The organism is Cellulomonas sp. APG4, assembly GCF_009996735.1.
In the GTDB taxonomy this organism is placed as follows: Bacteria; Actinomycetota; Actinomycetes; order Actinomycetales; family Cellulomonadaceae; genus Actinotalea.
Genome location: NZ_JAACYI010000026.1, coordinates 1 through 49976, shown reverse-complemented (window position 1 = coordinate 49976; position 49976 = coordinate 1). Strand labels below are relative to the sequence as shown.

Annotated in this window: 46 protein-coding genes, 1 tRNA gene, 5 pseudogenes and 1 riboswitch; of the genes and pseudogenes, 26 read left to right on the top strand and 26 right to left on the bottom strand. The window is 73.9% G+C overall.

Annotated features, from left to right (window positions below):
- Window positions 1–2607 (top strand): annotated as a pseudogene (locus tag GXB85_RS15730) (hypothetical protein); the annotation flags it as partial.
- On the opposite strand, the gene GXB85_RS15725 reads toward GXB85_RS15730, so the two are convergent.
- Together GXB85_RS15725 and GXB85_RS15720 are read right to left on the bottom strand one after the other, a co-directional pair.
- Window positions 2604–3299 (bottom strand): SDR family oxidoreductase, encoded by a 696-nt coding sequence (locus GXB85_RS15725; RefSeq protein ID WP_161918608.1) that lies wholly within the window; start codon window positions 3297–3299, stop codon window positions 2604–2606. The pseudogene GXB85_RS15730 and the gene GXB85_RS15725 sit on opposite strands and share 4 nt — an antisense overlap.
- A 4-nt stretch (window positions 3300–3303) precedes the next feature.
- Window positions 3304–4068 carry a glycosyltransferase family A protein gene (locus GXB85_RS15720; protein WP_161918607.1) on the bottom strand — a complete coding sequence of 255 codons (765 nt, stop codon included), beginning with the start codon at window positions 4066–4068 and terminating at the stop codon, window positions 3304–3306.
- Window positions 4069–4312: 244 nt separating this feature from the next.
- Between GXB85_RS15720 and idi the strand changes: the two genes are divergently transcribed.
- The 7 genes from idi to GXB85_RS15685 are packed head-to-tail and all read left to right on the top strand — an operon-like array spanning window position 4313 to window position 10138.
- On the top strand, window positions 4313–4846 hold the full coding sequence (gene idi, locus GXB85_RS15715) for an isopentenyl-diphosphate Delta-isomerase (RefSeq protein WP_161918606.1): 534 nt from the start codon (window positions 4313–4315) through the stop codon (window positions 4844–4846).
- Entirely contained in the window at window positions 4843–6054 is a 1212-nt protein-coding gene (locus GXB85_RS15710) for a polyprenyl synthetase family protein (protein WP_161918605.1), read from the top strand. Before idi ends, GXB85_RS15710 begins: the two co-directional genes overlap by 4 nt.
- Window positions 6039–6956 (top strand): squalene/phytoene synthase family protein, encoded by a 918-nt coding sequence (locus tag GXB85_RS15705; RefSeq protein ID WP_161918604.1) that lies wholly within the window; start codon window positions 6039–6041, stop codon window positions 6954–6956. Before GXB85_RS15710 ends, GXB85_RS15705 begins: the two co-directional genes overlap by 16 nt.
- Window positions 6953–8590, top strand: coding sequence for a phytoene desaturase family protein (gene crtI / locus GXB85_RS15700; RefSeq protein ID WP_161918603.1), 1638 nt, complete (start codon window positions 6953–6955; stop codon window positions 8588–8590). Before GXB85_RS15705 ends, crtI begins: the two co-directional genes overlap by 4 nt.
- Entirely contained in the window at window positions 8590–8940 is a 351-nt protein-coding gene (locus GXB85_RS15695) for a lycopene cyclase domain-containing protein (RefSeq protein ID WP_161918602.1), read from the top strand. The genes crtI and GXB85_RS15695 overlap by 1 nt, the downstream gene beginning before the upstream one ends.
- Window positions 8937–9251 carry a lycopene cyclase domain-containing protein gene (locus tag GXB85_RS15690; RefSeq protein WP_161918601.1) on the top strand — a complete coding sequence of 105 codons (315 nt, stop codon included), beginning with the start codon at window positions 8937–8939 and terminating at the stop codon, window positions 9249–9251. Before GXB85_RS15695 ends, GXB85_RS15690 begins: the two co-directional genes overlap by 4 nt.
- The gene (locus GXB85_RS15685; protein ID WP_370524286.1) at window positions 9248–10138 is read left to right on the top strand and encodes a prenyltransferase; all 891 of its coding nucleotides are present in this window, start codon (window positions 9248–9250) and stop codon (window positions 10136–10138) included. The genes GXB85_RS15690 and GXB85_RS15685 overlap by 4 nt, the downstream gene beginning before the upstream one ends.
- Window positions 10139–10178: 40 nt before the next feature.
- Here the strand turns inward: GXB85_RS15685 and GXB85_RS18410 are convergent, their stop codons facing one another.
- The 5 genes from GXB85_RS18410 to upp form a co-directional block, all read right to left on the bottom strand.
- Entirely contained in the window at window positions 10179–10583 is a 405-nt protein-coding gene (locus GXB85_RS18410; protein ID WP_161918600.1) for a HEAT repeat domain-containing protein, read from the bottom strand.
- Window positions 10584–10705: 122 nt separating this feature from the next.
- Window positions 10706–11692 (bottom strand): ribonucleotide-diphosphate reductase subunit beta, encoded by a 987-nt coding sequence (locus tag GXB85_RS15675; RefSeq protein WP_161918599.1) that lies wholly within the window; start codon window positions 11690–11692, stop codon window positions 10706–10708.
- 50 nt (window positions 11693–11742) lie between these two features.
- Window positions 11743–14637, bottom strand: coding sequence for a ribonucleoside-diphosphate reductase subunit alpha (locus GXB85_RS15670; protein WP_161918598.1), 2895 nt, complete (start codon window positions 14635–14637; stop codon window positions 11743–11745).
- Between the two features lie 110 nt (window positions 14638–14747).
- A riboswitch (cobalamin riboswitch) is annotated at window positions 14748–14951 on the bottom strand.
- 294 nt (window positions 14952–15245) lie between these two features.
- Window positions 15246–15890, bottom strand: coding sequence for a winged helix-turn-helix domain-containing protein (locus tag GXB85_RS15665; protein WP_161918597.1), 645 nt, complete (start codon window positions 15888–15890; stop codon window positions 15246–15248).
- A 196-nt stretch (window positions 15891–16086) separates the two neighbouring features.
- Complete coding sequence (upp, locus tag GXB85_RS15660) at window positions 16087–16722, bottom strand: uracil phosphoribosyltransferase (protein WP_161918596.1); 636 nt, start codon at window positions 16720–16722, stop codon at window positions 16087–16089.
- 133 nt (window positions 16723–16855) lie between these two features.
- On the opposite strand from upp, the gene tadA reads away from it, so the two are divergent.
- Window positions 16856–17344: a tRNA adenosine(34) deaminase TadA gene (gene tadA / locus GXB85_RS15655; RefSeq protein ID WP_161918595.1), complete on the top strand. Its 489-nt coding sequence runs from the start codon at window positions 16856–16858 to the stop codon at window positions 17342–17344.
- A 21-nt stretch (window positions 17345–17365) separates the two neighbouring features.
- Here tadA and GXB85_RS15650 read toward each other — a convergent pair whose 3' ends face one another.
- The 3 genes from GXB85_RS15650 to GXB85_RS18990 form a co-directional block, all read right to left on the bottom strand.
- Window positions 17366–17851 carry a VOC family protein gene (locus tag GXB85_RS15650; protein ID WP_161918594.1) on the bottom strand — a complete coding sequence of 162 codons (486 nt, stop codon included), beginning with the start codon at window positions 17849–17851 and terminating at the stop codon, window positions 17366–17368.
- Between the two features lie 85 nt (window positions 17852–17936).
- Window positions 17937–18803 (bottom strand): NAD-dependent protein deacetylase, encoded by an 867-nt coding sequence (locus GXB85_RS15645; RefSeq protein ID WP_370524287.1) that lies wholly within the window; start codon window positions 18801–18803, stop codon window positions 17937–17939.
- A 144-nt stretch (window positions 18804–18947) separates the two neighbouring features.
- Window positions 18948–20012: an AraC family transcriptional regulator gene (locus GXB85_RS18990; RefSeq protein WP_161918593.1), complete on the bottom strand. Its 1065-nt coding sequence runs from the start codon at window positions 20010–20012 to the stop codon at window positions 18948–18950.
- Between the two features lie 138 nt (window positions 20013–20150).
- Between GXB85_RS18990 and GXB85_RS15635 the strand changes: the two genes are divergently transcribed.
- Window positions 20151–21041 (top strand): NmrA family NAD(P)-binding protein, encoded by an 891-nt coding sequence (locus tag GXB85_RS15635; RefSeq protein ID WP_161918592.1) that lies wholly within the window; start codon window positions 20151–20153, stop codon window positions 21039–21041.
- Here GXB85_RS15635 and GXB85_RS18605 read toward each other — a convergent pair.
- On the bottom strand, window positions 21008–21142 hold the full coding sequence (locus tag GXB85_RS18605) for a hypothetical protein (protein WP_255465842.1): 135 nt from the start codon (window positions 21140–21142) through the stop codon (window positions 21008–21010). The two genes, GXB85_RS15635 and GXB85_RS18605, sit on opposite strands and share 34 nt — an antisense overlap.
- A 17-nt stretch (window positions 21143–21159) precedes the next feature.
- On the opposite strand from GXB85_RS18605, the gene GXB85_RS15630 reads away from it, so the two are divergent.
- Both GXB85_RS15630 and GXB85_RS15625 read left to right on the top strand, forming a co-directional pair.
- Window positions 21160–21474, top strand: coding sequence for a DUF4345 domain-containing protein (locus tag GXB85_RS15630; protein WP_161918591.1), 315 nt, complete (start codon window positions 21160–21162; stop codon window positions 21472–21474).
- Window positions 21470–21556 (top strand) — tRNA-Ser (locus tag GXB85_RS15625). The genes GXB85_RS15630 and GXB85_RS15625 overlap by 5 nt, the downstream gene beginning before the upstream one ends.
- 190 nt (window positions 21557–21746) lie before the next feature.
- On the opposite strand, the pseudogene GXB85_RS15620 reads toward GXB85_RS15625, so the two are convergent.
- A pseudogene (locus GXB85_RS15620) lies at window positions 21747–22265 on the bottom strand (lysoplasmalogenase family protein); the annotation flags it as partial.
- 131 nt (window positions 22266–22396) lie between these two features.
- Here GXB85_RS15620 and GXB85_RS18985 point away from each other — a divergent pair.
- The 3 genes and pseudogenes from GXB85_RS18985 to GXB85_RS15610 all read left to right on the top strand — a co-directional run.
- Window positions 22397–22612 (top strand): annotated as a pseudogene (locus tag GXB85_RS18985) (DUF2510 domain-containing protein); the annotation flags it as partial.
- 81 nt (window positions 22613–22693) lie between these two features.
- Window positions 22694–23044, top strand: coding sequence for a hypothetical protein (locus GXB85_RS15615; protein WP_237728324.1), 351 nt, complete (start codon window positions 22694–22696; stop codon window positions 23042–23044).
- A gap of 50 nt (window positions 23045–23094) precedes the next feature.
- Complete coding sequence (locus GXB85_RS15610) at window positions 23095–23505, top strand: PPOX class F420-dependent oxidoreductase (RefSeq protein ID WP_161918589.1); 411 nt, start codon at window positions 23095–23097, stop codon at window positions 23503–23505.
- 46 nt (window positions 23506–23551) lie between these two features.
- Here the strand turns inward: GXB85_RS15610 and GXB85_RS15605 are convergent, their stop codons facing one another.
- Both GXB85_RS15605 and GXB85_RS15600 read right to left on the bottom strand, forming a co-directional pair.
- On the bottom strand, window positions 23552–23956 hold the full coding sequence (locus GXB85_RS15605) for a hypothetical protein (protein WP_161918588.1): 405 nt from the start codon (window positions 23954–23956) through the stop codon (window positions 23552–23554).
- 179 nt (window positions 23957–24135) lie between these two features.
- Window positions 24136–24711, bottom strand: a complete 576-nt coding sequence (locus GXB85_RS15600) for a TetR/AcrR family transcriptional regulator (RefSeq protein ID WP_161918587.1) — start codon at window positions 24709–24711, stop codon at window positions 24136–24138.
- Between the two features lie 118 nt (window positions 24712–24829).
- Between GXB85_RS15600 and GXB85_RS15595 the strand changes: the two genes are divergently transcribed.
- Entirely contained in the window at window positions 24830–26479 is a 1650-nt protein-coding gene (locus GXB85_RS15595; protein ID WP_161918586.1) for an FAD-dependent oxidoreductase, read from the top strand.
- Between the two features lie 279 nt (window positions 26480–26758).
- Window positions 26759–29713, top strand: a complete 2955-nt coding sequence (locus tag GXB85_RS15590; RefSeq protein ID WP_161918585.1) for a glycosyl hydrolase — start codon at window positions 26759–26761, stop codon at window positions 29711–29713.
- 73 nt (window positions 29714–29786) lie between these two features.
- On the opposite strand, the gene GXB85_RS18600 is transcribed toward GXB85_RS15590, so the two are convergent.
- A complete protein-coding gene (locus tag GXB85_RS18600) occupies window positions 29787–30305 on the bottom strand; it encodes a hypothetical protein (protein WP_255465844.1) in 519 nt (172 codons plus the stop codon).
- A gap of 121 nt (window positions 30306–30426) precedes the next feature.
- Window positions 30427–30768 (bottom strand): annotated as a pseudogene (locus GXB85_RS18980) (HoxN/HupN/NixA family nickel/cobalt transporter); the annotation flags it as partial.
- Window positions 30769–31352: 584 nt separating this feature from the next.
- Between GXB85_RS18980 and GXB85_RS15580 the strand changes: the two are divergent.
- The gene (locus GXB85_RS15580) at window positions 31353–32837 is read left to right on the top strand and encodes an FAD-dependent oxidoreductase (protein WP_161918584.1); all 1485 of its coding nucleotides are present in this window, start codon (window positions 31353–31355) and stop codon (window positions 32835–32837) included.
- A 239-nt stretch (window positions 32838–33076) separates the two neighbouring features.
- On the top strand, window positions 33077–33412 hold the full coding sequence (locus GXB85_RS18975) for a DivIVA domain-containing protein (protein ID WP_161918583.1): 336 nt from the start codon (window positions 33077–33079) through the stop codon (window positions 33410–33412).
- 74 nt (window positions 33413–33486) lie between these two features.
- On the opposite strand, the gene GXB85_RS15570 is transcribed toward GXB85_RS18975, so the two are convergent.
- Window positions 33487–34359: a Gmad2 immunoglobulin-like domain-containing protein gene (locus GXB85_RS15570; protein WP_161918582.1), complete on the bottom strand. Its 873-nt coding sequence runs from the start codon at window positions 34357–34359 to the stop codon at window positions 33487–33489.
- A gap of 145 nt (window positions 34360–34504) precedes the next feature.
- Here GXB85_RS15570 and GXB85_RS15565 point away from each other — a divergent pair, with 145 nt between their 5' ends.
- From GXB85_RS15565 to GXB85_RS15545, 5 genes are all read left to right on the top strand, one after another.
- The gene (locus GXB85_RS15565) at window positions 34505–35581 is read left to right on the top strand and encodes a zinc finger domain-containing protein (RefSeq protein WP_161918581.1); all 1077 of its coding nucleotides are present in this window, start codon (window positions 34505–34507) and stop codon (window positions 35579–35581) included.
- 313 nt (window positions 35582–35894) lie between these two features.
- Window positions 35895–36983, top strand: a complete 1089-nt coding sequence (gene arsB, locus GXB85_RS15560; RefSeq protein ID WP_370524285.1) for an ACR3 family arsenite efflux transporter — start codon at window positions 35895–35897, stop codon at window positions 36981–36983.
- Window positions 36980–38023 (top strand): metalloregulator ArsR/SmtB family transcription factor, encoded by a 1044-nt coding sequence (locus GXB85_RS15555; RefSeq protein ID WP_161918580.1) that lies wholly within the window; start codon window positions 36980–36982, stop codon window positions 38021–38023. The genes arsB and GXB85_RS15555 overlap by 4 nt, the downstream gene beginning before the upstream one ends.
- A 148-nt stretch (window positions 38024–38171) precedes the next feature.
- Window positions 38172–38603 (top strand): arsenate reductase ArsC, encoded by a 432-nt coding sequence (locus GXB85_RS15550; protein WP_161918579.1) that lies wholly within the window; start codon window positions 38172–38174, stop codon window positions 38601–38603.
- 24 nt (window positions 38604–38627) lie between these two features.
- Window positions 38628–39590, top strand: coding sequence for an LLM class F420-dependent oxidoreductase (locus tag GXB85_RS15545; RefSeq protein ID WP_161918578.1), 963 nt, complete (start codon window positions 38628–38630; stop codon window positions 39588–39590).
- Between the two features lie 3 nt (window positions 39591–39593).
- Here the strand turns inward: GXB85_RS15545 and GXB85_RS15540 are convergent, their stop codons facing one another.
- Together GXB85_RS15540 and GXB85_RS15535 are read right to left on the bottom strand one after the other, a co-directional pair.
- A complete protein-coding gene (locus tag GXB85_RS15540) occupies window positions 39594–40997 on the bottom strand; it encodes a hypothetical protein (protein WP_370524284.1) in 1404 nt (467 codons plus the stop codon).
- A complete protein-coding gene (locus tag GXB85_RS15535) occupies window positions 40994–41494 on the bottom strand; it encodes a DUF4190 domain-containing protein (protein WP_161918576.1) in 501 nt (166 codons plus the stop codon). The genes GXB85_RS15540 and GXB85_RS15535 overlap by 4 nt, the downstream gene beginning before the upstream one ends.
- 191 nt (window positions 41495–41685) lie before the next feature.
- Between GXB85_RS15535 and GXB85_RS15530 the strand changes: the two genes are divergently transcribed.
- Window positions 41686–43074 carry a uracil-xanthine permease family protein gene (locus GXB85_RS15530; RefSeq protein ID WP_161918575.1) on the top strand — a complete coding sequence of 463 codons (1389 nt, stop codon included), beginning with the start codon at window positions 41686–41688 and terminating at the stop codon, window positions 43072–43074.
- Window positions 43075–43086: 12 nt separating this feature from the next.
- Here GXB85_RS15530 and GXB85_RS15525 read toward each other — a convergent pair whose 3' ends face one another.
- On the bottom strand, window positions 43087–43776 hold the full coding sequence (locus tag GXB85_RS15525) for a LytR C-terminal domain-containing protein (protein ID WP_161918574.1): 690 nt from the start codon (window positions 43774–43776) through the stop codon (window positions 43087–43089).
- Entirely contained in the window at window positions 43776–44075 is a 300-nt protein-coding gene (locus tag GXB85_RS15520) for a type II toxin-antitoxin system VapB family antitoxin (protein ID WP_161918573.1), read from the bottom strand. The genes GXB85_RS15525 and GXB85_RS15520 overlap by 1 nt, the downstream gene beginning before the upstream one ends.
- Before the next feature lie 253 nt (window positions 44076–44328).
- Between GXB85_RS15520 and GXB85_RS15515 the strand changes: the two genes are divergently transcribed.
- Window positions 44329–45714, top strand: coding sequence for a GntP family permease (locus GXB85_RS15515; RefSeq protein WP_161918572.1), 1386 nt, complete (start codon window positions 44329–44331; stop codon window positions 45712–45714).
- Window positions 45715–45786: 72 nt separating this feature from the next.
- On the opposite strand, the gene GXB85_RS15510 is transcribed toward GXB85_RS15515, so the two are convergent.
- The 5 genes and pseudogenes from GXB85_RS15510 to GXB85_RS17935 form a co-directional block, all read right to left on the bottom strand.
- Entirely contained in the window at window positions 45787–46182 is a 396-nt protein-coding gene (locus tag GXB85_RS15510; RefSeq protein ID WP_161918571.1) for a DUF302 domain-containing protein, read from the bottom strand.
- A 9-nt stretch (window positions 46183–46191) separates the two neighbouring features.
- Window positions 46192–46554: a thioredoxin gene (gene trxA, locus GXB85_RS15505; RefSeq protein WP_161918570.1), complete on the bottom strand. Its 363-nt coding sequence runs from the start codon at window positions 46552–46554 to the stop codon at window positions 46192–46194.
- Window positions 46555–46687: 133 nt separating this feature from the next.
- Window positions 46688–47932, bottom strand: coding sequence for an EAL domain-containing protein (locus GXB85_RS15500; protein WP_161918569.1), 1245 nt, complete (start codon window positions 47930–47932; stop codon window positions 46688–46690).
- Between the two features lie 54 nt (window positions 47933–47986).
- Entirely contained in the window at window positions 47987–49123 is a 1137-nt protein-coding gene (locus GXB85_RS15495) for a hypothetical protein (RefSeq protein WP_161918568.1), read from the bottom strand.
- A gap of 106 nt (window positions 49124–49229) precedes the next feature.
- A pseudogene (locus tag GXB85_RS17935) lies at window positions 49230–49976 on the bottom strand (hypothetical protein); the annotation flags it as partial.

Here is a 49976-nt window from a genome sequence, read left to right as displayed (position 1 = left end):
GCCGGCGCGGGCGGTGGCGCACTCGTGGGTTCGGGTGCGGCGGCTGGAGCGGCGGCAGCCGTGGGCGGCGCCTCGGGCGTCGCGGCGATGCTCAACCCCGCGCCGGCGGCTGCGACCAGTGGCGGTGCTGCCGCCGCGGGGGCAGGCGCCGGGGCAGCGGGAGGCGCGGCGGCAGCCGGTTCGGCGGGCGGCCTCGCGGGGCTCCTGGCGAGCGTGCCCGTAGGTGTGCTCGGCCTCGCGGCCGCTGGAGTCGTGGTCGCGGGTGGCCTCGGCGTCGCCGGTGCGCTCGGCGCGTTCGACGGCGGGCCGGGGGACGAGCCCGTCGTGGCGGCACCTGTCGACGACGAGACGTCGACCGAGGGGCCCGGCACGGACGGTGACGCGGGCGGGAACGAGATCGCGCCGCCCGCGGACCCTGCACCGACCACGCCCGCCGACCCGACGGATCCCACCACCATCCCGCCCGCCGACGACGAGACGTCCACCACCACGACGTCGGACCGCGAGCCGCGCTCGACCCCGTCGGACCCCGACCCGGCGTCGCCTGCGCAGCCGGACCCCGAGGGGCCCGGCACCGGCGAGCCTGAGGAGCCGACGGAGCCCGAGGAGCCGACGGACCCGGGCGAGCCGACCGACCCGGAGGAGCCCACGGAGCAGGAGCCGTTCGTGCTGGCGCTCCAAGGGGGCTTCGCGACGCCCGCCGTCGAGTTGGATACGCCGACGCCGATCTCACTCACAGTGACTAACGAGTCGGACCGTGTGGCGACGCAGGCATGGGTCGCGTTCTCGTTCACCGGGGACACCACAGGGGAGTTCGCGGGGCTTTCGACACGCCAGGCGTTTGGCACCGCGGCCGTCTCCGACGGGGACGGATGGGACTGCGAGCCGAAGCGCGCGGGGAAGAGTCTTCTCTGTTCCACCGGGCCGATCCAGGTTGGTGACGCGCGGACGCTCTCTCGGCAACTCGTACTTCGCAACTCGCGGCTCGACGGTTCCGACGACGCGGGCGTCGCCGTCGTCGCGTGGTCCGGGAAGGAGACGGACCAGCCGGATTCCGCGTCCAGCGACGTTCGTGCACCGGTACAGAGCCGTCCCGGCAGTGTCGCTGCGGCTGATGCCGGCAAGCTCGTCCTGACTGGAGCGAGCGCTCAATCGGGTTCGCTCTCCTTCGGAGTGTCGAACGCCGGTCACACCACGGCGGCGGTCACCGCACGTCTGACGTTCCCCGAGGTCAGCAGTGCAGCCGGTGACATCGCATTCTTGGATGCCATCAGCGTGAGCTCAGCGGACGCCGGGCGTTGGGGCTGCGAGCGTGAAGGCGACCAGCTGGTCTGTACGACGACGACCGGTGTGCCGCGCGGCGGTGCGCCGTGGGCGCTCGTGCTCGACGTGGATGCCTCGGCTCTCGACCCAGGCGCCGTCCAGCCACTGCGCGACGCGTCGATCATGGACGGTCAGGTCACGCTAGAGCTCGAGGCGTCGCGCCATGTCGTGGCGTCTCAGCGTATCGCCACGGCAGCGCTCGAACTGCGATCAGCGCCAGCCACGCTCGTGCCACTCGCCGTCGAGGTTGCCCACGTCCGCGGCGCTCAGTCAGAGATCACGCTCGCTCTGAAGAACACCGGCGGTACTACGGCGCGGGACGTGGCCGTCGCAGTTGAGCTTCCCGAGGGCGTCACCGCTCCCACGAACCAAGAACGCTGGTCGGGTACCGCTGACGTCCCGCGGACGACGGCCGCGAGCGTTGGTTTCGACGGCCCTTCGATCTTGCCGACCCTACGTATCAACGCAGGCCGTGGCGGCTCGGTCGAGCTCGTCGTCGTGGTCGACGGCGTACGCCGATCGGTCCCGATCGAGCTGCCCAAGCCCGGGGCCCTCGCCCTCCATGCCCCTAGCGACATCCAGGTCGAGCGCGGCGAGGTCGCGACGCTCGTCGCCGTTGTCACCAACGATGGCGGCCGCGCGATCGAGGACGTCAGCGTGACCTTCCGCCTCCCCGGGGGAGTGCGATACATCTCCGTTCACCCGGGCCGATGGGATTGCTCTGCAAGAGGACAGATGGTCGACTGTGAGCTCGGTGACTCTCTCGAACCGGGTTCGGGAGACGAAGCTGTCCTTGGCCTCAACATCCGCCTCCAGGGTGCTCTCGGCGAGGGACAGGTCGCGGACATCACGATCGATGTGGAGGCGGGCGACGAGCACGTCGCCCCCGCGGCCGCCGAGACTCGCGTGCTGGAAGTCGCTGCACGTGTGGCGATCGAAGGCGTGGCTACCACGTCGGTGGTGGGCGAGGAGGCGCACTTCGCCTTCTCCGTCGTCAACGAGGGCACTGCGACGGCGCGTGATGTTGAAGTGCGTCTCTTTCAGCTCGCAGCGTCGTGGACGGGGGCGGACCCCGTCGGCTGGGAATGCCGGCGCCAAGGCGAACTCGGCTTCATCCTGTCCTGCGTTCGGGGTCAGCTCCCGGCCGCGACTACCGAGGAGCTTCGAATTCCGATCGCTCCTGCCTCGTCCGTCGGAACGCGTGTCGGGATCGCTAGTGTGACGTCGGCCAATGGAGGCTTCGGTGGCCCCGCACTCGCATACTTGACCGTCCAGAGGTCCTAACGCTCGTCGATCGCGTCGCTCGACGCATCGCCCGGCTCGCCGCGCCCTGCGGCCTGGACGGCGGCGTCCACGAGGTCACCACCGGCCACCAGCTCGAGAGTGAGCCCGATCGTTGACGGCTCGTCGAGCAGCCCGGCGATCACCGCGGCGACGTCGTCCCGCGGCACCGAGCCCATCGGGACGCGCGGCTCGAGCAGCACGCGGCCCGTGCCGCGGTCATCGGTGAGCCCGCCCGGGCGCAGCACGGTCCAGTCGAGGTCGCGTGAGCGCAGGTCCTCCTCGCTCGCGGCCTTGGCGCGCAGGTAGGTGACGAACACGTCGTCCTCGGCGGCCTCGGGCTCGAGCACGCCCATCGCGGAGACCAGCACGTAGCGGCGCACGCCCGCGCGCTCGGCCGCGTCCGCGAGCAGGGCCGCGCCGCCGCGGTCCATCGAGTCCTTGCGCGCGGCGCCCGAGCCCGGCCCGGCGCCGGCCGCGAACACCACCGCGTCGGCGCCGTCGACCACCTCGGCCACCTCGTCGACGGCCGAGCTCTCGAGGTCCACGACCGCGGGCGTCGCACCGAGGCTGCGGAGGTCCTCGATGTGCGCGGGGTTGCGCACCAGGCCCACCACGGTGTCGCCGCGTGCGACGAGCAGCCGGGTCAGGCGCTGGGCGATCTTGCCGTGTCCACCTGCGATGACGATGCGCATGTCTTCACGCTACGGCCCCACGCGCGCGCCGCACCTCGAGACGACGGCGCCATCGCGCGGTCGGGGTGCGGCCCTCCGCCCACGCGAGCCGCAGCGTGCGCATGCCGCGCCGGAACCGCCGCCGGGTCTGCGCCCACCCGACGAGCGAGCGCCCGGACACCTGCACCCGCAGCGCGCGGTCGTGGCGCACGCGGGCCTCCGGCGGGAGAGCGAGCGCGAGGTCGACGTCGTCGTGCACCTCGGGGTCCCAGCGGTGCACGTCGGCGCGCGCGGCCTCCCAGCGGTCGCGGGGCAGTGCCGCCGTCGAACCCCACAGCGGCGGGTGCGCCAGCGCTCCGTGCATGGACGTGTAGTAGGCCCACAGGTAGAGGCGGCCGTGCACGACGGCGCGCCAGCGGGGCACGTCGTAGAAGTCGCCGTGGCCGGTGAGGGCGTCGAGCGAGGGATCGGCCTCGAACGCCTCGCGGATGCGGCGGGTCCAGCCGGGCGGGGCGAGGGTGTCGGCGTCGCAGCGCGCGATCAGGTCACCGGTCGCGGCGTCGTAGCCCGCGGCGGCCGCCGCGCCGATGCCCGGCGCGGGCTCGCTGACCACCCGGGCCCCGAGCGCGCGCGCGACGTCGGCGCTGTCGTCGCTCGACGCGTTGTCGACGACGACGACCTCGTGCGGCGGCTCGTCCTGCGCCGCGAGGGCCGCCAGGCAGCGCCGCAGCGCGACGCCGTCGTCCTTGCACGGGATGACGACGCTCACGCGGAGCGGGGCTGAGGTCACGCCCTGATCCTGCCCGACCACCCGAGCCCCCGCCCCCGGCCGCCAACGGCCGATCCCGGCGGACCGGGCGGAGCAGGTCGGGGCTCGTTGGGCAGGACACGGCGCGGTGCGCGCGGGAGGATGGACATCTCGGTCACGGCCCGGGAGGCGGACATGACGTCCGTGTCATATCCTCAGCATGCTGAGCATTTGCTGAGCGCGGTCGGGTGGACGCCCGGCGCGCCCCCACGGCGGAAGGCCGCACATGACCTTCACGGAGACGGTCGTCCTCCTCGATCCCGACGGCGTGCCGACGGGCACCGCCGACAAGGCCAGCGTGCACACCCACGAGACCCCGCTGCACCTGGCGTTCTCGTGCCACGTGCTCGACGCCGAGGGGCGCGTGCTCGTCACCCGCCGGGCGCTCAGCAAGGTCACCTGGCCCGGGGTGTGGACGAACAGCGTGTGCGGCCACCCCGGCCCGGATGAGGCCTTCGAGGACGCCGTCCGTCGTCGGGCACGTCACGAGCTGGGGATCGAGCTGCACGACATCGAGCTCACCGACCCCGACTTCCGGTACCGCGCCGTCGACGCCTCGGGGATCGTCGAGCACGAGGTGTGCCCCGTCTTCACCGCCCGGACAGCCGACGAGGTGCGGCCCAACCCCGACGAGGTGATGGAGTTCGCGTGGGTCGAGGTGGACGACCTGCGCGCGGCGGTGCGCGCCGCCCCGTGGGCGCTCAGCCCGTGGCTCGTCTCGTCGGCCGCGACCGTCCCGCTGCTCGGGGGCTCACGATGAGCCCCGGACGGGCGCGCACGACGACCGCCCCGGCGCGGACGAGCGCCGCCACGACCACCACGACCACCGCGACCGACCGCCTGGTGCTCCCGGCGGCGACCGTGCTCGCCGACGCCGACGCCGACGCCGACGCCGTCGACGGTGACGCCGTCGACGCCCTGCTGCGCTCGAGCCTCGCGGACTGCCGTCGTCGGGCCGCCCGGCTGGGCCGCGAGAACGACGCGCTGTGGCGCGAGATCGCGCGCAGCCTCGACGGCGGCAAGCGGTTCCGCTCGGCGCTCGTGCTCGGGACGCACGACGCGCTCGGGGGCGGTCAGGCCCGGGCCGCCGTCGTGGTCGCGGCCGGCTTCGAGCTGCTGCACACCGCGTTCCTGGTGCACGACGACCTCATCGACAACGACACCGTGCGCCGCGGCCGCCCCAACCTCGCGGCCGTCATGCGCGACGAGGGGCGCGAGACGGGGCTGGACCCGGTGAGCGCGCACCGCTGGTCGCAGGCCGCCGCGCTGCTCGCGGGCGACCTCACCCTGAGCCTCGCCCACCGCATGTTCGCCGGGGCCGCACTGCCCGAGCCGCTGCAGCAGGGCCTCACCGAGCTGGTCGACGAGACCCTGCTGATCTCCGCGGGCGGTGAGCTCGTGGACACCGCGTTCGGCCTGGGCGTGCGCAGCCCGGGGTTGAGCGAGGCGTTCACGGTCGCCGAGTCGAAGACCGCGATGTACTCGTTCCGCGCGCCGCTGCGAGCCGGTGCGCTGCTCGCGGGCGCCGACGCGCGGCTGCTCGAGCGGCTCGACCGGATCGGTGTGGTGCTGGGCCGCTCGTTCCAGCTGGTCGACGACCTGCTGGGTGTGTTCGCGCCCGAGGAGCGCATCGGCAAGAGCAACCTGAGCGACCTGCGCGAGGGCAAGCAGACGCCGCTCATGCTGCGGGCGCGCGAGCTTCCCGTGTGGGACGAGATCTCCGCGCACGTGGGGCAGGCCGATCTCGACCAGGCCGGCGCGGCCCGGGTGCGTGGCTCGCTCGCGCGCTCGCAGGCGCCCGACGACGTCGCGACGTGGGTGCGGGAGGACCTCGAGCGCGTGCACGACGACGCGCGGGACCTCCCCGGCGAGCTGGGCGGGGTGGTGTGCGCGGTCGCGTCGGAGGTGGGCCGTACGCTCGACACCGTCGCGCAGGACATCGAGGAGGCCCGGTGCTCGACCGACTGAGCCTGTACGACGACGTCGCCCAGGCTGCCGCCGACCTCGTGGTGCGGCGCTACTCGACGAGCTTCGGCCTGGCCTCGCGGCTGCTGCCGCCGGCGCGTCGCACGGACATCCGCAACGTGTACGCGCTCGTGCGCCTGGCCGACGAGGTGGTCGACGGCGTCGCGGACGAGGCCGGGACGGACGCTGCCGAGGCGCGCAGGCTGCTCGGCCGGCTCGAGGCCGAGACGCTCGAGGCGATGGCCACCGGGTACAGCACGAACGTGCTGGTGCACGCGTTCGCGCGGACGGCGCGGGCCGCCGGGATCGACGCGGACCTCGTCACCCCGTTCTTCGCCTCGATGCGCACCGACCTCGAGCGCACGGTGCACGACGAGGCGAGCCTCGCGGAGTACGTGTACGGCTCGGCCGAGGTGGTCGGGCTCATGTGCCTGCGGTGCTTCCTGCTGGACGAGCCCCCGGGCCGCCGGCCCGAGCGCTACGCCGAGCTCGCGCCGGGCGCACGCGCGCTGGGGTCGGCGTTCCAGATGGTCAACTTCCTGCGGGACCTCGCAGACGACTCGGACCGCCTCGGCCGCCGCTACCTGCCGGGAATCGAACCGTCGAGCTTCACCGAGGCGCAGAAGCACGCCGTCCTCGACGGCATCGAGGCGGACCTTCGGACGGCCGCGGCCTCCGCGCTCGAGCTGCCCCCGGGTGCCCGGCGCGCCGTCCAGGTCGCGACGGCCCTGTTCGCCGAGCTCGCGGCACGGCTGCGCAGCACCCCGGCGGCCGAGGTCGCCCGCACGCGGGTGCGTGTGCCGGCGCCGGTCAAGGCGCGACTCACGGCCCGCGTGCTCGCGGGCCGGCCGGAACCCGTCGCGACGCCGTCGGCGCCGCGCGACGTCGTGGAGGTGGAACGGTGAGCGGACGCGCCGTCGTCGTGGGCGGGGGGATCGCCGGGCTCGCGACCTCGGCCCTGCTGGCCCGTGAGGGGTACGAGGTCACGGTGCTCGAGGCGCGTGACCAGGTGGGCGGGCGCGCGTCGACGTGGTCAGCCGAGGGGTTCACGTTCGACATCGGGCCGTCGTGGTACCTGATGCCCGAGGTCTTCGACCATTTCTTCCGGCTGCTGGGCTCGAGCGCGGACGAGCACCTGGAGCTCGTGCGGCTCGACCCCGCCTACCGGGTGATGTACGAGAACCATGACCCTCTGGACGTGCGCTCGGACCTCGAGGACTCGGTCGCGCTGTTCGAGCGCGTCGAGCCGGGGGCGGGGGAGCGGCTGCGGGCGTACCTCGCCTCGGCGTCGGACACCTACGCGATGGCGCTGCGGCACTTCCTCTACACGACCTTCGCGTCGCTCGTGCCGCTCGCGCGGGCCGGCGTCGCGGCGCGTGCCCCGCGGCTCGGTCGCCTGCTGACGGAGTCGCTCGACGCTCGCATCCGGCGCACGGTGGGAGACACGCGGCTGCGCCAGATCCTCGGCTACCCCGCGGTGTTCCTGGGCTCGGCGCCGCGGCTCACGCCGAGCATGTACCACCTCATGAGCCACCTGGACCTGGTGGACGGCGTGCTCTACCCGCGCGGCGGGTTCGGCAGGCTCATCGAGGCGATCCGCGACGTCGCCCTCGCCGAGGGCGTGGACCTGCGCACGGGCGCCGAGGTCACGGCGATCACCACGCGGCCCGTGCCCGAGCGCTCGTGGCGGCGGCCCTCGGTGCGCGCGGCCGCGACCGGTGTCGAGTACACGGACGCCGACGGCGTGCGGCACCACCTGCTCGCCGACGTCGTCGTCTCGACGGCCGACCTCCAACACACCGAGCGGGACCTGCTGCCGGCGGAGCTGCGCTCGTACTCGCCCACGTGGTGGCGCAAGCAGGTGCCCGGGCCCAGCACGGTCATGGTCTACCTGGGCGTCGAGGGGGAGCTGCCCCAGCTCGCGCACCACAGCCTGCTGCTCGCGGAGGACTGGGACCAGGGCTTCGAGCGGATCTTCGCGCCGCTGTCGGCCGAGGGCGGCGAGCCCATGCCGGATCCGACGTCCGTCTACGTGAGCCGGGTGACCGCGACGGACCCGGGCGCCGCACCTGACGGCATGGAGAACGTCGTCATCCTCGTGCCGGTGCCGCCCGACGAGCGCCTGGGGCGCGGCGGCCGCGACGGCGACGGCGACCCGTGGGTCGAGAAGGTGGCGGATGCCGCGATCGCGCAGATCGCGTCGTGGGCGGGCGTGCCGGACCTGGCCGAGCGCGTCGTCGTGCGTCGCACGGTGGGGCCCGCGGACTGGGCCGAGGACCTGCGCGCGTGGCGCGGCACCGCCCTGGGCCCGGCGCACACGCTGCGGCAGAGCGCGATGTTCCGTGCGGGCAACCAGGCCCGGCGCGTCGACGGGCTGCTGTACGCGGGTGGCTCGGTGATCCCGGGGATCGGCCTGCCGATGTGTCTCATCAGCGCCGAGCTCGTGGTCAAGCGCCTTCGCGGGGACACCTCGACGGGGCCGCTGCCCGAGCCGCTGGTGGGACGGGGAGGCGCCCCGGCCGCGCGCGGGGCCGCGTGATGGGGCTCGTGTACCTCGCGGCGCTGCTCGTGTCGATCACCGGCATGGTGGTGCTCGACCACAGGTTCCGGCTGTTCTTCTTCGCCGACGCGCGCCGGGCCGCCGTCGTGCTCGCCGTCGGCGTCGCGGTGTTCCTGGTGTGGGACGTCGCCGGCATCGCGCTCGGGGTGTTCTTCCGCGGGGAGACCGAGTTCATGACGGGGCTGCTGCTCGCACCGGAGCTGCCGGTCGAGGAGGTCTTCTTCCTCGTGCTGCTGAGCTACCTGACCATGAACGTGTGGGCGGCGGCGTCCCGGGCGCTCGACGGGCGGGGCGCGTCGGCGCCCGCGGACGCGGCGGCGCGGTCATGACGTACGCGCTGCTCAACCTGCCGTTCCTGGTCGCGGCGCTCGTGGTGCTGCTCGTCGCCCGGCGACGTACCGGGGCGCCGGGCTGGCGCGGGCTCGGCGTCGCGGCTGTGGTGCTGCTCGCGATGACGGCGGTGTTCGACAACGTGATGATCCGCATCGGCCTGGTCGCGTACGACGACGTGCAGCGCCTCGGTCCGCAGGTGGGCGTCGCCCCGATCGAGGACTTCGCCTACACGGTGCTCGCGGTGCTGCTGCTGCCCGCGCTGTGGTCGCTGCTCGGGGCCCGACGGCGTGCGGAGGTGGACGCGTGAGCGCCCCCGCACCGGCTGCGCGCCGCAGCGTGCTGCGCGAGCTCGCGCTCAGCTCGCGGCCCCTGAGCTGGGTCAACACCGCCTACCCGTTCGCGGCGGCGTACGTGATGAGCACGCGCGAGGTCGACTGGCCGCTCGTGATCGGCACCCTCTTCTTCCTGATCCCGTACAACCTGCTGATGTACGGGATCAACGACGTCTTCGACTACGAGTCGGACCTCGCGAACCCGCGCAAGGGTGGTGTCGAGGGTGCGCTGCTCGACAAGGGGCTGCACCGGACCACGCTGCTCGCCTCGACGCTGCTGCCCGTGCCGTTCGTCGTCTACCTCGTGGCCGTCGGCACGCCGTCGTCGTGGGCCGTGCTCGCGTTCTCGCTGTTCGCGGTGGTCGCCTACTCCGCCCCCCGGCTGCGGTTCAAGGAGCGGCCGGTGCTCGACTCGATGACGTCGAGCACGCACTTCGTCTCGCCGGCGCTGTACGGGTTCGTGCTGGCGGGGGAGATGCTGGGCCGCACGCAGTGGCTGATCCTGGCGGGGTTCTTCCTGTGGGGGATGGCGAGTCAGGCGTTCGGGGCGGTGCAGGACGTCGTCGCGGACCGGGCTGCGGGCATCGGCTCGATCGCGACCGTGCTCGGGGCGCGGCCCACGGTGTGGTTCGCGTTCGTCGCCTACGCCGTGGGTGGCCTGCTGATGCTCGCGGTGCCCTGGCCGGGACCGCTCGCCGTCGTGCTCGTGGTGCCGTACCTGGTGATCGTCGCGAGGTTCGGCCGGATCACGGACGAGACGGCCGAGACCGCCAACGCCGGGTGGCGTCAGTTCCTCGCGGCCAACTACGTGGTCGGCTTCCTCGTCACGATGCTCCTGATCTGGGTCGCCCGCACCACCTGACCGCACCCGCCCACCACGCCTCGGCTGGGGACCGCGCGCGTCAGGGGTGGGCGAGGAGGCGCTGGGCCGGGCCCGCCGCGAGGCCTCCGCGGGCGACGAGGCGGGCGAGGGCCGCACGCGAGACCTCGTCGAGGGTGGGCGTGGCGCCGTCCTGCGCGAGGCTCGCGAGCGAGTCGGCTGCGGCCTCGGTGACGTCGGGGTCCTCGTCCTGCAGCAGGGTGAGCAGCAGCGGGAGCGCATGATCGGGATCGGCCTCGGACAGCGTCTGGGCGCACCGGGCGCGCCACGCGGCGGGAGCGGCCGGGAGGCGCTCGACCAGACGCGCCCAGTCGCCGTCGTCGAACGCGCGCAGGTGCCCGACGGCGTCGTCGAGCCCGAGGTCGGACCACCGGTCGGGCGGGCCGCCCGCCGCGAGAGCGCCGTCGTACGCGAGAAACCCCCCCACCCATGCCGACCAACCTACTCACCCGTCAGCCCCGCCGAGATCGGCCTCTCTGTCGCTTTCCCGGCAGGCGGAGCGACAGAAGGGCCGATCTCGGTGGGAGGGATGGCTGCCCGCGCAAGTGCTCAGGCGCGGGTGTTGACCTCGTAGCTCGTGTTGGTCGCCTCGAAGAAGTTGACCAGCTGGAGCGTGTCGTTGGCCGTCGCCATCCACTTGGCCGGGTTGCTCACGCGGTAGTGCGGCTCGAACCCGAGCTCCTCGAGCCGGCGGTCCGCGAGGTACTTGACGTACTGGTTCACGTAGTCGGCGTTGAGCCCGAGGATCCCGTGGGGCAGCAGGTCGCGGTTGTACTGCTCCTCCATGTCGACCGCGTCGAGGATCATCTGGCGGATCTCGTCGGCGAACTCCGGGGTCTGCAGGTCCTCGTTCTCCTCGAGCACCGTGAGGATGAGGTTGATGCCGAACTTCAGGTGGAGGGACTCGTCGCGCACGATCCAGTCGATCAGCGAGCCGAAGTTCCGCAGCAGGTTCCGCTGTCGGAAGCTCAGCGCGACCATGAAGCCCGAGTAGAACCAGATGCCCTCGAGGATGATGTTGTAGGCCACGAGGTTGCGCACGAAGTCGCGCTTGCCCTCGGTGGTGGTGATGTCGAGGGTCTGCTCGGTCATCCGGCGGATGTAGCGGACCTCGAACTCCTCCTTGGCCGCCATCGACGGCACCGAGACGTGCGAGTCGTACGCCTCGGCGCGGTCGATCGGGAAGGTCTCGAGCACGTACTCGAAGCTCATGCAGTGGTTGGCCTCCTCCCACATCTGCTTCGCGAGGTACAGGTGCGCCTCGGGCGCGTTGATGTAGGGGTAGACGCCGAAGGCGAGCGCCTTGTTGACGAGCAGCTCGTTGGGGTTGAAGTACGACATCAGGAACGTGACGGCGTGCTTCTCCTCGTCGGTCATGCGCGAGAAGTCCGCGAGGTCCTCGCCGAGCTGGATCTCGTTGGGGAACCAGGTGTTCGCGACGGCCTGGTCGTACAGGTCCATCGCCCACTGGTAGCGGACGGGCTTGAGCAGCAGGCCCTCGGAGATGCCGGTGCCGAGGATTCCGTTGGTGGACATGGGTGTGGCTCCTTGCGGGATGGTCGAGTGGGTGGGGAGGCGTCGGGCGACTACTGGCACGACTCGCACTGGAGGCGCTCCATCGGGTCGACCGGGCACGCGACCCCGTCGACGACGTCGTCCTCGGCGGAGGCCGACAGGTCCGTGAGCTCCAGGACCGGTCCGGCTGCGACTGCCGTGGTCGCCGGGGCGAGCGCGGGCGAGGCGGCCGGAGTGGCCGGGGCACCCGAGGCGACCGGGGTGCTTGCGGTGCCCGAGGCGACCTGGGTGCTCACGGTGTCCGAGGCGACCGGCGCGACCACGGCCGACGGCGCGCCGTCGTCGTCGGTGCGAACCTCTGTGCGTGCTGGCCCGTTCAGTACCGCCGCACCTGCGCCAACGTTCGCATTCGAACCTTTGGAGGGGGTGGTGGGGGTGGTGGGGGTGGGGGGTGCTGGCTTGGCGAAGCCGAAGCCTCGGCGGGCCGGTGCGGCCGACGACGGCGCCGGGGTGGAGTCCGTGCGCTGGGTGGGGGCCGCGGGCGCCGTCGGGCGCTGCTCGGCCTTGTTGACGCGCACCGTCGACTGCTCGGCCGTGTGCCGCGGCTTCATGTGCAGGTAGTACGTCGTCTTGACGCCCCGCTCCCACGCCGACTGGTACAGCTTGGCCATCTCGCCCACGTCGCGGTTGGCGAGATAGATGTTCCGGCTGATCGCCTGGTCGATCCACTTCTGCGCGCGCGCCGCGACCTCGATGAACGCGTACGGCGACAGCGAGAACGACGTCCGGTACACGGCCTTGAGGTGCTCGGGCACGCCCGCCACCGCGTCGAGGTCGCCCTGCGCTGCGAGCAGGTCGTCGCGCACCTGCTCCCACAGCCCCAGCTCGGTCAGGTCGCGCACCAGGTTCCGGTTGACCTCGAGGAACTTGCCCGACGACGTCGCGCGGCTGAAGATCTGCGAGAACTGCGGGTCGAGCCCGGGCGTGGTCCCTGCGACCAGGCCGATGGACGCCGTCGGCGCGATCGCCATCAGCGTCGCGTTGCGCATGCCGCCCGCGACCTTGGTGCGCAGCGCGTCCCAGTCGAGGCGCGTGGTGCGGTCGACGGCGACGGGCACGCCGCGGTCCGCCTCGAGGCGGTCGAGCGTGTCGATCGGCACGAGGCCCTGGGACCAGCCCGAGCCGGGGAAGTTCGGGTACGAGCCGCGCTCCCGCGCGAGGTCGGCGCTCGTGTCGATCGCGTGGTAGCTGATGAACTCGACCAGCGTGTCCACGAGCTCGGCGGCCTCGGTCGACTCGTACGCGAGGCCCAGCCGCTCGGTGAGGTCGGTGAACCCCATGACGCCCAGGCCGACGGCGCGGTTCTCGCGGTTGGCGCGCTCGGACTCGCCCACGGAGGACAACGTGATGTCCACGAGGTTGTCGAGCTGGCGCACCGCGAGCCGCGTGGTCTCGCGCAGGCGGTCCCAGTCGATCTCGCCGCCGACGAGGTGCGCCGAGAGGTTGACCGACGCGAGGTTGCAGACGGCGATGTTCTCGCGGTCCTGCGGCAGCGTGATCTCGGTGCACAGGTTCGACAGGTGGATGGTGCCGGTGTTGTCGTTGAGCGCGCGGGAGTTGATCGTGTCCTTCCACGTGAGCCACGGGTGCGACGTGCCCTGGAGGGTCACGAGGATCGACGTCCACTGCTCGCGTGCGCGCAGGCGCCGGTGCCTCGGCATGCGGCCGGCCTGCGCCTGTGCCACGTAGTACGCGTAGCGCTCGGAGAACGCGGCGCCCACCAGCTCGGTGAGGTCGGGGGCGTCGGCCGGGTCGAAGAGGTACCAGTCGTCGTCGGCCGCGACGCGCTTCATGAACTCGTCGGAGATCCACACGGCCGTGTTGGCCGTGCGCGTGCGCCGGTACGGGTCGCCCGAGTTCTGCCGCAGGTCCAGGAACTGCGGGAAGTCCAGGTGCCAGTTCTCCATGTAGAAGCACAGCGCGCCGAACTTCTTGCCGCCGCGCGAGACCGCGCGCAGCGTCGAGTCGATCGTGTGCATGAACGGGATGGGACCGGTCGACGTCGTGTTGTTGGAGCGGATCGGCGAGCCCTCGGCGCGCAGCTTCGAGACCGACAGGCCGATGCCGCCCGTGCCCTTGGTCAGCCACATGACGTTGCGCACCGACGTCGCGATGTGCTCGATGTCGTCCTCCATCTGCATCACGAAGCAGTTGGAGAGCTGCGGGTAGGAGGTGCCGGCGTTGACCAGGGTCGAGCCCGCCGGCAGGTAGTCGAGCCGCGCGATCGTCTCGTAGAAGCGCTTGGCCGCCGCCGTCGGGTCGCCCTCGTTGAGCGAGAGGCCCATCGCGACGCGCATCCAGAAGTACTGGGGCACCTCGAGCGGACGGCCGTGCCGGTCGTTGATCATGTACCGGTTCCGCATGGTGACGGTGCCGATGTACCGCAGCCGCTCGTCGTGGTGGTGGTCGAGCGCCGCGGCCAGGGCGTCGAGGTCGAACGCGCTCGCGAGCCGCGCGTCGAGCAGGCCGAGCTCCACGCCCTCGCGCACGTAGCCGGGGAACCGCGCCTGGTGCAGCAGCGAGAGCTCGAGGTCGGTGTCGTAGTCGCCCAGCACGCGCTTGTAGATGACCTTGCGCAGCAGGCGCGCGGCGATCACGTCGAAGTCCGGGTCGTCCTTGACGTTCTGCACGGCGACGGCGATCGCGGCCTCGTCGAGCTGCTCGGTGGTGATGCCGTCGAACAGCGTGATCGCGAGCTCGCCGGCCACCTGGGTGACCTTCGAGATCGCGTCGGGCAGGCCGGCGGCCGCGCGCTCGACGGCACGGTTGATGCGGTCGGCGTCGTACGGCTCCTGCGTGCCGTCACGCTTGGTGACGTGGATGCGGCGGGGTGCCGGGGTCGCGGAAGGTGAGTCCGGGGCGCCGTCGGGCGCGGCCGACGGCGTCGCGAGGTCGGTGAGGGTCATGGTGCTGCTTCCCAGGTCGAACCGGTGGTCCGGTGCCCTGGGACGACGACGGTGCGCCGTCGCGCACGTGTCCGCCGAGCCCGCCCGAGAGGCCCCGAACCGCGTGCGCCGGCGGCGCACGCACCGGCGGCAGGTCTTCGGACTCGTGGGCGCCCGGCTCATCCCTACTGGTCGTCGCTTCCCAGGCCGGAGCCCAGTGCGTCTGACGACGGTCGTTCCCACTCACCGCTGCGGGGCAGTCCCGGATTCCCACCGGGTTCCCTCTTGCCTCACCCGGATGGAGTTCCGGGTGAACCGTCGGCGTCTGCGACTCTAGACCCGGGATGGGGGTCGACCACAACATCTACCGGCGTGTCGGCTCGCGACACACCACATCTAGGGCCATCCGGGTGGTTGAGATGCCCGCCCGAGTGGGCTGTGTGGTCCGTCGCCGCGGTGCGTGTGACGGATGGGGCTCGAGGGGCGACTGGGCTGTCGCAACAGCCCCTCGCGTCACTCGCGTCACGCGGACCGCGTGGGCGGACCGCGCCGAGGGCGAGGGCGACGGGAGGAGCGTTGCCGGGCCGCGGGAGAGCCCCCTGACCCGCGACCCGGCAACGCAGGAGTCCTCAGCCAGCATCCCCCGAGCCGACGAGGACGACCTCGGGTGTCGGGTCACAGCGATACCCGACACCCCGGACGGTGACGATCTGCAGGCAGCCCCCCAGCTTCTCCCGCAGTCGTCGCACATGGACGTCGATGGTGCGCGTGCCCTGACCGGACACGCCCTTGCGCCACACGGTGCGCAGCAGCTCCTCGCGTGGCACCGCTCGCTTGGGCGAGCGGAGGAGGTAGGCAAGGAGCGCGAACTCCTTGTTGGTCAGCGTGACGGTGCGCCCGTGGGCGGTCACCTCGTGCGCCTGGACGTCGACGACGACGGCGCCGCGTGGGCGTGCGCCCCAGGCAAGCTCGGCCCGCGCGGCCGCGCTCGCGGCGGGCCGGGGCCCTGCCAGCACGGTGGCGAGCTGGTCGACGAGCGCGCGCTGGTTCCCCCTGTCGCCGAGGGCGAGCGCCGAGTGCGTCGTCGCCTCGGGTGCGCGCTGCTCGACGAGCCGACCGATCGCCTGGGCGAGCTCGGCGAGTTGGATGCGCCCCTCGAGGCCCGCCGCCTCGTCCACGCCTACGTAGAGCGCGAAGCCCGGTCCGTGCGGCTGCGGCCGCGCACCACCGACGCCCCCGACGGGGGGTGTCATGGTGAGCGACACAGCAGTCATAGAAGGAGTGTGACTGTCGTGAGCGTGGACACCAAGCCTGGTCAGGGCCATGTCTCAGATAGTGGACAGTTCTCACCCGGTCGGCCGGGCGGCATCGGGACGAACCGGACAAGGGGCGCGCGAGGGCCGGCCCGTCGCCCGCGAACGCCGTCGTCGGGCGGGGTGAAGCAGGGCCGACGAAGGTCGGCCGCAGGCGTCAGACCAGGCCGTAGAGGCGGTCGCCCGCGTCGCCCAGGCCGGGCACGATGTAGGCCTTCTCGTTGAGCCGCTCGTCGACGGCGGCGACGACCACGGAGACGTCCGCGCGGTCGCCCACGTGCTTCTCGACCACGGCCAGGCCCTCGGGCGCCGCGAGCAGGCAGATGCAGGTCACGTCACGCGCGCCGCGCTCGAACAGGTAGTCGATGCTCGCCACGAGCGTGCCGCCGGTCGCGAGCATCGGGTCGAGGACGAAGCACTGGCGCCCGGACAGGTCCTCGGGCAGCCGGTTGGCGTAGGTGATCGCCTGGAGCGTCTCCTCGTCGCGCTGCAGCCCCAGGAAGCCGACCTCGGCGGTGGGCAGCAGGCGCGTCATGCCCTCGAGCATCCCGAGGCCCGCGCGCAGGATCGGCACCACGAGCGGCCGCGGCTCGGCCAGGTGCGTGCCGAGCGTCGACGCGACGGGCGTGGTCACCTCGATCTGCTCGGTCCGTACGTCACGCGTCGCCTCGTAGGCGAGCAGCGTCACGAGCTCGTCGACGAGCAGGCGGAACGTCGGCGACGCCGTGTCCTTGTCGCGCAGGACGGTCAGCTTGTGGGCGACGAGGGGGTGGTCGGCGACGTGCAGGCGCATGGCTGCACCGTACCGGGTGGTAGCCCGCCCGTGCGGGCCGGGCGGGTCTGGGACCCACGTGCCCGACGGCGTTCGGCTAGCGTCCGTCCCGTCCGCGGACGACGGCGCGGCGCCGGCGGGGTGAGGAGGGGCGATGGGCACGGTGCGTGAGCGCGACGAGCAGCACATGCGCGCCGCCCTGGTCGAGGCCCGCCTCGCCCTCGCGACCGCGGACGTGCCCGTGGGCGCCGTCGTCGTGGGGCCCGACGGCGCCGTGGTCGGGACCGGTCACAACGCGCGCGAGGCCACGGGCGACCCGACCGCCCATGCGGAGGTGCTCGCGCTGCGCGCAGCGGCGCAGGCGCTCGGCCGCTGGCGGCTCGACGACTGCACGCTCGTCGTGACCCTCGAACCGTGCGCGATGTGCGCGGGCGCCACGGTGCTCGCCCGCATCCCGCGGCTCGTCCTGGGCGCGTGGGACCCCAAGGCGGGCGCGACGGGCTCGGTGCACGAACTGGTGCGCGACCGCCGGCTCAACCACCGCGTCGAGGTGGTGGGCGGCGTCCTCGAACCCGAGTGCGCCGCGCTGCTCCGGGACTTCTTCGCCGCCCACCGCGGCGCGGGCGCACCCGGCCCGAGCTGAGGCCACGCCCGACCGCTCTGCTCAGACCGTGACGCCGTCGGCGGCGGCCTCGATCGCGGCGACGTCGAGCTTGACCATGTTCGTCACGGCGGTCATCGCGCGGGCGTAGCGCTCGGGCTCGTCGGCCGCCTCAGCCGAGATCCGCTCGAGCACCGCCGGCACCACCTGCCAGGACAGACCCCAGCGGTCCTTGAGCCAGCCGCACTGCACCTCCGAGCCGCCGCCCTCGAGCAGGCCGTCCCACACCCGGTCGAGCTCGGCCTGCGTCTCGACCACCGCCACGAGCGACACGGCCTCGCTGAACGGGAAGTCGATGCCCCCGTTGAGGGCCTGGACGCGCGACCCGTCGAGCTCGAGGTCCACGAGCATGGGCGAGCCGGTGGGGCCGGGTGCGGCCTCGGGCGTGGCGTGCACGGCGACGATGCGCGAGTTCGGGATCACGGAGACGTAGTGCTCGGCGGCCTCGACGGCCTCGGTCGCGAACCACAGGCACGGCAGGACGGTCATGGTGGGCTCCTCGCTCGGTGGCCGCGGTGCGGCCGCTCACCAGGTTCGACCCGGCGCGCACGCCGATCTCATCGGGCCGGGCGGTTCAGGGAGCGAGCGCCTCCGCGAGCGCCGTGAGTGTCGGCGAGGTCCCGGCGTCGATGCGGACGTCCGCATGGGGGTCGCCGCGCGTCGCCCCGCGGTTGACGATGACCACCGGCATGCCGGCGCGCCGCGCGTGCGTCACGAACCGCCGTCCGGAGAGCACGGTCAGCGAGCTCCCCGCGACCAGCAGTGCGTCGGCCTCGTCGACCAGCGCGAACGCCGCCTCGACGCGCTCGCGCGGCACGTTCTCGCCGAAGTACACGATGTCCGGCTTGAGGATCCCGCCGCAGCGCGGGCAGTCCGCGACCACGAACCCCTCGGTCGACTCGATCACCGCGTCGGCGTCGGGCGCCACCTCGACGTCCGCGATCGCGCCCACGGCCTCGGTGAAGCCCGGGTTGAGCGCGTCGAGCCGCTCGGCGAGATCCTCACGCGTGATCTCCAGCCCGCAGCTCAGGCACACGACGTCCGCGTAGGTGCCGTGCAGGTCGATCACGCGGCGGCTGCCCGCGAGCTGGTGCAGCCGGTCCACGTTCTGGGTGATCACGCCCAGCGCGACCCCGGACTGCTCAAGGCGCGCGACCGCGTGGTGGCCCGCGTTGGGGCGCGTGCGGTCCACGTGCTGCCAGCCCACGTGGTTGCGCGCCCAGTAGGTGCGGCGGAAGTCGGGATCGCCCACGAACTGCTGGTACGTCATAGGGCGTCGCGGCGGGGAGTCCGGCCCGCGGTAGTCGGGGATGCCCGAGTCCGTCGAGATCCCGGCCCCCGTGAGCACTGCGAGCGTTCGGCCCTGCAGCAGCGCGACGGCCTGCTCGAGCTCGGCCGACGACGGCGCGGCCTGGGGTGCGTGGGTGTGCGCGGCTCCCACCACCGGGGCGGGACCCGCGGTGGCGGCCGCTGCGGAGGTCGGGCTCGTCACCGCCTCACGGTACGACGACGTCGCGCGCCGCCGCCCGCGCTGCGTGCTGAGCCCAGCTCACCCAGTCGCCGCCGAGCTCGGTCTCTCCGTCGCTCACCCGGTGGGGATTCCGACAGAAGGCCCGATCTCGGCAGCGGGTGGGGCGGAGGGTGAGGCCGAGAGCGGGCCCGACGGCGTGGCCTCGGGGGAGCGCGGGAGGGGCGGGGGCGTGCGCCGCCGCACCGCGCCGGGCGCGACCCCGAACTCGCGGCGGAACGCACGCGAGAACGCGGCCTCCGACGCGTAGCCGACGGCGTGCGCGACGGTACCCACGGGCTCGTCCCCGGAGGTCAGGCGGTCGTGCGCGAGGCGCAGCCGCCACCAGGCGACGTACTGCATCGCGGGCTCGCCCACGAGGGCCGTGAACCGGGCCGCGAACGACGAGCGCGACAGGTGCGCCGTCGCGGCCAGGCGCGCGAGGGTCCACGGGTCGCCAGGGGAGCGGTGCACCGCGGCGAGCGCACGCCCCACGTGCTCGTCGCGCAGCGCCGCGAGCCACCCCGTCGCCTGGGTCGAGCCCGCGTCGAGCCAGGCCCGCAGCACTTGCACCGCGAGTACGTCGGCCAGGCGCGTGAGCACGGCCTCGCCACCCGGCCGCTCGGTGCTGGCCTCGCGCGCGATCAGCCGCATGGTGCTGTGCACCCAGCCCAGGTCGTCCCCCGCCCAGGAGTCCACGACGAACGAGCGCGGCAGCTCCGCGAGCAGGCGCTGGGTCGCGGTGTGGTCGAGGCGCAGCACCGCGCAGGTCGCGAGCGCGGGTGCGCCGCCGCCACCGTGACGCAGCACCTCGTAGCGATCGCTCAGCGTCTCGACCGGGATGTCGAACAGGGGCGTGGCGGGCGTGTGCGGCTCGCTCGTGAGGAGGTGCGGCACGCCCGGCGCGACGAGCGCGACGGTGCCGTGGTCGAGCAGCCGCGGCGGCTCGCCGTCGACGTGCAGCCAGCCCTGGCCCGAGGTGACGACGTGCAGGAAGAGCAGGTCGTCGATCGCGGGGAGGTCGATGCCCCACGGCGCCGTGAGCTCCGAGCGGCAGTAGAGGGCGCCGTCGAGCCGCAGCAGGTGCAGCGCCTCGCCCACCGGGTCCGGCCGGGGGCTGGGGAACTCGCGCGGTTCGCTCACGAACCGAGCGTGGCAGCGCCGGTGCTCGCAGGTCCAGGGGCGCTGGACGAACGGCACAGGATGCCGGACGACAGGTCATGGTGCGTCCGGCTCGGGCGGCTGAGGCTGGATGCGACCGCATCGACCAAGGAGATCGACATGACCAGCACCAGCACCAGCACGCACCCCGCCCAGCCCACCGCAGCGCCCGGCCCGGCCCTCGACGCCGTCGGGCACGAGGTGGGCGGGCCCGTCCACGTGATCTGTGGCACCGGCAAGACCGGCCGTCGGGTGGCCGAACGGCTCGAGGCGCTCGGCGTCCCCGTCGCGAACCGCTCGCGACGCTCGACGCCCGCGTTCGACTGGCAGGACCGCAGCACGTGGGCGGCCGCCGTCGAGGGCGCCGCGGCGCTCTACGTCACCTACGTGCCCGACCTCGCCGTCGACGGCTCGGACGACGACGTCGCGCACCTGGCCGCGCTGGCCCGTGAGGCCGGGGTGGGGCACGTCGTCCTGCTCTCCGGGCGGGGCGAGGTCGGCGCCCGGCGGGCCGAGCTCGCGCTCGAGGCTTCGGGCGTGGCGTGGACCGTGGTGCGCGCGTCGTGGTTCCACCAGAACTTCACCGAGGGAGCCCTGCTCGACGGCGTGCGCAGCGGCGTAGTCGCCCTGCCGGCCGGGGACGTGGCCGAGCCGTTCGTGGACGCGGACGACATCGCGGACGTCGCCGTGGCGGCGCTGCTCGACCCGGCGCTGCGTGGGCGGGTGCACGAGGTGACCGGTCCGCGTGCGCTGACGTTCGCCGAGGTGGCCGGCGAGATCTCGGCCGTGCTGGGGCGCGAGGTCGTCTACGTGCCGATGGAGCCGGAGCCCTTCCGCGCCGCCGTCGCCGAGCAGGCGGGTGAGGAGTACGCGCGCATGCTGACCGACCTGTGCGTCGAGGTGTTCGACGGTCGCAACGTCGAGCCGACCGACGGCGTGCGCGCGGCCCTGGGGCGTGAGCCGCGCGACCTCGCGGACTACGTGCGCGCGAACGCGGCGGCCTGGCGGTGAGCACGGTGCGTGCCCGCGTCGCGCTCGGGGTGACGGGGCTGGCCGGGGTGGTGCTCGCCGTCGTCGGCGGCCTCGGCCTGCTCGCGCCCGACGTGCTGCACGCGGGATCCCGCTCACCGTGGACCCGGGCCTGCGCAGCGAGGTGCGCGGGGGCGGGGCGACGCTGCTGCTCGTCGGCGCCGCGGTGCTGTGGGGTGTGCGCAGGCCCTCGACGCGCGGCTGGGCCGCGACTGCCGGTGGGGCCGTGCTGCTCGCGTTCGCCGTGGGCCGCGCGGTGTCGTGGCTCGCGGACGGGTACCCGGGCAGCGGGCTGCTGCTCGCGGGCGTCGTCGAGGTGGTGCTCGGGGTGGCGGCGCTCGCGGTCGCGGGCGGGCACCGGGAGCCCCGATTGGGAGCCGACCGCACCGACCGGGTACCCTCGTCGGCGAGGTAGCGTGTCCGAGCGGCCTAAGGAGCACGCCTCGAAAGCGTGTGTGGGTGAAAGTCCACCGTGGGTTCAAATCCCACCGCTACCGCGCTGGCCCTGACCGCGTCAGGCCGGGAACCCCCTGCAGATCCCTCGGGATCGCAGGGGGTTCCGTCGTTTCCGGCCCAGGCGACCGTGGCGCCCTCGTCGCGCGACCCCGTCGGCAGGGTGGCCTCGGCGGTACCTGCCGGTGTCCCGTGACCCGCGACCTCGTGGCGCACGACGGCCACGGCGAGCAGGCCCTGCCCGACCGTGTAGGTGAGCATCACCCAGAAACCCTGCCCCGCGAGGTCCCACGAGGGGACGAAAGCCTCGAGCGCGATCAGCGCATCGCTCACCAGGAAGACCGCTCCACCCAGCGCTGCAACCGGGCCGAGGCCGGTCGCGAGGACCGCCATGCCCGTGAGCATCACGCCGTAGACGACCACGGGCGCGCGAAGGCTGCCCGCATGCGGTGCGCACAGGGCCAGCAGCAGCGCGAGCACGACGGCGTAGGGCAGCGCCAAGAGCGGATGCCGGTGCACCACCGAGGTGCGCATGAACGGCGCGAACGCCACGACGTAGGCGATCTGCGCCAGCAGGAAGAACCCGACCATCGTCAGGAACGACGCGTCGTTGGGCACGAACGACGGCATCGTGTCGCCGAGCCACGAGAACCCGAGGGCGACGACCACCCAGCGCACCAGGCGACTGCGAGGCGCCCGGGTCGCCGCCAGGACCGCGGCCGCGAACGCCGGCATCAGGGTCCACTGGCTCACGGTCGAGAGGGCCTCGGCCCCCGCCGCCTCCGCGGTGAGGTGGACGAGCACGAGCACGACGGCGATCCCGGCCCAGACGCGCGCGGCCGCGGACAGCGAGCGTGCCACGGTGACCTCCTCGTCGCCGGACTGTGCCCGGCGACCGCTACCGCGGGACCCCGTCGTCCCGGCGCGGCGATGCTAGCCCGCGCCGTGCGGAGCGATGCGAGCTCAAGGTCGTTGTCGGACACGTCGACACCGGAGGGGTGAGCTCACCAGTACCCGGTTGGTATCCCGACGGCGCGACCCCAGGGATGCTGCGCTGGTTCGACGGCGCCGCCTGGACGGCGCACACGACACCCGTGCCGACGCCACCGCCACCGCCACCGCCGCCGGTGTCCGGTGGGTCGGGGCCCGGCAGTGTCTGGGCGGCTCCGACGGCACACGCGATGCGGCCCGGCGCCGGCGTGCCCGCGGAGGCGCCATGGCGCGGAAGTGGCACCCCGGGCGGGTACGGATACGGCGACGTCATCGGGAGCACGGCGACGGACACCTACGGCCCCTCGGGCGCCGTGCACTGGCTGCTTCCCGTGGGCCGCTCGTGGCAGGCGGTCGTCGCTCCCTACGTGGGCCTGATCTCGCTGCTTGCCTTCCCGCTCGCACCCGTGGCGATCGGCCTGGGTGTCTGGGCGCTGGCGCGCGCCCGCCGCGGCGGCCATGGGACCGGGCGCGCGGTGTTCGCGATCGTGACCGGACTGCTCGGCTGTGCGGTCGGGGTGTGGGTGCTCACCACGTTCTGAGCGGGGGCCGGGCCGGGTAGCGTCGGCCCGAGCCGATCCCGGAGGTCCCCATGCCCGTCCCGCCCCTGCCCGACGACGTGACCGAGCTGCTCAAGCGGCCCAACCCGGCGGTCATGGCCACGCTCGCCAAGGACGGCCGCCCGGTCAGCGTCGCCACCTGGTACCTGCTCGAGGACGACGGCACGATCCTGCTCAACCTCGACGCAGGCCGCGCGCGCCTGGCCCACCTGCGGCGTGACCCGCGCGTCTCGCTCACCGCGCTCGCGACCGACGACTGGTACACCCACGTGAGCCTCCAGGGTCGCGTGGTGTCGCTCACCGACGACGAGGGCCTGCGGGACATCGACCGCCTCTCCCACCACTACGGCGGTCGCGACTACCCGGTGCGCGACCGGCCGCGTGTGAGCGCCAAGGTCGAGATCGAGCGCTGGCACGGCTGGGGCGCGATGCGCCAGGACTGAGGGCCGGGTGCGCCCGCCGCCGAGCGGAGGGGAGGCGCCCGAGCGCTCAGTCGAGGGTCTGCCAGCCCGGCTCGAGCGTGTCGAGCACCGCGACCATGTCGACGAAACCCGCGGGGCACAGCGCGACGACGTCGTCGTACATGCCCCGAGATCGCGCGAACGCCAGCAGGAAGCCGGGGTCGAGCGCGTCCGGTCGGTAGAGGTGCGCCTCGACGACGACGCCCTCGGCCGACGTCAGCTCCGCATGCGGGTCGTGCAGGTACACGGACCACCGCGAGCCCAGGGCGTGGACCTCGCCGTCGTACTCCTCGTGCGCCTCGTACGCGGCGACGATCCCGGCCGCCCGGAGCGCGTCGACGAGCGCCCTGCTGTGCGTGCGGAAGTCCGCAACCAGGGCTCGCACCTGGTCGGCGTGGGCGGTGATCTGCTCCTCAGTCACGGTGGTGCGCACGCCCGCAGCGTAGGGCTCGACGCGCGCGCGGTTCCTGCCCTCCGGTCCGTGCCGGCAGCAGGATCGGGGAGTACTCGCATTGCCACGCGGCGCGGAGGCTCCCCGTTCGACGGCTGCATCTCCGACGGCGGGACCCTGCGGCGTGGCAGGTCGAGGCCACCGAGATGGCGTCGTCCCTCTCAGCGCAGCTCGGGTCGGGGGAGGGTGCCGGGCGGGCGGCCGGGGCGTAGGCCGTCGAAGCAGATCTCCATGGCGCGCCCGACGGCGTCCGGGGCGACGGTCGGGTGGGTGGTGAGGGCACCCGCCATGAGGGTCACGAGCAGGACGTCGTCGAGCGTGGTGCCCTCGCGCACGCGGCCCGCGGCGACGGCGTCGGCCAGTGCCCGACCGAGCAGCGCGTTGCTGCGCGCCGCCACCTGCTCGAGGCGCGCGGGTTCCACCACCGAGGTGGCGAGCGCGGACATGAGGCCGTGCACGTCCACCATGAACCAGCTCATCTCGACCACCAGGTGCTCGAGCAGCTCGCCCCCCGGGTGCTCGGCGGCGTAGGCCTCGAGGGCGTCGACCCTGTCCTCGAGGACGGCGGCCAGCACCGCACCGCGGTCGGGGAAGTGGCGGTAGAGCGTCGCGCGGCCCACCCCCGCGTCGGCCGCGACGCCGTCGAGCGGGGCGTAGACGCCGTCGCGCCGGAACACCGCGGCCGCGGCGCGGACGATGCGCTCGCGGTTGCGCGCGACGTCCCTCCGCACAGCCATGCCCCGCAGGCTAGCGCCCGTGGGACGGAGGTCCTCGCGGACGGCGACGCCGCATGTCAGGATCGCAAGTGAGACAGCGTAGTTTCACTTCGCGGCCCCCGCGGGAAGAGAGGTCCTGATGCACGAGTACGACGTCGTCGTGGTCGGTTCCGGAACCGGCATGGCGGCCGCCCTCGCGGCCGTGGACGCCGGGATGTCGGTGCTGCTGATCGAGAAGTCACCCACGGTCGGCGGGTCCACCGCGCTCTCGGGCGGCGGCTTCTGGATCCCCGGCAACTCGATCCTGCGCGAGAACGGCCAGCACGAGGACCCCGAACGCCTGCGCACCTACCTGCGCGAGGTGACGCGTGGTGAGGTGACGGACGAGCGCTGGCAGACCCACATCGACCACGGCCCCGCCGCCGTGGACGTGCTGCGGCGCATGACCCCCCTGAGCTTCCAGTTCATGCCCGAGTACGCCGACTACTTCCCCGAGCTCGAGGGCGGCTCGGCCACCGGGCGCGCGTGCGAGCCCAAGCCCTTCGACATCAAGCGCCTGGGTGAGCACCGCACCAAGGTGATCGCGCCCGCGCTCGCGGCGCCGTTCCCCATGCCGATCACCTCGCGCGGGTACAAGTGGCTCAACCTCGTCGCGCGCTCGCCGCGCGGCGTGATGACGGCGGCCCCGCTCGTGGGTCTGGGCATCGGGGGCCTCGCGCTCAAGCGGGAGTACGTCGCCGGCGGCCAGGCGCTCGCCGCCGGCATGTTCGCGGGGCTCCTCGCGCGCGGTGTGCCGGTGTGGACGGGCACGGCCCTGACGGACCTGCGCGTCGAGGACGGACGCGTCGTCGGCGTCGTCGTCGAGCGTGACGGCCGGGACGTCACGGTGACCGCGCGGCGGGGCGTGATCCTCGCCTCGGGCGGGTTCGACCGGAACCCGGCCATGCGCAAGGAGTACCAGTCGGACGTCGTCGACGGCTCGTGGGCGTTCGGCACGCCCGGTGACACCGGTGAGGTCATCCAGATCGCCGAGTCCCACGGCGCCGACCTCGCGTTCATGGACGCGGCCTGGTGGTTCCCCGCCATCCCGGTGCCCGGGCCCATGCCGGGTGCGATGCTCGCCGAGCGCTCGCTGCCCGGCCAGATCATCGTCAACGGTCACGGCCACCGGTTCATGAACGAGGCCGTCAACTACATGACCGCGGGCCAGATCATCACGAGCAAGCACTCGCCCGAGGAACCGCACGTGCCCGCGTGGCAGGTCTTCGACCAGCGCTACCGCAACCGCTACCTGTACGGCGGCGGGCTGTTCCCGCGCCAGCCCCTGCCCCAGGAGTGGTACGACGCCGGCATCGCGAAGAAGGCCGACAGCCTCGCGGAGCTCGCGCGGGTGCTCGGCATGCCGGACCTGCCGGCGACCGTCGAGCGCTTCAACCTGCTCGCCAACGCGGGGCGCGACGACGACTTCGGCCGCGGCGACTCGGCGTACGACCGCTACTACGGCGACCCGTCGGTCACGCCGAACCCGTGCCTGGGACCGATCGACGACGGCCCGTTCTACGCGGTGCAGGTGGTGCCCGGAGACCTGGGCACGTGCGGCGGTGTGCGGGCGGACAAGTACGCACGGGCGATGCGGGCCGACGGCTCGGTGATCGACGGGCTGTACGCGATCGGCAACGCCGCGAGCAACGCGTTCGGCCGGGTGTACCCGGGGCCGGGTGCAACCGTGGGCCAGGGCATCAGCTTCGGCTACGCGGCGGCCCGGCACGCCGCCGGCCTGCTGGGCTGACGCCGGCCCGAGACTGGAAGGTTCCCCGCGGAGTGTGCGGGGAACCTTCCAGCCGCGCGCACGGAGCCGTCATCGGGTGTCGGAGCGCGTGCTCGGTCGTGGGGATCCATGACTCTCCGTGACTCCGAGGTGGCCGTCAGGTGAACTCCCCGCTACGGTGATGAGACCGGTCCCATCGAGGGCCGCACCCGTGGTCGTCGCCGCGGGGAACCCGGGCGCAGCGAGGCTCCCGGGCCACACCGGCACGCCGTCGTGCCGGCATCGACGCAGGGGAGAGACATGACGCACAGTCCACCGGTCGCGCCCGGAGCAGCCCGCCCGCGGCCACCACGCCGTCGTCGGGGCGCCGCGGTCACGGGGGCCACGGCCCTCGCCGTCGCGGTCGCCGGCCTGCTCGCGCCACCCGCGCAGGCCGAGATCCGCGACGTCGGGGAGGGCAGCTACACCACGGACGCCGTGGGGCCGCGTCCCGAGGGCTGCGCGCCGCTCGCGCAGGACCCGCGCGCGTTCCTCACCGACGACGCCCCCGCGGGCGCGGTGCCCACGAACGACTGGTGGTCCTCGCTGGTGTTCAAGCGCGAGGGTGCGAGCTGCCAGACCAGCGCGCCCCTGCACGCGCACCCCGTCTCGTACCAGCCCACGGCCGACGGCCTGGGTCTGTCCGTCACCGAGCAGCCCGTGCTCTCGGGCACGCCCGGTGGGATCGGCGAGTTCCACCACCCCTACGGCGAGGACGTCGTCGTGACCGTCGACGGGCTCCAGGCCCCGGTGGTCGAGGTGGCCGACTGGTCCGACTGGACCGTCACGCCGTCGTGGTCCGACGGCGCGCAGTCGCTGCGCGCGACCATCGGCCACGGCCTGCCGTTCAGCCAGTACCGCGTGAGCGGGGGCGACGCCGTGCTGCGCACCGCCGCGGTGCGCGTGTGGCACCACGAGGGCGGGCAGATCGGCTTCACGGCCGGCAACACCGACTACGCGGCCTTCGCGCCCGACGGCGCCACGTGGCAGGTCGAGGGCACGCGCCTGCGCAGCAGCCTCGCGGGCACGGGCTACCTGGCCGTGGTCGCGCTGCCGACGGCGGGCGTCACGTCCGACGACGCACGCCGCGCCTCGCTGCGGGCGCACGCGCCGTACGCGTTCGCCGAGGTGGTCGACACCGTGGCCGAGCCCGTCTACGACGAGGACGACGGCGTGGTGCGCACCACCTACCGCGTCGAGACCGAGCCCGTGCAGGGGTCGGTGCGCGGCACCGCCCTCGCGCTCTACCCGCACCAGTCGGCGTTCCTCGACGGCGTGACCGGCGACGGCCCGGCCGGCGGCGACGCTCTCGAGGCGCGCCACCCCTCACCGCGCGGCGAGATGACCACGCTGCTGGGTGCGACGTCGTTCACCACCGAGACCCCGTTCACGGGTGTGCTGCCCGAGGTCCCGGCCGTCGTGACCGGCGGCGGCGACGCGAACGCGCGCCTCGACGCGCTGCTCGACCAGGTCGCGGCCGATCCGCTCGACCAGCGCGGCACCGACACGTACTGGACCGGCAAGGCGCTGGGCCGCGCGAGCCGCATCGCGGAGATCGCCGACCAGGTGGACCGCACCGAGGTGCGCGACACCGCGCTCGCCGAGATCCGCGAGGTGCTCACGGACTGGCTCACCGCCGAGCCCGGCGAGGCCGAGCAGCTGTTCTCCTACGACGCCGGCTGGGGCACCCTCATCGGCTACCCCGCCTCGTACGGCAGCGACAAGGAGCTCAACGACCACCATTTCCACTACGGGTACTTCATCCTCGCGGCGGCGACGCTCGCGCGGTTCGACCCGCAGTGGGCGCAGGCGTACGGCGACATGGTGGACCTGCTGATCCGCGACGCGAACGGCTACGACCGCGACGACACGATGTTCCCCTACCTGCGCGACTTCGACGTCTACGCGGGGCACGACTGGGCTTCGGGCCACGGGGCGTTCGGCTCGGGCAACAACCAGGAGTCGAGCTCGGAGGGCATGAACTTCGCGAGCGCCCTGGTGCAGTGGGGCGAGGCGACCGGCGACCGCGAGATCCGCGACCACGGCGTCTACCTGCACGCGACCCAGGCAGCCGCGATCCAGCAGTACTGGTTCGACGGCTCGGGGGCGATCCCGGACGAGTTCGGCCACACCCAGCTGGGCATGGTGTGGGGCTCGGGCGGCACGTGGTCCACGTGGTTCAGCGGCGCACCCGAGATGATCCACGGCATCAACCTGCTGCCGATCACGGGCGGTCACCTGTACCTGGGGCAGCGGCCCGACGACGTGCGTGCCAACTACGCCGAGCTCGAGGACAAGGTGGGTGGTGCGCCGACCGTGTGGAAGGACATCCACTGGTCCTACCTCGCGCTCGGCGACGGACCCGCCGCGCTCGCCAAGCTGAACGCCGACCAGGGCTACACGGTCGAGGAGGGCGAGAGCCGTCCGCACACCTACCACTGGGTCGCGAACCTGGCCGGCCTCGGGACGCTCGCGGACGTGCAGGCGGACCACCCGCTCGCGGCCGCGTTCGACGGGCCGCGCGGCCGCACGCACGTCGCGGCGAACCTCACGAACGCACCGCTCACGGTGCGCTTCGACGACGGCGCGGTGGTGGAGGTCCCGGCGGGGCGCACCGTCACGACCGGCGGGTACACCTGGAGCGGCGGGGGCGGCGTCGGTGGTCCGGTGGACCCGACGGACCCCACGGACCCCACGGATCCGACCGACCCGACGGACCCCACGGACCCGACCGATCCGACGGACCCGGCTGACTTCGTGCGGCACCTCACGGCCGACGGCGAGCTCGCTCCTGGGGCAGGGGGCTCAGGAGCGGCGACCATCGGGGCGGCCGCGGGGGCGGACGCCGTCGGCGACCCGGCCACGGGCCTCACGGTCGAGGCGTCCGGGCTGACCGGTGACCACACGGGCACCGGGACGGTGTTCGACCTGGGCGTCGACGCAGGCACGGCGGTGGGCAACGGCACACGCCTGCGCATCTCGTACGACCTCACCGACGACGGCTCGTGGGACCGGGTCGAGACGTACCACTACATGGCCACGGACCCGGTGCCGGGCTGGGAGCGGTACACGCAGGGCGCGGGCCTGATGTCGGTGCGCGGCGGCTGGGGCGACCTGCGCGACGGTCGCGTGCGCGTCGAGGTGTGGAACGTCATCGGCCGCGGGCCGTCGACGATCGACCTCGCGAGCTCCACGGTCACGCTGCCGTTCGAGTAGCAGGCACCTTCACCGGGACGGCGAGCCCCGGCGGGTCCTCGAGAGGGGGTCGGCCGGGGCTCGCCGTCGTGCGTCAGGACTCGTCCGGGGCGTGGCCGGCGGCGCGAGGTCCGCTGCCGCGTGGGTGTCGACGGCGCCAGACGGCGACCCCCACGGCCCACGTGGTGAGCAGCAGGACGACGAGCAGGTAGCCCACGTAGGTCGTGTCGACGGCGCCGATGGCGCTGGTGAGTCCGCCGCGGCGCTCCTCGACGAAGCCCCACAGCACGACGGTCGCCATGCCCAGGGCCGCGACGACCGACAGCGTCGGCACCACGAGGTTGTAGGCGACCTTGCGCTCGGGCTGGACGTACGCCCACCGGTAGGCGTGGGCCATGAGGGCGCCGTCGGCCGTGTCGAAGAGCGTCATGCCGGCCGCGAACAGCACCGGCAGCACGAGGATCGCGTACCACGGCAGGCTCAGCGCCGCCGTCCCCCCGGCGAGCACGAGCAGGGCGACCTGGGTGGCGGTGTCGAAGCCGAGACCCATCAGCAGGCCCACCGGGTACATCCGCGGTGCGCTGCGCACGCCGCGCGTGAACCGGGTGAGCAGCCTCGCGACGAGGCCGCGTCGACTGAGGTGCCGTTCGAACGCCTCGTCGTCGAGCTGCCCGGCCCCGCGCCTGGCGGAGGGAGGCAGCGATGCCGCGCAACGAGCGGAGGTTGAGCAGGCCGAGCATCAGGAGGAACAGGCCGGCGGCGAGCGTGCCGACGGTCCCGAGCGTCTGCTGCATCGCGGAGGTGCTGTCCGTCAGCGGCCCGGCCACGGCCTGCACGCCCAGCGCCAGCACGAGGGAGAGCCCGAAGACCACGCTCGAGTGCCCGAGCGAGAACCAGAACCCGGTGGTCCCGGCAGGTCGCCCCTGGCCGACGAGCTGGCGTGCCGCGTTGTCGATCACGGCGATGTGGTCGGCGTCGAAGGCGTGCCGTGCGCCCAGGAGGAAGGCCGTGAGGCCGAGTCCCACGCCGAACACGCCGGCGCTCCCGACCGTCAGGTGTTGAGGGGCGACCGCCATGACCAGCACTCCCCAGCCCAGGGCGTTGAGCGCCAGGACGACGATGGCCGTGCGCGCGAGGGAGCGGCGTTCCGCGACGACGAGGGAACGTCCCACCTGGGCACCGGGCGACCAGCCCATGCTCGCCATCCTCGTCCCCTCGGGTGCGTTCCGTCAGCCGTTCGGCACGTTGCTCGACTATACCCCCTGGGGTATGATTTCTCATGGTGGTCGACCGCGTCGACCGCATCCGCCATCCCGAACCCGAGGAGTCACCCATGTGCAGCCCCGCCCGTTGCAGCTCGTGCGGCAAGGTCACCTGGACCGGTTGCGGCCAGCACGCCGACGCCGTCCTGTCGCAGTTCCCGCGCGCCGAGCGCTGCACCTGCCGCTGACTCACCCCACCCTCCTCGAGGTCGCCACTCCGCGCCGAGGTCGCCGCTCACGGGTGACGACCCGCCGGGTGGCGACCTCGCGTGCGTGCGGAGGCGTGTCGAGCGGCGACGTATTGACAGTGGTCTATGTGTGGGGCAGGCTCGGCAACGCATCGATGAGTGTCGATGCGTTGGACGAGCCGCGGGTCACGCGCCCGCCGAGGAGGCGCCATGACCCCGCCCGCTGCCACTGACGAGCTGCCCGTCGCCGTGATCGGCGCGGGGCCCGTGGGCCTCGCCGCCGCCGCGCACCTGCGTGACCGCGGGCTGCCGTTCGTGGTGCTCGAGGCCGGGCCGGCCGTGGGTGCCTCGGTGCGCGGGTGGGGGCACGTGCGCACCTTCACGCCCTGGCAGTACCTCGTGGACCCGACCGCCGAGCGTCTGCTCGCCGCGACCGGTTGGCAGCGCCCGACGACGCCCGTGCCGCCCACCGGTGCCGAGCTCGTGGAGCACTACCTCGAGCCGCTCGCGCACGCCGTCGGCGGGGTGCGTCTGGGTGCGCGCGTGACGGCGGTGACGCGCGACGGCTACGACAAGGCGCGCACGGTCGGCCGCGCCGAGCGCCCGCTCGTGCTCCGGGTGACCGAGCGCGGCACCGGCGGCGGTGAGCGCACCACCGAGCTGCGCGCACGCGCCGTCGTGGACGCGTCCGGCACCTGGACCCGGCCCAACCCTCTGGGTGCCTCGGGTCTGCCGGTGCCCGGCGAGCGCGAGGCGGCGGCGCACATGGTGGGCGCGCTGCCCGACGTCGCCGCGCAGCGCGAGCGGTTCGCGGGTCGCCGCACGCTCGTGGTGGGCGCGGGTCACTCCGCGGCGAACACGCTGCTCGCGCTCGCCGAGCTCGCCGGGAGCGCGCCCGGCACCGAGCTGGTGTGGGCGATCCGCGGCTCGGACCCCTCGCGCGTCTACGGGGGCGGTGATGCCGACGAGCTCGCCGCGCGCGGCGCCCTCGGCACCCGCCTGCGCGCGCTCGTCGAGAGCGGTGGCCTGCGCCTGGTCACGGGCTTCGCGGCCACGGAGGTCGAGCCCGACGGCGACGGCACGGTGGCCGTCGTCGGTACCGCGCACGGGCGGCCCGAGCGGCTCGGCGGTCTGCACGCGATCGCCGTCGCGACCGGGTTCCGCCCGGACCTCGACGTGCTCTCCGAGGTGCGGCTCGACCTCGATCCCGGCCTCGAGGCGCCCCGCAGGCTGGCCCCGCTCGTCGACCCGGCCTTCCACAGCTGCGGCACGGTGCCGCCGCACGGGCACCGCGACCTCGAGCAGCCAGAGCCCGGCCTCTACGTGGTCGGCATGAAGTCCTACGGTCGTGCGCCCACGTTCCTCGTGACCACCGGCAACGAGCAGGTGCGCAGCGTGGTCGCCGCGCTCGCGGGCGACCTCGCCGCGGCCGACGACGTGCAGCTCGTGCTCCCCGAGTCGGGCGTGTGCTCGACCGACGCGCAGGGCCGCGACGCGGGGGCGGGTGGCTGCTGCGGCGCGCCGGGCGCGGTCGAGGTGCCGGCAGAGGCGCACCGTCCGAGGCCCGACGGCGTGCCCGCCCAGGGCTTCGCGACGGGCGTGGCCGGCGGAGGTGCGGTGGGCGCCCTGACCCTCGTGGCGGCGCGGTCCGGCACGGACGGCGGGTGCGGCACGGGCGGTTGCTGCACCAGCTGACCTCCCGACGGTCGCCCTCGTCCGCCTCCGCACCGGCCCGCTCACCCTGGCGGTCGCCGAGGTCGCCACCGCACGCCGAGGTCGCCAGGCGCGACATGCGACCTCGGCGCCCACCGGCGACCTCGGCGGGCGCGGACGCGGGCGGACGGGTGAACGGGGGCGGCTCGGTGGGCAGAGGTCTTGTCGCGGGACGCAGCGGGACATAACGTGCGGAGCATCCCCCGTTCGAGGAGAGCCCCATGTCCTGGCTGTCCAAGCTGCGCGGGCCGCTCGACGACGAGGGGCCCGACGGCGTGGCGACGGCGTCCCCGGCCCCGCTGACCTCGTCGCGCCTGCGCACCGAGGTCGCCGCGCTCACCCGGACCAAGCTCCGGGAGGGCTACGCGATCGCCGACGTCGACGCGATGGTCGAGCGGGTCGCCGCAGCGCTCGAGGAGCGCGCCCGCGGGTACCGCCCCGCCCTCACGCCCGACGACGTGCTGACGGCAAGGTTCCGCGCGACCAAGTTCCAGGAGGGCTACGACCAGGCCGACGTCGACCGGCTGCTCGACCGCGTGGTTGCCGCGCTCCGCTGAGCCGTCGCGGCCGCGCGGCCCGGGCACGGTGCGTGGCCTGGGCACGGTGCGTGGCCCGGACCGTCGTCGGGCGTCTACTCGACGGTGAACGTGCGGCTGTCGCTCATCGGCGTCCCGGCGGCGCCGTCGGACGGGTCGTCCTCCGTGATGACGACGGTGTAGGTGCCGGGCTCGAGCTCGACGTCGAAGCCGAACGGCGCGAACGTCATGCCCTCGCTGGTCATCGTGAAGCCCGAGGTCACCTCGGCGCCCGACTCGTCGAGCACCTGCCACGGCACGTTGGCCTCGAAGGCGGCGGCCTCACCGGCGACGCGCACGGGGGAGGTCGCCGTCGCGCCCTCGCGCGGCTCGTCGATCTGCGTGAGGACGCGCGTGCCCAGCGGGTCGGCCCGCAGCACCGGCTCGTCCCAGACGACGGCGCCCCACAGCTCGCCCGCGGGCTCGCCCTCGATCAGCAGGGTCACCGCAGCCTCCGGGTCTAGGGCGGTCGCGGTGTGCACGAGCTGCTGGATCATCAGCGCGGCACCCTCGGAGCCGACGTTCGCCGTGCGCGCGTCGGCCGACAGGTCGACGGTGACGCTCCCGGGCTCCGATGCGACCGAGAGCACCGTCGTCGCGGGGTTCCACGTGGTGGTGTAGTCAGGGTCCTCCGGGCCGCTGATCATCGCCTCGACCGCGTGCTGCAACGGCTCGTCGTCGGGCACGGTGCGCCACTCGCGCGCGAGGCGCAGGCCCGCCCTCGTGTCGACCACGTAGTGCACGGCCACGTCGACCTCGCCCGCGGGCTCCTCGGTGGGCGTCGGTTCGGCGCTGGGTTCGGCGGTCGGTGACGGGCTCGCCGTGGGCTCGGCGGGCTCCTCGGTGGCGCATGCGCCGAGTCCGGCGAGCGCGAGGGTCGTGACCGCGACTGCGACGGCACGCCGGGAGGTCGATCGCGTGGCTCTCATGGCTGCCTCCTCGGTGCCGGGGGTCGCAGCCTCGCGGCCCTCTCTCGCATCGTGGCACGCCGCAGCTGCGTGCGCGGGCGGTGTGACCGCATCGAGACCTGAGCGCCGCCGGGCCGCGACCGGCCCGGACGCGTACCCTCACCGCGTGCCCGAGGGTCATACCGTCCACCGCATCGCGCTCCAGCTCGAGGCCGACTTCGTCGGTGAACGCATCGCCGTCTCCTCGCCGCAGGGCCGTTTCGCCGCGGGCGCCGCCCTGCTCGACGGGCTCGAGATGGTCGCCGCACGCGCCGTCGGCAAGCACCTGCTGGTGGGCTTCGACGCACCTAGTACTCCCGACGACGACGGCGCTGTGCCTGTCGAGCGCGACGACGCTGTGCATGTCGAGCCTGACGGCGCTGTGCCTGTCGAGCGCGAGGGCGCTGTGCTTGTGGAGCGTGAGGGCGCTGTGCTCGGCGTGCACGCTGCCCGGTGGCTCCGCGTGCACCTGGGCCTGTACGGGGCCTGGGACTTCCACGGGCGCATCTCGCCGATCGCGCCCGGCGTCGCCCCCGTGGGCTCGATGGGCGCGCCGCGGCTGCGCCGGGCCGTGCGCATGGGCGAGGGCGAGAGCACCCTGGGCGCGGACCGCGACGTGCCCGACGACGCGCCGTCGTTCCCGCCCGAGCCCGTGGGCCAGGTGCGGGTGCGCCTCGCGACGGCGCGGTCCCTCGCCGACCTGCGGGGCCCCACGGCGTGCGAGGTGCTCACGCCGCACGAGGCCGCCGTCGTGATCGCGAAGGCCGGGCCAGACCCCCGCGTGCCCGGCTGGGACGACCCCGAGCAGACCTTCGTCGACCGCCTGCGCAAGCGGCGTGTGCCGGTGGGCGTGCTGCTCATGGACCAGTCGGTGGTGTCCGGGATCGGCAACATCTACCGGGCCGAGATGCTGTTCCGCGCGCGCCTCGACCCGTTCACGCCGGGGGCCGCGGTGCCCGCCGACGTGGCGCGCGGCCTCTGGCGTGACTGGGTCGGCCTGCTCGACGACGGCGTCCGGACCGGCGTGATGATCACGCGGGAGGACCTCGACGACGACGCGCGTGCGGCCGCCGTGCTCGACCGCAACCTACGCCACGCCATCTACGGCCGCGCCGGCGAGCCGTGCCTGGTGTGCGGCACCCCCGTCGCCCTCGCCGAGATGGCCGGCCGCAAGCTCTACTGGTGCCCCACCTGCCAGACCTGAGGCCGCCCTCCCCGGGGCCCCCGTCCCGCCCTCCACCCGTCCGCGCGTCCGTACCTCTCCCGCCAGGCCGTACATCTCCCGCGACGCCGTACATGCGCATGTACGGCGTCGCTGCAGAAGTACGTCCTCGACGGGATGGGGCGACGGGATGGGGCGGCGGGACGGGCGGCGGGATGGGGCGGGGTGCTGTCGCGGCGCGGCGCGGCGCGGCGCGGTGCAGCGGGGCGTGGGGGCTCCGCTGCGCCGGCAGGTGTTCATCCGGTGTTCATCCCGCAGGGGCCGTCGCTGGTTCGATCCGTGTCAATATTGAGCCGTGTCGAATCAGCAGACGATCGCCGTCCCCGTGACCGCAGCGCCACCGCGCCTGTCGACCCTCGACCGGATGCTGCCGCTGTGGATCGGGCTCGCGATGGTGGCCGGCCTGCTCCTCGGACGCTTCGTCCCCTCGCTGGCCCCGGCCCTCGACACGCTCGCGGTGGGCGGCATCTCGCTGCCGATCGCCCTGGGCCTGCTGGTGATGATGTACCCGGTGCTCGCGAAGGTGCGGTACGACAGGCTGGGCGACGTCACCGCCGACCGTCCGCTGCTGATCAGCTCGCTCGTGCTCAACTGGATCGTGGGCCCCGCGCTCATGTTCGCCCTGGCGTGGGTCTTCCTGCCCGACCTCCCCGAGCTGCGCACCGGCCTGATCGTGGTGGGCCTCGCGCGGTGCATCGCGATGGTCGTGATCTGGAACGACCTCGCCTGCGGCGACCGCGAGGCGGCCGCGGTGCTCGTCGCGCTCAACTCCGCGTTCCAGGTGGTCGCGTTCGCCGGCCTCGGCTGGTTCTACCTGACCGTGCTGCCCGGCTGGCTCGGCCTCGACACGGCGGGCCTCGACGTGAGCATGGGCGAGATCGCCGTCAACGTGCTCGTGTTCCTGGGCGTGCCGCTGCTCGCGGGCTTCGCGTCGCGCTGGATCGGCGAGCGACGGCGCGGGCGCGACTGGTACGAGCAGAGGTTCGTCCCGGTGATCTCGCCCTGGGCCCTGTACGGGCTGCTGTTCACGATCGTGCTGCTCTTCGCGCTCCAGGGTGAGGCGATCGCGGCCGAGCCCTGGAGCGTCGTCCGCGTCGCCGTCCCCCTGCTCGCGTACTTCGCGCTGATGTGGCTCGGCGGGATGCTGCTGGGCCGTGCGCTCGGCCTCGGCTACCCGCGCACCACGACCCTCGCGTTCACGGCCGCAGGCAACAACTTCGAGCTCGCGATCGCCGTCGCGATCGGCACGTTCGGCATGGCCTCGGGTGAGGCGCTCGCGGGCGTCGTCGGGCCCCTCGTCGAGGTCCCGGTGCTGGTGGGGCTGGTCTACGTGAGCCTGTGGGCCCGCCGTCGTTGGTTCGCACCCGAGGAGGTCGCCGCATGAGCACCCTCACTCCCACCCCTGCGACGTCCGACGACGGCGCGTGCACGCCGCTCGCGGTCCAGGCGATGGGCGCCGAGCCCGCCGCCGTGCTCGCGTCGCGTCTGCGCGCGCTCGCCGACCCGGTGCGGCTGCGCATGCTCTCGCTCGTCGTCGCGAGCCCCGACGGCGAGGCGTGCGTGTGCGACCTCGCGTCCGTGACCGACCTGTCCCAGCCGACGGTGTCCCACCACCTCAAGGTGCTCAAGGAGGCGGGCCTGCTGACCTCGGAGCGCCGCGGCACGTGGGTGCACTACAGCGTCGCGCCATCGGCCCGGCGCGCGGTGCGGAGCCTGTTCGAGACGTTCGCGCTCGTCGCGGCGTCCCCCGAGGCGGAGCCGACGGCCGCGGGTGCGGGGCGGGCGCGTGACGGGCAGCCCGCGCTGCTCGACGACGAGGCCGTGCGCACCCATGTGGTCGACCGCCTCGCGCGACGGTTCACGGACGTCGAGCGCGGCCTGGTCGAGCGCGTGGTGCACGAGTCGTGGACGGCGCTCGCCCGGACGTCGCGGATCGGGCAGCACGTGCCGGTGCTCGCCGAGAGGTTCGCGCGGCAGAGGCTCGAGGACCTCTCCCGGACCCGCGCGGCCGACGGCCGCCCCCAGGTGCTGTTCGTGTGCGTCGCCAACGCCGGCCGCTCGCAGCTCGCCGCCGCCCTGCTGCGCCGGTACGCGGGCGACGCCGTCGTCGTGCGTTCCGCAGGGTCGGCGCCGGCCGAGGACGTGCACGACGTCGTCCGCCCCGTGCTCACCGAGGTGCTCGCGGGCCTGCCCGACGACGGCGCCCCGTTCCCCAAGCCGCTCACGGACGACGCGCTGCGTGCCGCCGACGTCGTCGTGACGATGGGCTGCGGCGACACGTGCCCGGTGCTGCCCGGGAAGCGCTACGAGGACTGGGCGATCGCCGACCCGGCGCTGGCCTCGCCCGACGGCGTGCGTGAGATCCGCGACGAGATCGACCGCCGCGTGCGCGCGCTCGCCGACGACCTGCTGGGCCGCGCATGACGCCACACCGACGTCGACCCCCCTGCCGAGTTCGCACCAGCGCACCGAGTTCGCACCCCCGGGCGTGCGAACTCGGTGCGGGAGGACGAACTCAGCGGGGTGCAGTGCAGAACCGCCCCGCCGTGCAGATCCGACCTGAGGAGAGACCATGACCGAGACCACCGCCGCCGATGCCCGCCCGAGCGCGCTGTTCGTGTGCGTGCACAACGCCGGGCGCTCGCAGATGGCTGCCGGCTACCTGAGGCACCTGTCCGGCGGCGCCGTCGAGGTGCGCTCGGCCGGATCGATGCCGGCCGAGCAGATCAACCCCGTGGCGGTCGAGGCGATGCTCGAGGAGGGCATCGACATCCGCGCCGAGGTGCCCAAGGTGCTCACCACCGAGGCCGTGCAGGCGTCCGACGTCGTCATCACGATGGGCTGCGGCGACGCGTGCCCCATCTTCCCCGGCAAGCGCTACGAGGACTGGGCGCTCGAGGACCCGGCGGGTCAGGGCATCGACTCGGTGCGGCCGATCCGCGACGAGATCCGCCGGCGCGTGCTCGTGCTGCTCGACGAGCTCGGGGTGCCCGCGGCCGGCTGACCGTCGGGATGGCAGGGTTGAGGCATGGACCTGCGCATCTTCACCGAGCCCCAGCAGGGGGCGAGCTACGACGACCTGCTCCGCATCGCGACCGCGACCGAGCAGCTCGGCTACGACGCGTTCTTCCGCAGCGACCACTACCTGGTGATGGGCGACGGCGACGGACTGCCCGGGCCCACCGACGCGTGGACCACGCTCGCGGGGCTTGCGCGCGAGACCGAGCGCATCCGGCTCGGCACGCTCGTCACGTCGGCGACGTTCCGGCACCCGGGCGTGCTCGCGATCCAGGTGGCGCAGGTGGACCAGATGTCCGGCGGGCGCGTCGAGCTGGGCCTGGGCGCCGGCTGGTACGGACGTGAGCACGAGGCGTACGGCATCCCGTTCCCCGAGAAGCGCTTCGGGCTGCTGACCGAGCAGCTCGAGCTGGTGACGGGGCTGTGGGCGACGCCCACGGGCGAGACCTACGACTTCGCCGGCCGGCACTACACGCTCACCGACTCACCCGCGCTGCCCAAGCCCACGCAGCAGGTCGCCGTCCGCGACGGGGCGCGCGTGCCCGGTGCGGCGGGTGTGCCCGTGATCGTGGGTGGTAACGGTCCGCGCCGCACCCCTGCCCTCGCCGCGCGCCACGCGAGCGAGTACAACGCGGCCTTCCCCGAGATCGCGGACATCGCACCGGCGTTCGCCCGGGTGCGCGCGGCGTGCGAGGAGATCGGGCGCCCGGCGGACGACCTCACGTACTCGGTCGCGCTCGTGCTGTGCGTCGGTGCGGACGAGGCGCAGCTCGCACGGCGCGCGCAGGCGATCGGCCGCGAGGTCGACGAGCTGCGCGAGCACGGGGTCGCCGGGACGGTGAGCGAGGCGGTCGACAGGCTCGGCGCGCTCGCCGAGGTCGGTGTGCAGCGGGTCTACCTCCAGGTGCTCGACCTGGCCGACCTCGACCACCTCGATCTCGTCGCGCGCGAGGTCGCCCCGCAGCTCGGCTGAGCCTCAGGCGCCGTCGCCCGACGGCGGTGCGGAGCGTTCCGGTGCCGATGTGGAGGGTTCCCCGCCCGTGTGGAGCGTTCCCGTGGCCGCCACCGGCGTGTCGTCACCGGAACGCTCCACACCGGGGTCTGGGGGACCGGAACGCTCCACACCGGGGTCTGCGCGGCGCACCACGCGCACCAGGTCGACGACGGCCGTGACCAGCACCCCGACCAGCAGCACGTTCCGCACGGTCAGCACGGCCACGAGCGTCGGGTCGCCCCCGAGCAGCGCGAGGTAGCCCCACGGGAAGACGAGCTGGGTCGCCGCCGCCGCGACCAGCAGCAGCGCGGGCCCGGCCGCCGCCCACAGCCCTCGCGCGGCGACGGTCAGCACGGCCGGCCCCGCGAACCACGCGAGCAGCTGCGGCGAACCCACCTTGTTCGCGACCACGAGCACCGCCGTCAGCGCGAACGCCCCGGGTACGAGCGCCGTCACCGCCGCGCCACGTCGCCGCGCGACGAGCAGCAGCACCGCGAGCACGGCGACGCCCACCGGCAGCAGCACGTCCAGCACGTCGGCCGCCGCCTGGGTCCCGGGCCCGTGCACCTGGTAGGTGACGAGCTCCTCGTCCAGGGCCACGACGACGTCGTCCCGCTGCAGCGAGGCGAGCACCCACCCGGTCGCACCGACGGACTCGACCTGGAGGCCCCGCCCGCCCTGGGTGGTGAGGAAGCTCGCGAGGTGCGCGACCGTCCCACCCGTGGCCGCGGCGCCCAGGCCCACCGCACCGACGACGACGGCGCACACGGCTGCGGCGGGAGCCACCACGGTGCGCCACGGACGGCGCGCCGCCGCCACGAGTGGCAGCAGCAGGGCCCCCGGCGCCACCTTGACCCACGCGCCGAGCGTCAGCAGCGCGCTCGCGACGGCGGGCCGGGAGCCCGCGAGGACCAGGGCGCTCAGCACGAGCGGTGCGACCACGCCGTCGAGCCGACCCATCGCGACCGGGCCGAGCAGCACGAGGAACGCCGTCCACCACCAGCCACCCCGCACGGCGCCGGGCATGCGCGCGAGCAGCAGCCGCAGCGCGACCACGTCCAGCGCGGTCACCAGCACGCACCACCCGACGGCATAGGCGACGGTCGAGCTCGCGGCCGCCCCGCCGGTGGCGAGGGTCGGCGCGAGGACGGGCAGCAGGGCGCCCGCCGGGTACACCCAGGGCTCGTGCAGCACGGGCCACGTGCCCTGCTCGAGCGCGAGGTAGGACCACCAGCGGTACAGGTCGACGTCGTGGAACGCCGCGGAGGGCACGACGACGACGCCCAACCAGGCCAGCCACACGTGCGCGAGGAGGAACCCCGCCCACAACCGGGCGCGCCCGCCGACGGCCGCGGGCGCAGCGGCCCGCCGGGCGGCCTCGGTCACATCGAGGCGGCGCTCGCGCTCAGCACCACGGCGAACAGGAAGAACGCGATGAAGGCGAGGACGGCGACTCCGGCGAGCGCGATCCCGACCCATCCGGTCACGATGCCCGCGGTCGCCATGCCCTGGCCGCCCTCACCGCTCTGCGCCATCTGGGTGCGCGCCGAGCGGCCCAGGATCACCGCGACGATCGAGCCGACGAGCGGGAACACCGTGAGGCCCGCGATGCCGAGCACCATCGACACGACGGCGAGGCTGTTGGTGGGCGGCGCCGTGTAGCCGTAGCCGGGCGGGTACTGCCCGGGTGCGTACTGCGCTGCCGGGTACTGGCCCGCCGGGTACTGCCCTGCCGGGTACTGCCCGGGTGCGTACTGCCCCGCCGAATGCTGACCGGGCGCGTCCCCGCCTTCCGGCTGGGCCGGGTCCGGCGTCGGCTGCGCGGGCGTCTGCTGCTCGCCCGGCTGGTCCTCGCCGGGAGGGGGCGGGACGGACTGGCTCATGGTGCGCTCCTCGGTCGGTCGCGGGCTGCGCGCTCGTCCTCCCAGGATCCCACAGCGCGCCTCGCACGCGGGCGCGGATCCGGCCACGCGCAGGTCCCACCGCTCGCTACTCTTCGTCCCGACCGCACGGCGGGCCCCGTGGCCGCCGTCCCGCAGCGACGCGGACCGGACCCACCGGCGAGGAGACAGGCATGAGCATCGGCTGGCGTGTGCACGGCGACGGACGTCGCGTCTCCCCGGGGGCCGTGGTCGCACCCGACGAAAGGCTCACCTGGCCTCGCACGATCGGGATCGGCCTGCAGCACGTGGTCGCGATGTTCGGGGCGACGATCCTGGTGCCCGCCATCACCGGCTTCCCCGCGTCGACCACGCTGTTCTTCTCGGCGATCGGCACCGTCGGGTTCCTGCTCATCACGGGCAACCGCCTGCCCAGCTACCTGGGCTCGTCGTTCGCGTTCATCGCGCCGATCCTCGCGGCGACCGCCTCGGGCGGGCAGTCGGTCGCGATCGGCGGCATCCTCCTCACCGGCGTGCTGCTCGCCGTCGTCGGCGTGGTGGTGCACCTGGCCGGCGCGCGGTGGATCGACCTGGTGATGCCGCCCGTGGTGACCGGGACGATCGTGGCCCTCATCGGCCTCAACCTCGCCCCCGTCGCGTGGGGCCTGTGCCAGAGCGAGGTCGTGGACGGCGAGATCGTGCAGACCGGGTGCTCGGGCTTCCGCGCGGCGCCCCTCACGGCCCTCGTCACGCTCGGCTCGATCATCCTGGTCACGGTGCTGTTCCGCGGGATGCTCGGGCGCCTGGCGATCCTCGTCGGCGTGCTCATCGGCTACGTGTTCGCCCTGGTGCGCGGCGAGGTGGACCTCGCGGCGGTCGACGAGGCGGCATGGGTCGGTCTGCCCACCTTCACGGCGCCGACCCTCGACCTCTCGGTGCTCGCGCTGTTCCTGCCGGTGGTCTTCGTGCTGATCGCCGAGAACGTGGGGCACGTGAAGTCGGTCGCGGCGATGACGGGTACCAGCTACGACGCGCTGACGGGCCGCGCGCTCCTCGCCGACGGCGTCGCGACCACCCTCGCGGGGGTGGGCGGCGGCTCGGGCACCACCACGTACGCGGAGAACATCGGCGTCATGGCCGCGACCCGGGTGTACTCGACCGCGGCCTACTGGGTCGCCGCCGCGGGTGCGTTGGTGCTGAGCATGTCGCCCAAGTTCGGGGCGCTGGTGGGCTCGGTGCCCGACGGCGTGCTGGGCGGGGCCGCGACGCTGCTCTACGGGATGATCGGGATCCTCGGTGCGCGCATCTGGGTGCAGAATCGCGTGAGCTTCTCCGACCCGGTGAACCTGACCACCGCGGCGGTCGCGCTGATCATCGGCATCGCGGACTACTCCTGGATCCCGCAGGCGGGCCTCGAGTTCAAGGGGATCGCGCTCGGCACCGCGGCGGCCCTCGGGATCTACCACCTCATGCGCGCGATCGCGCGGTGGCGTGGCACGTCGGCCGAGCCCGCGAGCCCGGCCTCGGTGCCGGGTGGCGACGAGGTCAAGGCCTCGGCGGCCGACAGCGCTTCCGCGAGCTGAGGGGTCGGACGCTCAGCCCTCGGTGGCCGCGTCCTCCTCGGCGCCCTCGTCCGTGGCGCCGTCCTCGGCGGCCTCGTCCTCGGGCGGCGCGGGAGCGGGGACTGCGGTGGTGAGGGCCTCCTCGAGGGGAACGCACCCCTCGACGGGCGTGAGCGGCGTCTCGGGGTCCAGCGCGACGCTCTCGAGCGGGACCGGGACGTCGAAGGCCTCGCCGAGGACCAGGTCCACCGTGGCGTCCTCGCGCAGGTCGAGCACGAGCACCGGGTCCGTGAGGTGGGCCGCGAGCGTGTAGGCCGCCGCGACGCCCTGGGCCCCGAACATGATCTGGGCGGTACCGGGCAGGGACGTCGGGAAGTTGCCGGTCCCGAGCACGGTGAACCCGCGCGAGGCGAGGTCGCCCTGCACCTGACCGGCGAGCCCCGCGATCCCGGCGCCGTTGAGGACGGTGACCTGCACGTCGGTGTAGGGCACCGGCAGGGTGCCCTCGGCGGGGCACGGTGGCGGCGAGGTGGACGCGCCGGCCTCGGGGGCGGGGGACGCGAACTCCCGCTCGAGGAACGGCAGGTCGAGCGCGCCGGTGTACGTGGCGGCGGCGCCGAGCCCCGCCACGGCCAGCCCGGCGATGAGGGAGCCGAAGACGACGGCCTGGCGCTCGCGGCGACGCCGTCGGCGCAGTGCCCGCTGCTGGTCCGTGGTGGTCATCAGTCGTCCAGCACCAGGACGCGGGCGTGCAGGACGGGGCGCTGCTGGAGGGCTGCGCGCACGGCCCGGTGCAGCCCGTCCTCGAGGTACATGACGCCCTTGTACTGCACGACGTGGGCGAAGAGGTCGCCGTAGAACGTCGAGTCCTCCGAGAGGAGGTTGTCGAGGTTGAGGGTGCGCTTGGTGGTCACCAGGTCGTCCAGGCGCACCTGGCGCGGCGGCACCTCGGCCCACTGCTTGGGCGTGGTGAGACCGTGGTCCGGGTACGGGCGTCCCTCGCCGACGGCTCTGAAGATCACGGGGGGAGTCTAGTCAGCGGACCGCATCCCGCGCGGGACGCGCCCGCGCCGGGCCCGATCCTCACGACACCCCCACACTCGCCTGGCTCACCACCGCGTCTCGGACGCCGGGATCGGGCTCTCTGTCGCTCAGGGGGCGGGAGAGCGACGGAAAGGTTGTTCTCGGCGGTGTTGGGGGTGCGGGGGAGGGGCGACGGGTCCAGGGTGGGCCGGGTCGGCCGCCGTCGTGCGGGTACTGCAGCAGGGGAGCGACATGCCACCGGAGGACTGGACCCAGACACTCACCGCGGGCCCGTTGCTCGCGATCGCCGCGGGCGCCGTGGGCCTGCTGCTGTTCCTGATCATCGTGCTGCGCCTGCACGCGTTCGTGTCGCTCATCCTGGTGAGCGCGTTGACGGCCCTGGTCGCCGGCGTGCCCGTGGGCTCGGTGGTGGACGTCCTGACCGGCGGGTTCGGGCAGACGCTCGGCTCGGTCGCGCTGCTCGTGGGGCTCGGGGCGATGCTCGGCCGGATGGTCGAGACCTCGGGCGGGGCCCAGGTGATGGCCGAGACCCTGATCGCGCGCTTCGGCGAACGTCGTGCACCGCTCGCGCTGGGCGTCGCGTCCCTCATCTTCGGGTTCCCGATCTTCTTCGACGCGGGGCTCGTGGTGATGCTGCCCATCGTGTTCGCGGTCGCGCGGCGGCTGGGCGGCTCGGTGCTGCTCTACGGCCTGCCGACGGCGGGCGCGTTCTCGGTGATGCACATCTTCGTGCCGCCGCACCCGGGCCCGGTCGCGGCCTCGGAGCTGCTCGGGGCAGACCCGGGCATGGTGATCATCCTCGGCCTCGTGGTCGCCATCCCCACCTGGTACGTGACCTCGTACCTGTTCGGCGTGTGGGCCGGGCGGCGCTGGGTGCTGCCGGTGCCGGAGATCCTGGGTGCGGCCGACGACGAGGACCGTCCCGAGAACCCGCCGAGCCTCGCCACGGTCATGGGGATCCTGCTGCTGCCGCTCGTGCTGATCTTCCTCAACACGGGGCTCGACACGCTGCGCGCGGCGGGCGTCGTGGACGGCGAGGCGACGTGGTTCGCCCTGCTGCGCATGGTCGGTGCGACGCCGGTCGCGCTGCTCATCGCGGTGCTGGTCGCGGCGTGGGTGCTGGGGCGCCGCCGCGGCCGCAGCAAGACAGTCATCGAGAAGCTGCTCGACTCGGCGCTGGGCCCGGTGGCGTCGGTCATCCTCATCACCGGCGCGGGCGGCATGTTCGGCGGGGTGCTGCGGGCCTCGGGCATCGGTGACGCGCTCGCGGACGTGCTGGGTGACCTGGGGCTGCCGGTGATCGTGGCCGGGTTCCTCGTCGCGACGATCCTGCGGATCGCGCAGGGGTCGGCGACGGTCGCGCTGATCACCGCGGCCGGGCTGATCCAGCCGGCTGTCGAGGCCGCGGGACTCAGCGCCGTCCAGCTCGCCGCGGTGGTGCTCGCCGTGGCGGCGGGCTCGGTGATGGCCTCGCACGTCAACGACTCGGGCTTCTGGCTCGTGGGCCGGTTCTTCGGGATGGACGTGCGCACGACGCTCAAGACGTGGACGGTGCTCGAGACGCTCATCGGCCTCATGGGCTTCGCGCTCGCCTACGTGGTGTTCCTCGTCGCCTGAGCCCGCCGGACGCGCGTCGGGGCGCCCACCGCGGTGGTGGGCGCCCCGACGACGACGTGGTGGCTGGTACGGTCAGCCGACCTCGCCCAGGGTGGCGAGGGCGGCGCGCAGCCGCGTCGCGGCCTCGTCGGCGACGTCGGCCAGTGCGGGCTCCTGCGAGATCGTGACCATGGTCGCGGGGTCGATCGCCTCGACCACGGTGCGGTCGTCCTCGGCGCGCACCACCACGTTGCACGGCAGCAGCAGGCCGGCCGACGCGTCCACGCCGAGCGCCCGGTGCGCGAGCGGCGGGTTGCACGCGCCGAGGATCACCTGCGGCGGGACCTCGACGCCCAGCTTGGCCGCGAGGGTCGCCGCCATGTCGATCTCGGTCAGCACGCCGAAGCCCTGGGTCGCGAGCGCATCACGGACGGCGCCCACGGCCTCAGGGACAGGGGCGGTGACCGTGGTGCGGATGCCGTAGCCCATGGTTCCTCCTCAGGCGTTCGTGCGGGCGAGCTCGGCGCGCACCTCGTCCATGTCGAGCTCGCGTGCCTGGGTGAGCAGGTCCTCGAGCGCGTTCCCGGGGATCGCCCCGGGCTGGGCGAACAGCAGGACGCCGTCGCGGAAGATCATCAGCGTGGGGATCGACGAGATGCCGGCCTGCCCGGCGAGCGCCTGCTCGGCCTCGGTGTCGACCTTGCCGAACACGATGTCCGGGTTCTGCTCGGCCGCCCTCTCGTAGACGGGCGCGAACATGCGGCACGGGCCGCACCAGGCGGCCCACCAGTCCACGAGCACGATGCCGTCGCGCTCGACGGTCTGCTGGAAGGTCTCGGCAGTCAGGTTCACGGTGGCCATGCGGTCTCCCTCGGTGGTCCGGTCGAGCTCTCTGCTCATACCCTAGGGGGTATAACGTCGAGCTGCGCGGACTATTCCTCCGGGAGCCGACGGCGGCGTCCCGCGAGGGGCCCGACGGCGGCGCGCCCCGCGGTCAGGAGGGCGCGATGCGGTCCACGAGCAGGCGCGCGAGCTCGGTGACGAGCGCGCGGTCGTGCGTCACCAGGAAGTCGAACTCGCGGTCGCCGTCGGCCTCGGCGCCCACGTCCGCCTCGCGCGCCACCAGGGCGACGGCGTCGTGCGCGCCCAGCACCACCACCGTCCACTCGGCCGCGAGCGCGTCGCCCGGGGGCAGGTGGGTGCCGCGCACACGCGCGACGGGCTCGTGCGGCAGCTGCTCGGCGAGGCACGCGACGAACGGCAAGTGGGCGGCGAGGCGTGCGTACCGACGCGCCGTCCCGGGCGTGAAGTGCCGCTCGTGCTGGAAGCAGCTCAGCAGCAGCGGAGGCACGCGTGCCTCGAGTGCCGCCGTCTCGAGGGTCGTCGACAGCGGCAGCAGCAGTCGCTTGGGCGCGCGGCGCACACGGTGGTGGACCGTCGCGAGCGAGAACGGCGTCGCCGAACGCGTCGCCACCGCGGGCCTGGCCGCGAAGCGCACGGGCGCCGGGACCGCCTCGCGCAGCGCCTGCTCGGGGCGTCCCCACAGCCAGCCCTGGCCGAGCGTCGCGCCCAGCACCAGCGCCCGGGTCAGGTCCTCCGGGGTCTCGATCCCCTCGGCCACCACCTCGGCACCCGACGCCTCGGCGTACGCCCGCACCGCCCCCGCGACCGTCACGGTCTCCGGGTCCTCGACCGAGCGCAGCAGGCCCAGGTCGAGCTTGACCACCTCGGGTGCCAGAACCGGGATGAACGCGAGCGACTCGCGCTCCACCCCCACGTCGTCGAGCGCGATCGCGCAGCCGGCGGCGCGCAGCCGCTCGGCGCCCGCGAGCACCGCCGCGGGGTCGGCCGCGAGCGCGCGCTCGGTGATCTCGACCACCACCTGCACGTCGTCGCCGGCCTCGGCGAGTGCGCGGACCACGCCCGCCGGGTCAGACGTCAGGGTGCTGGGCTCGACGTTGACGAACACGGTCACGGGCACGTCCGTCGCGCGCGCGTGGGACGCGGCGGCGCGGACGGAGGCCGCAGCCGAGTGCAGGTCGAGCTCGGCCAGGCGGTCGACCTCGCGCGCGGCCGCGAGCAGGGTCAGAGGCGCTTCCCAGGGGCTCCCGGCCGGTCCCCGCAGCAGCGCCTCGTGACCCACGGTGCGGCCCGTGTCGAGGTCGACCAGCGGGTGGAAGGCGTTGGACAGCCCGCCGGCGAGCAGCTCGTCGAGCGGGGCGGCGGGGTGCGAGGTCATCGTCACCATCGTGACATCGGCACGTGACGCCGCCACGTGAGCGGACGGACGGGCTCAGCCGGGTGGGTAGCGTCGCAGCCAGTCCTCGACGGCGTCGCGGTGCGGTGAGCGCTGCGGCCCGCCCTCGACCTCGGCCACGAGGTCGAGCGCGAGCTGGTCGGCGACGTGCCCCACGTCGAGCCGGGCGACGGCGTCGGGCGGCAGGGCCTCGACCCCGTGCGCGGCCCCGAGCAGCGCCAGGGTCACGGCGCCGGCCGCGGGGTGGGGAACCGACACCAGGTCGGCGATCGCGCCGTCGACCTCGGCGCGGCCGGGGTGCGCGAGTGCGCAGCGCAGCCCCTCGCGCACGGCCCCGAGGGCGGTCCGGTTGCCGCTCGGGATGCCGTGGCTGATGTCGTCGCTCGCCCGCGGGTGCGGCGGCATGAGGTCCGCGAGGGCACGGAGCGCGACCCGGGCCCGCACGACGTCGTCGGTGTGGGGGACCCCGCGGTACACGGCCGAGAGGTCGGGCAGGTCGACGAGCGGTCGCACCTCGCCGCTCACCAGCGTCTCGGCGAGTGTGCGGGTCAGGGCGACCGCGAGCACCTGGGCGACGATCCCGTGCGTCGCCGCGGCCACGTCGCGCGCCGCGACGGAGACCGGGTGGCCGCCGTCCTCGGGGGCAGCGGGGGCGGCGTCGTCGGTCGCGACCGGCGTCAGGCCCGCCACCGCAGCGAGTGCGACCGGGAGGGTCCGGGAGAGCACGAGGTCGCCCACGCTGTCCGAGGTGCCGCCCCCGGGTGTGCGGTCGTGGTCGGGTGCGTCGAGCGCGAGCTCGATCGCGGGGGCCGAGCCGCGTCCGCCGCGCAGCAGGCTCAGGTCCTTGAGCCACCCGTCGGGCCAGGTGTCCCCGCCCGCGGCGGCGCGCTCGACGACGGCGTGCAGGGTGCGTCGGTTGGCCCGGTGCGCCCAGCGCAACGTCGCCTCCCAGCACGCGTCCGCGAGGCTCGCCGGGCGCCCGGTGACCTGGCTGCGCACGTGCCAGCGCACCACGCCCTCGACGCTCGAGAGGAACACCAGGCCGGGCGTGCCGGCCACCAGGGCCGAGCGGTGGGCGTCGGGTGCCCGGCCGAGGGCGTCACCCAGGCAGTAGCCGACGACGAGGCCGCGCACGCGGCTGCGGACGTCCGGCCACTGGTCGTTCGAGGGCACCTGGTCTCCGCTGTCGTCCGGCTCGCGCGGCCCGGCTGGGCGCGACGACCACCGTACCGATCCGCGCACGCGTCCTCACGGGGGTGTCACCCGCGGTGGACAGGGCTCACTCCTCCCAGCGCACCGAGAGCACGGTCTGGCGCTGGTGGTTGAGGTACACGTCGACCGAGGTCGGCGACTCGAAGCCGTCGGCCCACACGCCCGTCCCGGCGCACGTGAGCACCAGGGCCTCCTGGCCGGCGGACGGCGTGCGGACGTCCGCGCGGTTGTCCTCGACCAGCGTCATGCCGTCGAGCGAGACGAGCGCGATGAGGTCGTCGCCCGCATCCTGCTGCGAGAGCGCGACGGCATCGGCCGCGACCTGCGTGCAGTCGATCTCCGCGAGGGCGGCGCGTTGCTGCTGGACCAGGAACACCGGGATCGCGACGGCCGCCACGACACCCAGCAGCACGATCGCGACGAGCACGGACGCGAGGACGACGAGCACCTTGGTCGCCGTGCTCCAGCCCTTGCGGCGCGGGGGCTGGGGTCCGACGACGCCGTATCCGGCACCCGGCCCGTACCCGGGGCCGGCGTCGTACCCGGGGCCCGCACCGTGGTTCGCTCCGGGGCCGCCGCCGAACCCGGGTCGTGCGTCGTACGCGTGACCGGTGTCGTGCGCGGTGGAGCCGTAGGGCCCGAGCTGCCCGACGACGATCCCGGGCCGCTGCGGCACGACGGCGGGCTCGGGGGTGCGGGCCGCGGCGGGTACGAGCGCGGGCGCGGCGGCACCCCGCGGCGCAGGTACGGCGGCGGCGCGGGCGGCCTCGGACCGGGCGGCCTCGGCCTGGGCGGGGGACGGCGCCACGCCGGG

Coding starts and splice junctions, on each gene's coding strand:
- GXB85_RS15725 (WP_161918608.1), bottom strand. CDS start 3,299: ATGCGCATCGTCATCGCAGGTGGACACGGCAAGATCGCCCAGCGCCTG.
- idi (WP_161918606.1), top strand. CDS start 4,313: ATGACCTTCACGGAGACGGTCGTCCTCCTCGATCCCGACGGCGTGCCG.
- GXB85_RS15710 (WP_161918605.1), top strand. CDS start 4,843: ATGAGCCCCGGACGGGCGCGCACGACGACCGCCCCGGCGCGGACGAGC.
- GXB85_RS15695 (WP_161918602.1), top strand. CDS start 8,590: ATGGGGCTCGTGTACCTCGCGGCGCTGCTCGTGTCGATCACCGGCATG.
- GXB85_RS15690 (WP_161918601.1), top strand. CDS start 8,937: ATGACGTACGCGCTGCTCAACCTGCCGTTCCTGGTCGCGGCGCTCGTG.
- GXB85_RS15675 (WP_161918599.1), bottom strand. CDS start 11,692: ATGTCCACCAACGGAATCCTCGGCACCGGCATCTCCGAGGGCCTGCTG.
- GXB85_RS15670 (WP_161918598.1), bottom strand. CDS start 14,637: ATGACCCTCACCGACCTCGCGACGCCGTCGGCCGCGCCCGACGGCGCC.
- GXB85_RS15665 (WP_161918597.1), bottom strand. CDS start 15,890: ATGACTGCTGTGTCGCTCACCATGACACCCCCCGTCGGGGGCGTCGGT.
- upp (WP_161918596.1), bottom strand. CDS start 16,722: ATGCGCCTGCACGTCGCCGACCACCCCCTCGTCGCCCACAAGCTGACC.
- tadA (WP_161918595.1), top strand. CDS start 16,856: ATGGGCACGGTGCGTGAGCGCGACGAGCAGCACATGCGCGCCGCCCTG.
- GXB85_RS15650 (WP_161918594.1), bottom strand. CDS start 17,851: ATGACCGTCCTGCCGTGCCTGTGGTTCGCGACCGAGGCCGTCGAGGCC.
- GXB85_RS15635 (WP_161918592.1), top strand. CDS start 20,151: ATGACCAGCACCAGCACCAGCACGCACCCCGCCCAGCCCACCGCAGCG.
- GXB85_RS15615 (WP_237728324.1), top strand. CDS start 22,694: ATGCGGCCCGGCGCCGGCGTGCCCGCGGAGGCGCCATGGCGCGGAAGT.
- GXB85_RS15610 (WP_161918589.1), top strand. CDS start 23,095: ATGCCCGTCCCGCCCCTGCCCGACGACGTGACCGAGCTGCTCAAGCGG.
- GXB85_RS15600 (WP_161918587.1), bottom strand. CDS start 24,711: ATGGCTGTGCGGAGGGACGTCGCGCGCAACCGCGAGCGCATCGTCCGC.
- GXB85_RS15595 (WP_161918586.1), top strand. CDS start 24,830: ATGCACGAGTACGACGTCGTCGTGGTCGGTTCCGGAACCGGCATGGCG.
- GXB85_RS15590 (WP_161918585.1), top strand. CDS start 26,759: ATGACGCACAGTCCACCGGTCGCGCCCGGAGCAGCCCGCCCGCGGCCA.
- GXB85_RS15580 (WP_161918584.1), top strand. CDS start 31,353: ATGACCCCGCCCGCTGCCACTGACGAGCTGCCCGTCGCCGTGATCGGC.
- GXB85_RS18975 (WP_161918583.1), top strand. CDS start 33,077: ATGTCCTGGCTGTCCAAGCTGCGCGGGCCGCTCGACGACGAGGGGCCC.
- GXB85_RS15570 (WP_161918582.1), bottom strand. CDS start 34,359: ATGAGAGCCACGCGATCGACCTCCCGGCGTGCCGTCGCAGTCGCGGTC.
- GXB85_RS15555 (WP_161918580.1), top strand. CDS start 36,980: ATGAGCACCCTCACTCCCACCCCTGCGACGTCCGACGACGGCGCGTGC.
- GXB85_RS15550 (WP_161918579.1), top strand. CDS start 38,172: ATGACCGAGACCACCGCCGCCGATGCCCGCCCGAGCGCGCTGTTCGTG.
- GXB85_RS15545 (WP_161918578.1), top strand. CDS start 38,628: ATGGACCTGCGCATCTTCACCGAGCCCCAGCAGGGGGCGAGCTACGAC.
- GXB85_RS15535 (WP_161918576.1), bottom strand. CDS start 41,494: ATGAGCCAGTCCGTCCCGCCCCCTCCCGGCGAGGACCAGCCGGGCGAG.
- GXB85_RS15530 (WP_161918575.1), top strand. CDS start 41,686: ATGAGCATCGGCTGGCGTGTGCACGGCGACGGACGTCGCGTCTCCCCG.
- GXB85_RS15525 (WP_161918574.1), bottom strand. CDS start 43,776: ATGACCACCACGGACCAGCAGCGGGCACTGCGCCGACGGCGTCGCCGC.
- GXB85_RS15515 (WP_161918572.1), top strand. CDS start 44,329: ATGCCACCGGAGGACTGGACCCAGACACTCACCGCGGGCCCGTTGCTC.
- GXB85_RS15510 (WP_161918571.1), bottom strand. CDS start 46,182: ATGGGCTACGGCATCCGCACCACGGTCACCGCCCCTGTCCCTGAGGCC.
- trxA (WP_161918570.1), bottom strand. CDS start 46,554: ATGGCCACCGTGAACCTGACTGCCGAGACCTTCCAGCAGACCGTCGAG.
- GXB85_RS15500 (WP_161918569.1), bottom strand. CDS start 47,932: ATGACCTCGCACCCCGCCGCCCCGCTCGACGAGCTGCTCGCCGGCGGG.